At 31.1% G+C, this 57,671-nt stretch carries 55 protein-coding genes, 1 tRNA gene and 1 pseudogene (2 of these 57 running past the window's edge); 39 read left to right on the top strand and 18 right to left on the bottom strand.

The genetic code is table 11. From position 1 onward, the window contains the following. Window positions 1-387, top strand: partial view of a hypothetical protein gene (locus tag L3J07_02335; protein MCF6276666.1) — the end only. Its footprint begins 4,995 nt before the window's first position; only the last 387 of its 5,382 coding nucleotides appear in the window; its start codon lies beyond the left edge, outside the window; the stop codon is at window positions 385-387. A gap of 54 nt (window positions 388-441) precedes the next feature. On the opposite strand, the gene recR is transcribed toward L3J07_02335, so the two are convergent. From recR to dnaB, 3 genes are all read right to left on the bottom strand, one after another. Further along, window positions 442-1,068, bottom strand: a complete 627-nt coding sequence (recR, locus tag L3J07_02330) for a recombination mediator RecR (protein MCF6276665.1) — start codon at window positions 1,066-1,068, stop codon at window positions 442-444. A gap of 26 nt (window positions 1,069-1,094) precedes the next feature. After that, window positions 1,095-1,397, bottom strand: coding sequence for a YbaB/EbfC family nucleoid-associated protein (locus L3J07_02325; protein MCF6276664.1), 303 nt, complete (start codon window positions 1,395-1,397; stop codon window positions 1,095-1,097). A gap of 215 nt (window positions 1,398-1,612) precedes the next feature. Beyond that, on the bottom strand, window positions 1,613-3,049 hold the full coding sequence (dnaB, locus tag L3J07_02320; GenBank protein MCF6276663.1) for a replicative DNA helicase: 1,437 nt from the start codon (window positions 3,047-3,049) through the stop codon (window positions 1,613-1,615). A 93-nt stretch (window positions 3,050-3,142) separates the two neighbouring features. Here dnaB and L3J07_02315 point away from each other — a divergent pair, with 93 nt between their 5' ends. The 3 genes from L3J07_02315 (at window position 3,143) to L3J07_02305 (ending at window position 4,928) form a co-directional block, all read left to right on the top strand. Further along, window positions 3,143-4,207 carry a glycosyltransferase gene (locus L3J07_02315; protein MCF6276662.1) on the top strand — a complete coding sequence of 355 codons (1,065 nt, stop codon included), beginning with the start codon at window positions 3,143-3,145 and terminating at the stop codon, window positions 4,205-4,207. A 138-nt stretch (window positions 4,208-4,345) separates the two neighbouring features. Next, the gene (locus L3J07_02310) at window positions 4,346-4,669 is read left to right on the top strand and encodes a hypothetical protein (protein ID MCF6276661.1); all 324 of its coding nucleotides are present in this window, start codon (window positions 4,346-4,348) and stop codon (window positions 4,667-4,669) included. Then, entirely contained in the window at window positions 4,662-4,928 is a 267-nt protein-coding gene (locus tag L3J07_02305; GenBank protein ID MCF6276660.1) for a hypothetical protein, read from the top strand. Before L3J07_02310 ends, L3J07_02305 begins: the two co-directional genes overlap by 8 nt. A gap of 39 nt (window positions 4,929-4,967) precedes the next feature. Here L3J07_02305 and L3J07_02300 read toward each other — a convergent pair whose 3' ends face one another. Beyond that, entirely contained in the window at window positions 4,968-6,902 is a 1,935-nt protein-coding gene (locus tag L3J07_02300) for a hypothetical protein (GenBank protein ID MCF6276659.1), read from the bottom strand. Window positions 6,903-7,078: 176 nt separating this feature from the next. Here L3J07_02300 and L3J07_02295 point away from each other — a divergent pair, with 176 nt between their 5' ends. The 22 genes and pseudogenes from L3J07_02295 (at window position 7,079) to L3J07_02190 (ending at window position 25,907) form a co-directional block, all read left to right on the top strand. After that, entirely contained in the window at window positions 7,079-7,702 is a 624-nt protein-coding gene (locus L3J07_02295; GenBank protein ID MCF6276658.1) for a CDP-alcohol phosphatidyltransferase family protein, read from the top strand. Between the two features lie 3 nt (window positions 7,703-7,705). Further along, the gene (locus L3J07_02290) at window positions 7,706-10,012 is read left to right on the top strand and encodes a hypothetical protein (protein MCF6276657.1); all 2,307 of its coding nucleotides are present in this window, start codon (window positions 7,706-7,708) and stop codon (window positions 10,010-10,012) included. Window positions 10,013-10,030: 18 nt separating this feature from the next. Then, a complete protein-coding gene (locus tag L3J07_02285) occupies window positions 10,031-10,432 on the top strand; it encodes an HIT family protein (protein MCF6276656.1) in 402 nt (133 codons plus the stop codon). A 163-nt stretch (window positions 10,433-10,595) separates the two neighbouring features. Beyond that, a pseudogene (gene rfbB / locus L3J07_02280) lies at window positions 10,596-11,576 on the top strand (dTDP-glucose 4,6-dehydratase). A gap of 60 nt (window positions 11,577-11,636) precedes the next feature. Next, the gene (locus L3J07_02275; protein ID MCF6276655.1) at window positions 11,637-12,443 is read left to right on the top strand and encodes a sugar nucleotide-binding protein; all 807 of its coding nucleotides are present in this window, start codon (window positions 11,637-11,639) and stop codon (window positions 12,441-12,443) included. Then, entirely contained in the window at window positions 12,421-12,990 is a 570-nt protein-coding gene (locus L3J07_02270; GenBank protein MCF6276654.1) for a hypothetical protein, read from the top strand. The genes L3J07_02275 and L3J07_02270 overlap by 23 nt, the downstream gene beginning before the upstream one ends. A gap of 202 nt (window positions 12,991-13,192) precedes the next feature. Further along, complete coding sequence (locus tag L3J07_02265; GenBank protein ID MCF6276653.1) at window positions 13,193-14,149, top strand: DNA cytosine methyltransferase; 957 nt, start codon at window positions 13,193-13,195, stop codon at window positions 14,147-14,149. A gap of 2 nt (window positions 14,150-14,151) precedes the next feature. Next, window positions 14,152-15,279, top strand: a complete 1,128-nt coding sequence (locus L3J07_02260) for an NgoFVII family restriction endonuclease (GenBank protein MCF6276652.1) — start codon at window positions 14,152-14,154, stop codon at window positions 15,277-15,279. Between the two features lie 220 nt (window positions 15,280-15,499). Further along, entirely contained in the window at window positions 15,500-16,159 is a 660-nt protein-coding gene (locus tag L3J07_02255; protein ID MCF6276651.1) for a hypothetical protein, read from the top strand. Window positions 16,160-16,228: 69 nt separating this feature from the next. Beyond that, window positions 16,229-16,489: a GIY-YIG nuclease family protein gene (locus L3J07_02250; GenBank protein ID MCF6276650.1), complete on the top strand. Its 261-nt coding sequence runs from the start codon at window positions 16,229-16,231 to the stop codon at window positions 16,487-16,489. A 13-nt stretch (window positions 16,490-16,502) separates the two neighbouring features. Next, a complete protein-coding gene (locus L3J07_02245) occupies window positions 16,503-16,949 on the top strand; it encodes a hypothetical protein (protein ID MCF6276649.1) in 447 nt (148 codons plus the stop codon). 11 nt (window positions 16,950-16,960) lie between these two features. Continuing rightward, window positions 16,961-17,278, top strand: a complete 318-nt coding sequence (locus L3J07_02240; GenBank protein MCF6276648.1) for a hypothetical protein — start codon at window positions 16,961-16,963, stop codon at window positions 17,276-17,278. An 85-nt stretch (window positions 17,279-17,363) separates the two neighbouring features. Continuing rightward, window positions 17,364-17,924 (top strand): hypothetical protein, encoded by a 561-nt coding sequence (locus tag L3J07_02235; protein ID MCF6276647.1) that lies wholly within the window; start codon window positions 17,364-17,366, stop codon window positions 17,922-17,924. Window positions 17,925-17,951: 27 nt separating this feature from the next. Beyond that, window positions 17,952-18,263 carry a hypothetical protein gene (locus L3J07_02230; protein MCF6276646.1) on the top strand — a complete coding sequence of 104 codons (312 nt, stop codon included), beginning with the start codon at window positions 17,952-17,954 and terminating at the stop codon, window positions 18,261-18,263. A gap of 41 nt (window positions 18,264-18,304) precedes the next feature. Then, window positions 18,305-18,658 carry a phosphomannose isomerase type II C-terminal cupin domain gene (locus tag L3J07_02225; GenBank protein MCF6276645.1) on the top strand — a complete coding sequence of 118 codons (354 nt, stop codon included), beginning with the start codon at window positions 18,305-18,307 and terminating at the stop codon, window positions 18,656-18,658. Window positions 18,659-18,775: 117 nt separating this feature from the next. Next, window positions 18,776-20,362, top strand: a complete 1,587-nt coding sequence (locus L3J07_02220) for an arabinofuranosyltransferase (protein MCF6276644.1) — start codon at window positions 18,776-18,778, stop codon at window positions 20,360-20,362. 97 nt (window positions 20,363-20,459) lie between these two features. Then, window positions 20,460-21,302 carry a glycosyltransferase family 2 protein gene (locus L3J07_02215; GenBank protein MCF6276643.1) on the top strand — a complete coding sequence of 281 codons (843 nt, stop codon included), beginning with the start codon at window positions 20,460-20,462 and terminating at the stop codon, window positions 21,300-21,302. A 3-nt stretch (window positions 21,303-21,305) separates the two neighbouring features. Next, window positions 21,306-22,376 carry a glycosyltransferase gene (locus L3J07_02210; GenBank protein ID MCF6276642.1) on the top strand — a complete coding sequence of 357 codons (1,071 nt, stop codon included), beginning with the start codon at window positions 21,306-21,308 and terminating at the stop codon, window positions 22,374-22,376. 169 nt (window positions 22,377-22,545) lie between these two features. Beyond that, window positions 22,546-23,388 (top strand): glycosyltransferase family 2 protein, encoded by an 843-nt coding sequence (locus tag L3J07_02205; protein MCF6276641.1) that lies wholly within the window; start codon window positions 22,546-22,548, stop codon window positions 23,386-23,388. Then, on the top strand, window positions 23,372-24,466 hold the full coding sequence (locus L3J07_02200) for a glycosyltransferase family 2 protein (protein MCF6276640.1): 1,095 nt from the start codon (window positions 23,372-23,374) through the stop codon (window positions 24,464-24,466). The genes L3J07_02205 and L3J07_02200 overlap by 17 nt, the downstream gene beginning before the upstream one ends. Window positions 24,467-24,468: 2 nt before the next feature. Next, window positions 24,469-25,551: a glucose-1-phosphate thymidylyltransferase gene (locus tag L3J07_02195; protein MCF6276639.1), complete on the top strand. Its 1,083-nt coding sequence runs from the start codon at window positions 24,469-24,471 to the stop codon at window positions 25,549-25,551. 131 nt (window positions 25,552-25,682) lie between these two features. After that, window positions 25,683-25,907 (top strand): hypothetical protein, encoded by a 225-nt coding sequence (locus tag L3J07_02190; protein MCF6276638.1) that lies wholly within the window; start codon window positions 25,683-25,685, stop codon window positions 25,905-25,907. 452 nt (window positions 25,908-26,359) lie between these two features. Here L3J07_02190 and L3J07_02185 read toward each other — a convergent pair whose 3' ends face one another. Continuing rightward, window positions 26,360-26,839: a hypothetical protein gene (locus L3J07_02185; protein MCF6276637.1), complete on the bottom strand. Its 480-nt coding sequence runs from the start codon at window positions 26,837-26,839 to the stop codon at window positions 26,360-26,362. A 106-nt stretch (window positions 26,840-26,945) separates the two neighbouring features. Next, on the bottom strand, window positions 26,946-28,277 hold the full coding sequence (locus tag L3J07_02180; GenBank protein ID MCF6276636.1) for a PEGA domain-containing protein: 1,332 nt from the start codon (window positions 28,275-28,277) through the stop codon (window positions 26,946-26,948). Window positions 28,278-28,343: 66 nt separating this feature from the next. Between L3J07_02180 and L3J07_02175 the strand changes: the two genes are divergently transcribed. Beyond that, window positions 28,344-29,651, top strand: a complete 1,308-nt coding sequence (locus L3J07_02175; GenBank protein MCF6276635.1) for a UDP-N-acetylglucosamine 1-carboxyvinyltransferase — start codon at window positions 28,344-28,346, stop codon at window positions 29,649-29,651. 26 nt (window positions 29,652-29,677) lie between these two features. Next, window positions 29,678-30,934 carry a S41 family peptidase gene (locus tag L3J07_02170; GenBank protein ID MCF6276634.1) on the top strand — a complete coding sequence of 419 codons (1,257 nt, stop codon included), beginning with the start codon at window positions 29,678-29,680 and terminating at the stop codon, window positions 30,932-30,934. A 77-nt stretch (window positions 30,935-31,011) separates the two neighbouring features. Here the strand turns inward: L3J07_02170 and L3J07_02165 are convergent, their stop codons facing one another. Next, window positions 31,012-31,938 (bottom strand): serine protease, encoded by a 927-nt coding sequence (locus L3J07_02165; GenBank protein MCF6276633.1) that lies wholly within the window; start codon window positions 31,936-31,938, stop codon window positions 31,012-31,014. Between the two features lie 69 nt (window positions 31,939-32,007). Beyond that, window positions 32,008-32,877: a GTPase Era gene (era, locus tag L3J07_02160; GenBank protein MCF6276632.1), complete on the bottom strand. Its 870-nt coding sequence runs from the start codon at window positions 32,875-32,877 to the stop codon at window positions 32,008-32,010. A gap of 110 nt (window positions 32,878-32,987) precedes the next feature. Between era and rplI the strand changes: the two genes are divergently transcribed. The 5 genes from rplI to L3J07_02135 all read left to right on the top strand — a co-directional run bounded on the left by rplI (window position 32,988) and on the right by L3J07_02135 (window position 38,245). Next, window positions 32,988-33,419 carry a 50S ribosomal protein L9 gene (gene rplI / locus L3J07_02155; protein MCF6276631.1) on the top strand — a complete coding sequence of 144 codons (432 nt, stop codon included), beginning with the start codon at window positions 32,988-32,990 and terminating at the stop codon, window positions 33,417-33,419. Window positions 33,420-33,422: 3 nt separating this feature from the next. Further along, window positions 33,423-35,069, top strand: a complete 1,647-nt coding sequence (locus L3J07_02150; GenBank protein ID MCF6276630.1) for a CTP synthase — start codon at window positions 33,423-33,425, stop codon at window positions 35,067-35,069. Between the two features lie 59 nt (window positions 35,070-35,128). After that, on the top strand, window positions 35,129-36,025 hold the full coding sequence (locus L3J07_02145; protein MCF6276629.1) for an endonuclease/exonuclease/phosphatase family protein: 897 nt from the start codon (window positions 35,129-35,131) through the stop codon (window positions 36,023-36,025). Window positions 36,026-36,124: 99 nt separating this feature from the next. Further along, window positions 36,125-37,183: a DUF5667 domain-containing protein gene (locus tag L3J07_02140; GenBank protein MCF6276628.1), complete on the top strand. Its 1,059-nt coding sequence runs from the start codon at window positions 36,125-36,127 to the stop codon at window positions 37,181-37,183. A gap of 99 nt (window positions 37,184-37,282) precedes the next feature. Continuing rightward, complete coding sequence (locus L3J07_02135) at window positions 37,283-38,245, top strand: tRNA-dihydrouridine synthase (GenBank protein ID MCF6276627.1); 963 nt, start codon at window positions 37,283-37,285, stop codon at window positions 38,243-38,245. A 400-nt stretch (window positions 38,246-38,645) separates the two neighbouring features. On the opposite strand, the gene L3J07_02130 is transcribed toward L3J07_02135, so the two are convergent. Both L3J07_02130 and L3J07_02125 read right to left on the bottom strand, forming a co-directional pair. Beyond that, window positions 38,646-39,950 (bottom strand): adenylosuccinate synthase, encoded by a 1,305-nt coding sequence (locus L3J07_02130; protein MCF6276626.1) that lies wholly within the window; start codon window positions 39,948-39,950, stop codon window positions 38,646-38,648. Window positions 39,951-39,953: 3 nt separating this feature from the next. Then, window positions 39,954-40,790, bottom strand: a complete 837-nt coding sequence (locus L3J07_02125; GenBank protein MCF6276625.1) for a bifunctional 5,10-methylenetetrahydrofolate dehydrogenase/5,10-methenyltetrahydrofolate cyclohydrolase — start codon at window positions 40,788-40,790, stop codon at window positions 39,954-39,956. A gap of 125 nt (window positions 40,791-40,915) precedes the next feature. Between L3J07_02125 and L3J07_02120 the strand changes: the two genes are divergently transcribed. Continuing rightward, window positions 40,916-42,565 (top strand): hypothetical protein, encoded by a 1,650-nt coding sequence (locus L3J07_02120; GenBank protein MCF6276624.1) that lies wholly within the window; start codon window positions 40,916-40,918, stop codon window positions 42,563-42,565. A gap of 277 nt (window positions 42,566-42,842) precedes the next feature. On the opposite strand, the gene L3J07_02115 is transcribed toward L3J07_02120, so the two are convergent. Both L3J07_02115 and L3J07_02110 read right to left on the bottom strand, forming a co-directional pair. Continuing rightward, window positions 42,843-45,230: an ATP-binding protein gene (locus L3J07_02115; GenBank protein ID MCF6276623.1), complete on the bottom strand. Its 2,388-nt coding sequence runs from the start codon at window positions 45,228-45,230 to the stop codon at window positions 42,843-42,845. A 7-nt stretch (window positions 45,231-45,237) separates the two neighbouring features. Then, entirely contained in the window at window positions 45,238-46,608 is a 1,371-nt protein-coding gene (locus L3J07_02110; protein MCF6276622.1) for a cache and HAMP domain-containing protein, read from the bottom strand. 122 nt (window positions 46,609-46,730) lie between these two features. Between L3J07_02110 and L3J07_02105 the strand changes: the two genes are divergently transcribed. Beyond that, the gene (locus L3J07_02105) at window positions 46,731-47,630 is read left to right on the top strand and encodes a hypothetical protein (protein MCF6276621.1); all 900 of its coding nucleotides are present in this window, start codon (window positions 46,731-46,733) and stop codon (window positions 47,628-47,630) included. A 324-nt stretch (window positions 47,631-47,954) separates the two neighbouring features. Here the strand turns inward: L3J07_02105 and pyrF are convergent, their stop codons facing one another. Then, window positions 47,955-48,680, bottom strand: a complete 726-nt coding sequence (gene pyrF / locus L3J07_02100; protein MCF6276620.1) for an orotidine-5'-phosphate decarboxylase — start codon at window positions 48,678-48,680, stop codon at window positions 47,955-47,957. A gap of 46 nt (window positions 48,681-48,726) precedes the next feature. Between pyrF and L3J07_02095 the strand changes: the two genes are divergently transcribed. Further along, on the top strand, window positions 48,727-49,272 hold the full coding sequence (locus tag L3J07_02095; GenBank protein MCF6276619.1) for a leucine-rich repeat domain-containing protein: 546 nt from the start codon (window positions 48,727-48,729) through the stop codon (window positions 49,270-49,272). 234 nt (window positions 49,273-49,506) lie between these two features. Here L3J07_02095 and L3J07_02090 read toward each other — a convergent pair whose 3' ends face one another. Next, window positions 49,507-50,319: a ZIP family metal transporter gene (locus L3J07_02090; protein ID MCF6276618.1), complete on the bottom strand. Its 813-nt coding sequence runs from the start codon at window positions 50,317-50,319 to the stop codon at window positions 49,507-49,509. Window positions 50,320-50,604: 285 nt separating this feature from the next. Here L3J07_02090 and L3J07_02085 point away from each other — a divergent pair, with 285 nt between their 5' ends. Continuing rightward, entirely contained in the window at window positions 50,605-50,826 is a 222-nt protein-coding gene (locus tag L3J07_02085; GenBank protein ID MCF6276617.1) for a type II toxin-antitoxin system prevent-host-death family antitoxin, read from the top strand. A 2-nt stretch (window positions 50,827-50,828) separates the two neighbouring features. Then, entirely contained in the window at window positions 50,829-51,074 is a 246-nt protein-coding gene (locus tag L3J07_02080; GenBank protein MCF6276616.1) for a hypothetical protein, read from the top strand. A 33-nt stretch (window positions 51,075-51,107) separates the two neighbouring features. On the opposite strand, the gene L3J07_02075 is transcribed toward L3J07_02080, so the two are convergent. Both L3J07_02075 and dnaX read right to left on the bottom strand, forming a co-directional pair. Beyond that, window positions 51,108-51,178: transfer RNA gene (locus tag L3J07_02075), tRNA-Gln, on the bottom strand. Window positions 51,179-51,577: 399 nt separating this feature from the next. Then, window positions 51,578-53,197: a DNA polymerase III subunit gamma/tau gene (gene dnaX / locus L3J07_02070; protein ID MCF6276615.1), complete on the bottom strand. Its 1,620-nt coding sequence runs from the start codon at window positions 53,195-53,197 to the stop codon at window positions 51,578-51,580. A 291-nt stretch (window positions 53,198-53,488) separates the two neighbouring features. Between dnaX and L3J07_02065 the strand changes: the two genes are divergently transcribed. Then, a complete protein-coding gene (locus tag L3J07_02065) occupies window positions 53,489-53,719 on the top strand; it encodes an SWIB/MDM2 domain-containing protein (protein ID MCF6276614.1) in 231 nt (76 codons plus the stop codon). A 390-nt stretch (window positions 53,720-54,109) separates the two neighbouring features. Here the strand turns inward: L3J07_02065 and L3J07_02060 are convergent, their stop codons facing one another. Then, window positions 54,110-55,024: a hypothetical protein gene (locus L3J07_02060; GenBank protein ID MCF6276613.1), complete on the bottom strand. Its 915-nt coding sequence runs from the start codon at window positions 55,022-55,024 to the stop codon at window positions 54,110-54,112. A gap of 230 nt (window positions 55,025-55,254) precedes the next feature. Continuing rightward, a protein-coding gene (locus L3J07_02055; GenBank protein ID MCF6276612.1) for a type IV secretion system DNA-binding domain-containing protein crosses the window boundary here: on the bottom strand, window positions 55,255-57,671 show its 3' portion. 136 nt of this gene lie beyond the right edge of the window; the window shows 2,417 of its 2,553 coding nt (coding positions 137-2,553); the start codon falls outside the window, past its right edge — the gene reads right to left on this strand; it ends in the stop codon at window positions 55,255-55,257.

Raw genomic sequence — 57,671 nt, 5'->3', positions numbered from 1 at the left:
AAATATGGTGCTCTCGTAAAAATAACAACAGATCCAATGGTGTACCTACTTCTTGGTAATCAAAAATATTGGATAGACTCTGAAGAAGTATTTAATAAGCTAAACTATAGTTGGAATTGGATAGAAGATATTGACCCAAGACTTCTCAATAAATACACAATTGGTGAGATAATAGATTATACAAATCGCCATCCAAACTACACACTTGTTAAATATGAAAATAACCCAGAAGTATTTAGGCTAGAGCCAGACCTAACAGACCAGACAAAACAAGTAAAAAGACATATTAAAAACGAGGAAGCCTTTAGTAGATTGAATTTTAGGTGGGATAGAATAGTGACGATAAAAAATGATGAAGAATACGAAATAGGAAAAGAGTTAAAATAAAAACATAAAAAAACCCGCGAAATGCGGGTTTTTGTGTTGACAGGTTTGATTTTTTTAACTTACTGTTCTGTTGTCTAATGCATTTGATAGTGTAATGTCGTCCGCATAAAGCATATCACTTCCCATTGGAAGTCCACGAGCCAAACGAGTTATTTTAATTTCTCTTATTTCGTGTATTTTTTTGGATAAATACAAAATTGTAGTCTCACCTTCTAAATCTGGGTTTAATGCAAGAATTATTTCATTTACTTGCGGGTTCATTATTATTCTTTTTAGTAGACTTTCAATTTTTAACTGCTCTAAATTGTCCACTTCAGAACTAAGAGTTCCTCGTAATACATGAAAAAGCCCATTGTATTTAGTTGTGTTTAGTATTGTTTTTGTGTGTTGCGATTCTGCAACGACACAAATTTTTGTCCTATCTTTTTTGGGATTCATACAGATTGAGCAGGGGTCAGTATTTCCAAAATCCCAACAAATTTGACAACTTTTTACATTTTGTATGACATTGTTCAGTGCATTTATAAGCTCTGCAACCTCACCTTTTCCAGATTTTAACAAATAAAAAATATAGCGTTCAGCAGTTCTATGGCCTACGCCTGGTAATTTTTTTAGTGCATTTTTGAGTCTGTGAATTGGTTGAGGATACATTATTTTCGTTCGTAATCCTTGTTCATACAAAGATCCGTTTTTCTGTAATTAGAGCTCTAATTCAGACCTGGAATATTCGGTAATCCCCCCATATCTTTCATTTTCATTGCCATTATGCGCTGCATTTTTTTCATTGCATCTTTGTGTGCATCTTTTATAGCGTTTTGAAGTTTTTCTTTTTTGTCTGGTGAAAGCATTTCTGCATCTATTTGCAAATCTTTCATTGCCATAGTTCCGTCCATCACAAGTGTTACTTTTCCACTAGCAGAATTTACTGTAATTGTTTCTTTTTCCAATTCTTTTTGTAGTTCTTTTGCCTTGTCTCTCAAATCTTTGAATTGTTTCAGTTTGTTAAACATAATATTTATAATTAAAAATGTTATATAGTCTCTATCTTAGCTAAAAACCTGCTTTTTGTCTAGTTTTTTATGGAATTAAAAAAAAATAAGAGAAGTGCATCTCTTGTTTAATTCATAGTAATACACCGAGGCTTGCCTCGGTGTGGAAACAATTAAAACAAAAAATACCCTGGGGCTTTTGCCCAGGGGATAATTTATTTTTATAATTAGTTATTTTAAAACGGCGGAGCCTCTGGAACGGGTGCACTTCCTTGATGTTGTTGGGGTGGTTCTGTGGTTTGAAACCTTGTGTCTAAGTTTTTGAAACTGGCTTGAGTTTCATCAAAAAATGTTTTTATCATTCCAACTGGTCCATTTCTGTGTTTGGCGATGTGTACTTCTGCGATAGATCTTTCTTGCGGTGTTATGTCTTCTGGTCTATAGTTTCTGTCGGTTGCTTTTCTATATAAAAAAATAACAACATCAGCATCCTGCTCAATACTTCCTGAATCACGCAAATGAGAAAGTTTTGGTATTGCTGGTTTAGTTTGTTCTGCTGCACGGGAAAGCTGAGAAAGCACAAGAAGTGGAATATTTAATTCACGAGCGAGAAGTTTCAATCCACGACTCATATCAGCGACTTCTTGAACACGATTGTCAGATCTTCTGCCTGCACTACTCATCAACTGCAAATAGTCTATTACAATAAGTCCTATATCGTGTTCTGTTTTTAATCTTCTAGCTTTGGTTCTTATTTGAGTTATATTTGCGCCAGCACTGTCGTCTATAAAAATTGGAGCTTCGGACAAAACTCCCATCGCTGAGCCAATTTTTTTGAAGTCATCACTGTCTGGACTGTCGGACAAACTTCCATTTCTCATTTTCCACAAGTTTATATTTGCTTGTGCACATAGCATACGGTCTACAAGTTGTTCTTTGCTCATCTCCAATGAAAAAAGACCAACTCCAACTTTGGCTTGCACAGCTGCGTTTCTGGCAATATCTAAAGCAAAAGAAGTCTTTCCGACAGAAGGGCGGGCTGCCAAAATAATTAGGTCAGATTTTTGTAGTCCTGCCAATAGTTTGTCTAAATCTGTAAAACCAGTTGGGACTCCACGCATTTTACCTTTATCTCTGTGCAGCTCATCTATTCTTTCAAATGTGTCACTAAGAATGGATCTAATTGGCGAGAAATTTTGTTTTAAATGTTTTTCTGTGACGCCGTACATCAATTGCTGGGCATTGTCTAATACTGCTTCCACATCATCAGTCTCTTCTCCAAAAACTAGGTCGCTAATTTTTTCGCTAACCTCACTTAGTTTCCTAAGTGTTGCTTTTCTTTTTATTATTTCTGCATAATGTTTTGCGTGTGATGATGTGGGTACAGAATTGGACAGTTGAGCTAAATAAGATTTTCCGCCTATGTTTTCTAGTATTCCCTTCTCTTCGAGCTTATTGCTCAATACAAGTAGGTCTACGGGCTCATTTTTTGAGTATAGTTCGGAGATCGATTCAAATATTTTTGCATGAGCTCTTTTGTAAAAATCATCTGCCTCAATCATGTCTGCAATTTTTAGCATTGCATTTGGATCAACCAAAATAGAACCGATTAAAGATTTTTCGGCATCAAGGTTTTGCGGTGGAATTCTTCCTAATTCTGTTTGTTTTATCATAACAATTCGTATGGTATCCTACTTTTTGTTTTGCCACAAGTTGATAAACTGTGTAAAATGTGTTAATAAATAGGTGTTGACAGAATATAAGATATGAAAAAGATTTGTTTGGTAAACAATTTATATCCACCAAATTCGGTTGGAGGAGCTGAAACAGTTGTTTTTAAGATTGCAAAAAAGCATAAAAATAAAGGTAGAAAAGTTTTTATTATAACTTTGAATTGTGATGATAATAATAAAACAACAAAAATAGAGGAAGATGGAATTAGTGTTTATAGAATTCCAAAGTTTAATATTTTTGGTTATAAAGAATTATCATCAAAAAACTTTTTACATAAATTTGTTTGGCATTTTCTTGATAAGTTTAGTTTTTGGGGTAAAAAAGAAATTGAAAGAATTTTTATAGAAACCAATCCAGATACTGTGCATACTCACAATTTGACTGGGCTTGGATTTTTTATTCCAAAGTTAATTGATAGTTTGAAAATAGAGCATATTCATACATTGCACGATGTTCAATTAGTAGAACCAAGCGGGATTTTGAAATGGAATCATAAAAAAGATTTAATCCATCAAAAAATTTATAGTTTTTTTGTGAAGAAGAAAATTGGAAGTCCTAATTTTGTATTTTACCCGTCTGAATTTATAAAGAATTTTTATAAAAGTAGGGGTTTTTTTGAAGAGAGTTTGTGGAGAAAAACTAATAATGAGTTTAGAAAAACTAGTAATTTAAAAAAGAAAGTTAAAAATAATAAATTTTTATTTGTAGGTACTTTGAATAAAAATAAAGGAGTTCAAGTTTTATTGGATGCTTGGCGTATGATTTCAAAAGAAAAAAAAGTTGAACTTCATATTGTGGGAGATGGACCAATGGTAAAAGATAATTTTAAATTGAAAAAAGAGGATAAGAGAGTTTTTGTATATGGAAAGCTTGGAAAAGAAGATTTGAATAAAATGTATAAAAAATGCGATACACTTGTTTTTTGCTCTGTTTGTTTGGAAAATAAACCAAATGTAATATTGGAAGCTTTGGAAAATAATTTAAGTGTGATAGCATCAAATACTGGTGGAGTTGGCGAGCTTTTGAATAGAAAAACTGGAAAAATGTACAAGCCTGGGGACGCTAGATCTTTGGCTAATTTAATTTTAAATATTTGAAAAAATAGTATAATCTGGTAAGATTTAAGAGGTTCTTTACATTTGGAGGTAAAAAATGGCACACAATCATTCTGTTCGTAGAGCAAAAAGAAGTAAAAAAACATCAGTAAATCACAAAATAAAATAGGAGGTGGTGTAATGCAAAATTCTTTTAGGTATCCAGGCTCTGATTCTGTAAATAAGGAAAGAATAAATAAATTTAGAGATATTGTAAGAACATCAAGAAAAAATCATATAGAAGCTGTTGAAAAATTTGATAAAATGTTGGAGGGTATTTTTGTAGACTTTTTGGCAAACAGAATTCCAGAAAATGAGAGAGCAATAAGAAGGTCAAATTTTAAGGTAAAATTTTGGGGATTGGTGAGAAGGTATAAAACTGCAAAAATGTCTGAAAGAGAGGAAATAGAGAATAGATTTTTGGAAAATTGGAATTATATGATCCGCCCACTGCACGGTGATTGAGATGAAAAAAGAAGAACTTAGTGAATTGTTGCATGATGCGGCAATCACGCAAAACTTCGATAGACTTTTAGAAATTGAACTAGAGCTATTGAACGAAGCTTTGAGGTTGAGCGGTCTAGATGAGTATGGTTTCAATGATAGTCTAACTGATATAATGGAGCATTATTCTAACTTTAGCAGTAAGGTTAGAAAATCTGTATACCGTGGGGAAATAATAGATAAGTATGTTGATATTTTTGCTGAATATTGTTGTGAATAACAAAGTCTTGTATTTTATGCAAGACTTTTTTAATTGTTATTATCTTGTGTACTCATAAACCCAGAGTTGCATTGGTCCAAACTCCCACCAAGCGTCGGCTTCTAGTTTTGCTTTGTCACGAATTTCTCCAGCTGGAGCCCAGTAGCTGGTGTGTACAAAGTATGCCTTGTCTACTCCCATAAAATCCATAGCTTCTATCATCCATTCTTTTTTGGCATCCTCGTAAACCATTTTGCCAAAGAATTTGTACATTGGTCCGCCGGTAGGTATTGAGTAAAAAAACTGTTCTCCTTCTACAGTATTGTAATATTTTTTAAATCCAAACTCATGGATAGCTGCAGCAGAAATTATTTGATTTGTGATTACTATATAGTCTTGGTCTTTGTTTCTGTTTTCTATAAAATTTACAACTTCTATGTCTGCATCGCGAACGGTAAAACCTGTATAAAATGAAACTTTGTCGCGAGTTGGATATGTAAAATAAAATGAGCCAAGTAGAAAAATAGATCCTAAAATAGAAATAATTACTTTTTTGAAAATAGTTGTGGAAAATTTAATAAAAAATTCACGAAATGAAATTGCAATAAAAGGAATTAAAATTAGAGATACCATTGTTAAAATTCTTTTTGCATAATTTGCCTGTTCGTACGAGATTACATCTGTAAAAAATAAAACAGAACTTGTTATAAAAGCAGAAATAAATAAATATACAATTGTTTTTGCAAAAAAGTTTGCTTTTGTAAATTTGTATTTTTGAGTTGTTATAAAAAAACCATAAATAGCAATTAAAATAATAGTTGGAATTAGTAAAGATTTTGCAAAATATAAGAGTCGCCAAATAATAGGTGCGTTTTCAAAAATATACCAAAATGGTTGTTTGAATAATTCTAAAAAGTTGGTTGGATTAAAATGTATATTTGGTTTTCCTGAAGAAAGTAAACTGCTTGCAATAAGTGTGGTTGGAATAGCGAGCACAAGAAGTACTCCGTACATTTTTGAAAATATTTTATTATTTTTATCCAAAAGTGAGAATATATAAATAATTAGAGTTGGAATTCCAATAAGTGGGTGAATTAGGCAGATTGTAAGACTGGTTAAAATTCCAAATAAATTTGAACGCCAATTAGTTTCTTTGAATTCTTTCCAAATCCAGAGAATTACAACATAAAAAAGTAATAAGCTCAAGCTGTTTGGTGTGGTTTGTATAAAAAATGAAAGTGGAAAAAGTGGAATTAGAGCAATAGAGATGATAGTAAATTTTTTAAATTCTAATTTTTTGAAAGTAAAATAAGTAGAAAGTGGAATTAAAATTGCAGAAGAAATTGGAACTAAGGCTTTGTCTATAATTTCTATAGAGAAATTTGTGAGAAAATGAATAAGTAAAACTAAGGAGTATTGCCCAAGATAGTATGGTTGTTTTGGATAAATTGCACCATTTTCTTTGATAAATTTTTCTGCAGCTTGGTGAATAAACGGGTCAAAACCAAAACCGTATTTAAAAATAATTATAGCTACACTTAAAAATAGTGCAAAATAAATTGTAGTTGAAAATATTTTTATAATTTTATTTTTTGCAGTTTGCAAAAGTAAAAGTAGTAAAAAAGAGGTAAGTGTGAAAACTATAAAAAATTTTGGACCAATAATAGTCCACGGAGAGCTTAGTGTGTCACCATAATTTTTTGTAAGAAGTGTATAAAAAAGTACAAAAGATAAGATAACAAATGATGTGAATAGTGTTTTAGAAAATAAACTAATCTTTTCTTGAAATGAAACTTCGGATAATTTTTTTAGTAAATGACATTTACTTTTTTTAGAATTTAAAAAAAATGAAATTAAGGTAATAGATAAAATTGAAAATGAAACTGTGTTTATATTTATTTCGTAGAACCAATAAATAATGGTGAGAATAGAGATTAGTAATAATAAAACAGAAATTATACCGAAAAAAGTTTGCCACAGTTTGCATTTCAACACAAAAAATTTTCCAAATTTATAACCAAAAAATATTAAAAATATTAAAAAAATAACTGTGCTTAAATAGGGATTTGTTATTTTCCAAAGTGAAAACAACACAACTGTTGAAATTAGTAGTGAAAAAGTGATATACTTTAAATTATTGATATACTTCATTTTTATATTTTAGCAGAGTTATGAGAATTTTCAACCATTATGTAAAAACTCACAAAGATTTATTTAGGTTTCAAAAGGCACAAGAGGTGCATCCACACGATAAATTTTTGTATAGAGTTTTTATGAAGAAGTGGCCAAAAACTTGGACACCAAACAAAATAACAGCTTTTAGGGTTTTGATAACTCCTATAGTTTTTTATTTTATTATGATGCAAATGTATGAAATTGGAATGGTTGCTTTTTTGTTTGCAGCTTTTACAGACGCTCTAGATGGCTCACTTGCTAGATCTAGAAATCAGATTACAAAGTTTGGTATGATGTTCGATCCTTTGGCGGATAAGTTATTAATTGGGTCTATTGTTTTACTTTTGGTTTTCAAATATTTCAACCCTATTTTGGGTTTTTCACTTTTGGGTATAGAAATTATATTTATTTTGTCTGCGTTGTTTGCTAGAGTAAAGTTCAAAACTGTAAAAATGGCAAACATTTGGGGAAAGATAAAAATGGTCTTGCAAGTTGTGGCTGTGTTTGCGACACTTAGTGCTATTTTATTAGATGCACCAAATTTATTTACTATCGCAGCTTGGACTTTTGGAATTGCGATAGGTTTTGCTATTGTTAGTTTGTTTGCGCATGGAGTTTAGAATATGAAGAAATTAATTTTATTTTTATTGGGGGTAGATCTCCTTTTTTTATATCTTTTTTTTAAGAGCGGATATTTTTTGGGTGCCGGCTGGTTTTTTGGTGGAGTATTTTTAATTTTGCTGGCATATTTGTGGCAAGGAATTTTAAACAAAATAATTGTTTTTGGTAAAAATTTTTGGGTTAGATTTGGATTGGCTTTTTCGCCAGTTATTCTATTGCTTAGTTTTTTTAGCTCTGCCTTTATAGTTTTTTATAAATTAAGTAATACAATAATTTGGTGGACTTATTTTCTATCAGCTGTTTTTACTATTATTTTTTGGTGTTTGTCCGAGAAAAATAAGAGGTTACCAAAAACATTCTATAAATTAGAATTGGGATTATTTCCAAATACCATTTCTAATAAAACTCCTAAGTTTTGGCTGCGACTTCAAGAAAATTTTTTTTCTATGCTATGGCATAACAAAAAACTTTTCTTTTCGTCTCGCTCAAAATTTAGAAATTTTATTAACGAAAGCGTATTTGGAAATAATCCCAGAAAACAACTTTTCAAAAAGAGATGGTGGTTTATAACTTTGTATTTAGTAGGTTGGATTTTTGGAATGATTTTACTTTTCCAATCTAAAACAGGAGAGGTTCTACAAACTCCGTGGCAAGCTATCTCACCTTGGTTTTTGATTGTTTTTTTCTTATTAACTTTTTTAGCGGGAATTATTACATTTTCTAGGTTCAAAGTCGGCAAGGTTTTATTTATTTTGATTTTGCATTCATTTTTACTTCATTCTTATCTGCCGATGGCACACACAAATCCTTGGGGTGGAGATGTTTGGCGACATTTGGCAATAGAGCAAAAACTGGTAAATGAAGAGCAGATTTTGCCAGTTTTAGTTGGTGAAAATGTGGAGTGGAAAGAAGTTGCCGGTGTTGATATTCCAGTCGTGTTTACAGCTCCACAAAAATATAGTTATGGGCAGATGTGGGGATTGAACATAGTTTTTGCAAAGACTTTTGGTTTTAAATTGAATACTTTGCATATTTGGTTAACACCAGTTTTGTGGTCGTTTTTTGTGCCATTACTTTTATTTTTTATTGGAAGTTATCTCTTTAGATCTCGTTGTTTTGCTTTACTTTTGGTGTGGCTTAGTTTTTTACCATTTCCATTTCAAGCTTTGGGCGCTCTTACTTTGCCGGTTAGTTTAGGTTTTATATCATTTTTGTTTACTTTATTACTTTTGGTTTTGTATTTTGGCGAGGACAAAAGGATAAAATCAAAAAATAAAAACCTTCAGAAAATGCTCGCTATATTTTTTGGAGTGAGTATGATTTTTAGCTATTCACTTTATTTGTTTGTTTTATTTCTGCTAGTTTTTGCCATTTTAATTTTTAAGAAATTCAAAAATAATATAGCTAAAATAATTTTATTATTTTCTGGAATTTTATTTTTACCTATTATAGAAATAATCAGCAAAACAAGTGTTTGGCCAAAAAGTTTCAATTTTGTAGAAAGTCTTACGCAATTTGTGGGGCAATTTAGCGGTTGGTATTTTGCGCGCGCAATTCGCCCACACGATATTTTGAGTGGAAATATATTTTTCAATCACACGCCAGAGTTGGCTTTTGTTGGTTCTATTTTTACAAATTGGCGATGGTATATTCCTATCGTTTTGCTGGTTTTGTGGGGAACGGCGACTTTTGGATTTATCAAAAAGTTCAAGACAAAAATAGTCAATGAATTTACTATTTTATTTTTGAGCATTAGTATTTTTGGAAGTTATATAATTGGCTGGTTCTTTTTGGAAGGTGATAGGCAGCTTGTCCGTAGATTGGATTTACTTTTAGCTTTTTCTGTTTTACTCCTTTTTATTTTTGGCGCTAGCTATTTACTTCAAAACAAAAAAGTAAAGCCATATATAATCTTAATATTTTTAGCAGTATTTAGTTTTTTTGCCACCACAAATCTTGCGAGTGGGCCAGATATGAGAGTGGTAAGTGAAAATGAATACAAAATGGCAGAGAAAGTTTGGAGTCAAGTGGAAGGAGAAAATTATTGTGTAATCGCAGACACTTGGATTTTACTTCCTCTCGAAGCTATTTCAAGTAGAGAAATAATTGGTGGAGGTTTTCCAATAGATTATCAATTTGGTCAGAGCGAGCTTGCAGAAATCCATAATGGTCTAAAAAATGGAGAAAATGAGGAGTTATTAAAGCGAGCATTTGAACTTACAAACGCAGAAACTTGTTTTATGGTAAAAGAATATGAAAATGGAAGGTTGGGTTTAGAGGTCAAAATACTTGAAAAAAATGTTAAATAATGTAAAACTATTAATTATATGAATGAATGTCTACTCTGCAAAATTTCAAAAGGTGAAATTCCAAGTTACAAAATATATGAAGATGAAAATTCTTTAGCATTTTTGGATATTGAGCCCCACTCCAAAGGTCATATAATGGTGATTCCAAAAAAGCACGCTGTGACAATTTTGGAATTGGATGAGGAAAGTATGAAAAATCTATTTGCATCTGTAAAAAAAGTTACAGAAATTATAAAAGAGAAATTGAATCCAGATGGATTTAATATTGGTTGGAATCATGGTGAAGCTGGTGGGCAAGTTTTGCAACATCTGCATGTGCACATAATGCCTAGATACAATGGCGACGGTGGCAAAAGTATGCACGCAATTGTAAACAACCCAGGAGAATTAAGCGTGGAAGAGGTACATAAATTGTTTTAATAATTTATGTCATCTTGAGCGAAGTCGAAAGATCTCGAGACAATATCACTAAAGTATAAATAATTAAAAAGAAATTAGTCCAACCTGCCTGTTTGTCGACAGGAAATCTCGAATGTTCGGGAAGCTTAGGACGGAACAGAAAAATATTTAATAATAAGAATGTATGAAATTACTTGTAACCGGAGGGGCTGGTTTTATAGGATCAAATTTTATTCGCTACTGGCTAAAAAAATATCGGCACGACAAAGTGGTAAACTATGATTTGCTAACTTATGCGGGGAATTTGGAAAATTTAAAAGATGTGGAAAACAATCCAAATTATACTTTTGTGCAAGGCTGTATTGGTGATGCAGAAAAATTGAAAGAAGCAATGAAAGGTGTGGATTATGTGGTAAATTTTGCAGCAGAATCGCACAATGATAACGCAGTAAAAGATCCTGGGATTTTCCTAAGAACAAATGTGATTGGAACTCAAATTTTATTAGAATCTGCTAGAAATGAAGGTGTAAAAAGATTTCACCATGTTTCTACTTGCGAGGTTTTTGGAGACCTAGAATTGGACGAGGACAGATCTTTCAAAGAAGGTGATGCATATGCACCCAAGACTCCTTACAATGCTTCCAAGGCTTGTACAAACCATGTGGTGATGTCTTATGCAAATACCTTTGGGTTGCCGGTTTCTATTAGTCATTGTTCCAACAATTATGGACATTATCAATTTCCAGAAAAGTTGATTCCACTTTTTACAATGAATGCTTTGGAAGACAAAAGTTTGCCATTGTTCAAGAGTAGTCAAAACAGGCGTGAGTGGATTCATGTAGACGACCACAACCGAGGAATTGAATGTATTTTGCTAAAAGGAAAAGCAGGAGAGGCATATAACTTAGGAACTGGAGTGGAGAAGAGTGTGGAGGATATTACAGATTTGATTTTGGAAACTTTGGGAAAACCACAAAGTTTGAAAACTTATGTAGCAGACAGACTTGGGCATGATAAGAGATATCTAATGGACACAACAAAAATAAGAAAGTTGGGTTGGGAGCCGTTGATTTCTTTTGAAGAGGGAATTCGCGAGACTATAAACTGGTACAAAGAAAATAGAGGTTGGTTAGAAAATATAAAAAATGGAAACTATAGAAATTACAAAAAAATGGAAAGTTTTGGTAGTGAGAAAAAGAATATCCTAATAATTGGTGCGGGTGCAATGGGAACTGAGTGTGCACAAAGTTGGGACGATGCGGTTTTGAGCAACAAAAGAATAAATTCAAAAGAAGATGTTTTGGAGCTTTTGGACAAGTATCAACCAACAGCAGTTTTGAATACTGCCGGAGTTCGTGGAAAGCCAAATGTAGATTGGTGCGATGACAATCAGCTAACCACGATAGTTGGAAATGTAAAATTGCCGATTATGATTGCAGAGGCTTGTCAAGAACGCGGAGTTTACATGCTTCATGTTGGTTCTGGTTGCATATATTATGGTGAATCCCCAGATTTAGCTGGTTGGACTGAAGATGACTTTGGAAATCCAAAACCAACTTATTCTAGAGCAAAATGGGCTGCAGACTTGGTGCTTTCTACCTTGCCAAATGTTGGGATTGCTAGAATTAGAATGCCACTTGGCTCAAAACCGGCTCACTGGAATCTAATAGACAAATTGGCGAGTTTTGAAAAAGTGATAGATGTGGAAAATAGCGTGACAATAGTGGATGATATGATAGATGTGTTTTATCAACTTCTAACCAAAAAAGCAGAAGGAATATTCCACGTCACAAATCCCGGAACAATTCGCCACCGCGAAATTATCTCAATGTACGAGGAGCTGGTAGACCCAACACACACAAATGAATGGATAACAAATGACCAATTGGTAGAACAAGGCCTCGCCAAAAAAGGAAGATCCAACAATTTCTTACAATCCAAAAATTTGGAAAAATATGGAATTAGAATGCGCCCAGCGAAGGAAGCATTGAGGGATTCTTTGGTGAAATATGGGAGGGTTAAATATAAGTAAAAAATTGTTAAACATGAGAGTTCAAAAATCACTAAATAAATTATTAAAAGATCTTGACAATCATTTATTTTTATTGAAAACTTCAGTTGAAAATTATTCCACTCATTCTGCTTTTTTTATATCTATGGCTAATGAATTACGAACTTTAGTTTGTAAAGGAAAGGATCATGAAGATATTCTTCCTGTATTAATAAAACTTTTTAATTTTGACGAATCACCTTATTTTAAAAATAAAATATCTTTAACAAAATTTTTACATCAAAAAAATATTATATTAAATAAAAAACGTTATTCTAACTTAGAGTTTATTAAAATATTGACTACACATAGTGGAGAATTTATTCATATTAGAAAGGATACTGATTATAGATTTATTTTAGGTAGCCAGTTTGTTATTAATGGTATATCTATTTTAAATAGAGAATTACTTATTGTTGCAAAAGATATTCTTCATATTGGAGGTTCTTTTTTAGAATATATAAAAAACTTATCTACAGAAGATAAAGAAAAAATAAATAATAAATATCTCAAATCAATTAAAAAATAAAATGGAAATTATAGAATTCCTTCGACAATTTAGATTTTGCGAATATATTATATTTGGCTTTGTGGTGGCTTTTGGGGGATTCTTTAGTGAAATATGGTAAAATAAAGAATGAAAGAAAAGTTTGTTAATTTTTTAATGTTTAAATTTTTATAAAAATAATTAAATAATATATATTTTTTAGTTTTATTATAAAAATAAATTTATGAAGTTTATTGATTTATTTGCAGGAATTGGAGGAATTAAAATAGCATTTGAAAATGCTGGGTTTCAATGTGTTTTTTCTAATGATTTTGATAAAAATGCAAAAATAACTTTTGATTTAAACTTTTCTAAACCTATTGAAATAGATAAACAAATGGTGCTTGGTGATATTCAAAAAATTTCAACTAATAAAATTCCTGAATTTGATATTTTGTGTGGGGGATTTCCATGCCAACCTTTTTCTATAGCTGGATATAGACAAGGCTTTGAAGATGAAAGTGGAAGAGGTAATTTATTTTTTGATATTATTAGAATTTTAAAAGATAAAAAACCAAAGGCTTTTTTATTAGAAAATGTAAAAAATTTAAAAACACACGATAAAGGGAATACTATTAAAGTTATTTATAAAGAATTAGAAAAATTGGGATATAAAGTGACTAATAATGTTTTGAATGCAATGAAATATGGTAATGTGCCTCAAAATAGAGAAAGAATTTATATTGTAGGTTTTTTAGATCAAAAAGCTTTTGACAACTTTAAATTTCCAGAAAAAATACCGCTTACAAAAACAATTAATGATTGTTTAGAAAATAAAGAAGTTGAAGATAAATATTATTACAATGGTAAACCTCTTTATGAAAAATTAAAAGATGATATTACAAAAAAAGATACTATTTATCAATGGAGGAGAAAATATGTAAGAGAAAATAAAAATAATGTTTGTCCTACTCTAACAGCAAATATGGGAATGGGAGGACACAATGTTCCTATAATTTTAAATGGGAAAGGTATTAGAAAATTAACTCCAAGAGAGTGTGCAAATTTTCAAGGATTTTCTAAAAATTATAAACTTCCAAATATTGCAGATTCTCATCTTTATAAACAGTTTGGTAATTCTGTTTCTATTCCTGTAATTGAGAGAATCGCAAAAAATATGAATTTAGCATTAACAAAATAAAAATGTTTTTTAATAATCAAACAAAAGAACAAAAGCAAAAATATCAAGATTTTCTAAAAATAGCAGGTTGTTTATCAAATATGTTTTCTGATTCTGAAGTTCCATATTTATATTATCGTGTTGCTGAAAAAGTTTTTTGTCGTGCTTTTAATGCAGAAGATTTATCAAGAAGTGATGTATCATCTGATGCCAAAAAAGACTTATTAGGAATTGGATTAAAAACTTTTTTAAAAGGAAATGATAAAACTTTTCAAAAAATTGCAGAATTTAATAGAGATAGACCTTTGTATAAAGGTCTTGAAGCAAAAAAACTTATTGAAAAAGTGTCAAAATTAAGAAATGCGAGAATTGAATTTACAGAGAATGTTCATGGATTAAATAAATCTATTTATCATTGTGTTTTAAGAGATTCTGGAAAGTTTAAAATTTTTGAAGAACCAATGGAAAAGGTTGATATCCAAAATATCCATAATATAAAAATAAATAAAGGTTCAATTGTTTTTGATGATGCTAAAAGTGAATATTCATTTTTATTATCAAAAAGCACTTTAACAAAAAGATTTGTTACAAAATCAATTATTTATGAATTTGATGTTGATGTATTGAAAGATCCATTATTTGAGTTAAATAAACTTTTTTCTCATAAGGGCTTATTATTAGAAACAAAAAAAAGAATTAAACAAACTATTTATTTACCATTATATAGTCCTAAAGAAAAGAAGGTTCAAGAAAAAAGTGGAATAAATCAATGGAATGCAAAAGGAAGAATAAGGCATCCAAATGAAGTATATATATTAGTTCCAGCAGAAATTCATAATAATTTTCCTGGATTTTTTCCTAATAAAGATACTCCATTTAATTTAAAATTTCCAGATGGAGATATTAGTGAGTCTAAAATATGTCAGCAAGGAGGAAAAGCATTAATGACTAAATCTAATAGAAAACTTGGAAAACTAATTTTAAGAGATGGATTAAATCTAAAAGAAGGGGAATTAGCCACATATGAAAAACTTCAATTATTAGGTATTGATTCAGTAAGAATTGATAAAATTAGTAATTCTGAATTTGAAATAAACTTCTCTAAAATTGGAAGTTATGAACAGTTTAAAAATATATTTTATGCAAAATAGGAATTTCAAAAATTAAATAAAATGGAAATTTTAGAATTCCTTCGGCAATTTAGACTCGGCGGATACGCAATTTTTGACTTTGTGGTGGCTTTAAAAAAGTATATTTTTTTGGGTTCACCAAATTGTTTCAAATCATTAAAATGAGACTAACAAAAGAGGTGTTGAGAGATTCTTTGGTAAAATGTGATAGAATTAAAGAAACTTTTGAAAATATTTAAATATGACTAGCATAAATCAAACCATATCGTCTTTTTATAAAAATATAAATAATGATAATAATCACAGATATAAATCATGGGAACATTGTTATTTATATTTTATAAAAAATGAAAAAGATATAGATGTAGATATTGCGTGTTTACATTTGTCTTTTTATTTAGCTAGTTGGGGTATGTATAGAGGTTCAAGTCCACTTTTATGGAAAGATTATTTAATACATAAACCTGTAGTTGAAAAAATTTTAAAAAATTATAAATATTTACAGAAATTTAATTATGAAAAAAAAGAACATATTAATAGTTTTTTTGAGTTAAAAAAAGATATTAAAGAATGTTATGAAAAAGAAATTATAGTTGTTAAAAATAAAGATAATAAATATATAGCAAGTGATACTTTAATTACAAAAATATTGTTAGGTACTTTGGGGTGTGTTCCAGCATATGACAAATATTTTAAAGATGGTCTGAAAGAGGAAGAAATAAAACCTCTAAGTTTCACTAAAAAAAGTATAAATGAAATTATTAAATTTTATAAAGAAAATAAAGTTGAATTTGATAAAGCACAAAAAAGTATAAAAAATATAGGAAAAATTAATTATCCTATAATGAAATTAATTGATATGTATTTTTGGCAAATTGGTTTTGAAAAAGATAAAAAATAGAAAATATAAAAGGTGAACAGCCAATTGCAAAATGGGAATTATTAGAATTTAATAGAAGATAAAAATTTTATGAATAAATATAAACTTTCTCAATTAACAACTGAAAAATTAAAATATTATGTATATTTTTTAATTGATCCAAAAAACAATAAAGTATTTTATGTTGGAAAAGGGAAAGGAAATAGAATAAACCATCATTTTTTGGGTGCTTTGGATGATAAAAAAAATGAAAGTGAAAAAATAGAAAAGATAAAAGAAATTCAAAATAATAATAAAAAAAATAAAACAAATTGTTTTAAGGCAGGGTCTTACAGAAACAGAAGCTCTTGAAGTTGAGAGTGCTATGATTAATTTTTTGGGAATAAAAAATTTAACTAATATTGTTAAAGGTCATAATTCTGAAGATAGAGGATTAATGAAATTAGAAGATATTAAAATAAAATATGAGGCAGAAAATGCAATATTTGAGGAATCTGCAATTTTAATTAATATAAATAATCTTTATCAAAGAAATATGAGTGAAAAAGAGATTTATGATGCCACAAGAAAATCTTGGAGAATTGATATTAAAAGAGCTTCAAAAATTAAAATTGTTTGTTCTATATATAAAAGTATTATTAGAGAAGTTTTTTTGGTCGATAAATGGGTGCCATCTATAGAAGTTAAACATAAATATATGTTTAATGGTAAAGTAGTTCAAAAAAAGATAAGAAATAAATATATTAATAAATCTGTTGCTAAATATTGGGGACAGGGAATGCAATATCCTATAAAATATGTTTCTGTTTAATTTTTTATATTGTGCCAAATAAATATAATATTTTAGAAGATGAATTAGATAAAATTAGAGTAAGAGATAAAACTTGTGTATATTGTTATAAAAAAATGGAATTACCTGTTCATGGTATTTTTCGTGGTGATTGGGCAACAATAAAACATTTAAACCATCTTCCTCCTTGGAATGATTCAAAAACTGTTGCAATATGTTGTGGAAGTTGTAATTCTAGTAGAAGAGATAAACCTTTATTAAAATGGTTTTTATCTTTATATTGTAAAGAAAATAATATAAATATTAAAATTGTTCAAAAACCAGTTAAAAATTATATAATTTTTATGTGATTTGTTAAAATTAAGGAAATAGTAAAAAATTCTTTGGTGAAATATGGTAGAATTAAATAAAATATAAATAAGTTTAAAATTGTTTATGAGAGAGCAATCGCATAATTATAGAGAAATAACCCCCAACTTTCTTAGTAAAGTGTCAGAGCTTGCGGAAAAAAGAATGCGACAACTTCTTGAGATTGCCAAAGATTTAGGGGTGGAAATTCTCTCTTTAAAAGAGGGTAAACAGGAAATTTTGGATCAAGTTAATAAAAAACTACCTCAACGCTACGATCTTGTAATACAGAAATTGCAAGAAGAAGGGGTTAGTTTGGAGGATTTGTCTAAGGATGTTTTACTAGATCGTATGCTTGGAATAGATATACTTTTTAAATATAAAGGAAAAAGTTTTTCAGTTGATGTTACTACAGGTAAGCATACTGTTGTAAAAAATAAACAGAAAAAAATTGCAAAAATGGAAGAAATTTATCGTGAGCTTGGTATTGATCACGCATTAATTATTCGTTTAAAAGAAGACATAACTGAAGATATTGTCTTAGATCTGTTTTCAAGGATAGAAGATATAGACGAAACATCCAATACTTTTTCTACTGTTATTAGGTATCCTGAAACAAAATTTAAAAAAAAGAAAAAAAGGCGTTGATAAATTTTTTACAAATAATAAATAAATATGGAAATATTAGAATTCCTCAGACAATTTAGACTCGGTGGATATGCCATTTTTGATTTTGTAGTGGCTTTTGGGGGAATTTATTTGATTTCTCCACGGCTGACTAGGTTGTTTCAAAAAATTAAAATCCGCGTGCCAAAAAGAAATTGGCTATTTTTAACCTTGCCAATTAGTATCCTCATACACTTGATAGTTGGAAGTATAACTCCAATGACTAGAGATTTTATAAATATATATGGAAATTATACTTTAAAAATTGTAATTTTAATTTTGTTAATTCTAGGTTTAAGAGGTGTGAGAGTAAGGAAGTAAAAAAAATAATTTAATATATAAAAAGGGTAAAATCAAGGTATATGGAATTAAAATATTATATAGAACAAAGACCTTGGGGGCAGTTTAAAATTTTGTTGGAAAATAAAAAATGTAAAGTAAAAGAAATAATAGTAAAGTCTGGACACCGTCTAAGCTACCAAAGACACAAAAAACGAGATGAACATTGGATTGTTGTAAAAGGTGAGGCTATTGTAACTTTAGATGACGAAGAAAAATTTATTAAAAGTGGCGATAGTTTAAACATATTAAAAGGTCAAAAACATAGAGTTTTGAATACGGGAGAGCAAGATCTAATTTTTATAGAAACTCAAACTGGAAGTTATTTTGGCGAAGATGATATAGAGAGGTTTAGCGACGACTATAATCGTGTTTAGTTTATGAATTTTTTTGATATACAAATATATATTGGTATAAAATTATTACTTATATTCTTTGTTGTTTTTTCTTTTTACTTAATCTTTAAAAAGAAAAAACCAGTTTATTTTTTAATTTTGGTTGGAGTAATTTCGTCTGCATCATATTTTCTTTGGACAAACAATCTGCAATTGTTATTTTGGGGGCTTCAAGGTGACGAGATTACTATAGCAGCTATGTATAACACTTTTGCGAGTGTGGGTTTGTGGTCGGATTTTGCTTATCACAATTTACCACCATTTTATCCTCCAGCATTTTTCTGGTTTTTTGGGTTGATAGGTGGAATATTAAATTGGAATGGAATTAAAATTGCAAAATTTGCAGCTTTTTCTTTTTTCTTGGTTTTTCCAATTGGCTCGTATTATTATCAAAAGTACCTTTTAAAGGATCATTTATCAAATAATAAAACTTTGGGATTGGTTTTTATTTTTTTAACACCATTATTTATAATAACAATATTAGATAAAGATTTGCTTATAGGAAAACCATACGAAGTTATTACAGCGGTTGCAACTATTTTTTGGTATGTTAGTCTTCACTTGAAAATTTCTAGAAATAAATGGAATTTAAAACAAGGAATAATTTACGGCTTAATTGCTGGAATTATTTTTATGACTTATTATTTGTGGCTAATTTTTGCTGCAATTGCTTTTTTGTTGATGGGTATAGTAGAAGAAAAGCAGGATAGAATTAAATATTTTTTGTCTCTTTTCAAAACAATGTTAATTACTATATTTTTTAGTTTACCTTTTATTTTGCCGCTGATTATTAGTTATTTCAAAAATGGTATGGAAAGTTGGCAAACTTCATTTTTTGTGCCAAACGGGTTAGATCTGTGGATGCCAATATTTCAGTTGAATAGTATAAATAACATTATAATGTTTTTTGGTTTTTCTGTATTAATTTATTATAGAAAACATATTTTTATTAAGCAGTTGCTGTATCTTTTAATAACGGCTTTTGTTTGGTGGGGTTTGGCGATGACTTCTTTGTTAGTTTTAAAAATACCATTTCAAGAATTTCGTGGATTTTATATTTTATCGCCAAGTATTTTGGCAATTTCTGCAGTTTATGGTGCTATACGCTTATGGCGTCATTTCAATATAGATAAGAATAAAAACCTCTCTTTTCTTATTATTGTAATAGGAATTTTGTATTTTGCATCCCAATCTGTTTTTGGTTTTTTTGTAGATGATCCGGTTGTAAAAATGCGACGAGTAGAATCTAGAGAAGCTAACGGCGCTATCGTAAGTCTTGTTAATTATTTGGATAAAGTGCCAGAGTCAAATTCAAAACTTACTTTATTAACTGTTCCACAAGTTTTGGCATTTGTGCCTGTAAATCATCTAATTTATTTCAATCAAAATAATAATCATCCAGCATCTATTTTTTCTGAACGCTACGAATATTTACAGATGTTAGCTAATTCAAAATCATCAAAAGATCTTTATGAAAATATTAAAAAGTCATCTTATGGTGATTTGGAGCGATTTATTTTTTATGGAGATGAGGAAAATTATTATCTTTATTTTCATTTAGACAAGATGATAAGTGGAGTAGAAGAAGAAAAAATAAAAATAAATAAAAATTTATTTTCATATGAATATTTTGAAAAAGTTTATGAAAAAAATGGATATACTGTAATAAATATTTTGGAATTATAAATATATTTATAATATTCAAAATAGAATTGTAAAATTTGAGTCAAAAATTTGGTTTTTACCTTGCAATTTGAGGTTTAAAAGGGTAAAATCAGATTATATGGACTTGAGTATAATTACTATCACTTGGAACTCGGAAGAAGTAATAAAAAAACAGATAGCTTCTGTTTTTTATGGTTGCGAGAATTTAAATTATGAAGTGATTGTGGTGGATAATAATTCTGGTGATAAAACTGTGGAAGTAGTGAAAGAGTTTCAAAATGTTAAATTGATTAAAAATAAAGAAAACTTGGGTTTTGCTTGGGCAAACAATCAGGCATTAAAATTGGCGACTGGAAAATATATTTTATTTTTGAATCCAGATATGCAAGTGGAGAAGGGAAGTCTGGAAAAAATAGTAAAATGGATGGAAGGGAAAAAAGATGTTGGGTTGGCGAGTGTAAAACTTATAAATGAAAAAGGTGAAGTGAATTTGGAAGCTAGACCAAGAAGATTTCCAAAGGTTTGGGAGCAGGTTTTACTTATTTTAAAAATACATCATATTTTCCCAAATATTCTGAATGAGTATTTGATGGGAGAATTTGATTTTAATAAAGAGCAGGAAGTTGATTCTGTGCGTGGATCTTTTATGATTATTCGTAGAGAAATTTTGGATAAATTGGGTTGGGGTTTTGATCCACGATATTTTATTTGGTTTGAAGATGTAGATTTGTGTAGAGAGGTGAGGAAATTAGATTATAAGATTAAATATACACCAATTATTTCTTGCGTGGATTATGTTGGGCAAAGTTTCAAAAAGCGTGAAAATGTGTGGAAGCAGAAAAACTTTACAAAAAGTATGCTTACTTATTTTCAAAAATGGGAGCCGTGGTATAAATGGATTTGGATTTGGCTTGTGCGACCGGTTGGAATATTCATTGTTTGGATTAAAAACAAGTTTTAAAATATGAAATTAACTGTACAGCTTGTAGTTTGGAATGGTGAGAAATATATTCCGTATTTATTTGAATCACTGCGAGCGCAAACTTTCAAAGATTGGGATTTACTTATTTTTGATAATAATTCTACAGACAATATTATAAATAAAATTCAAAAAGAATTGAATAATTTTTCGGTTCAAAATAAGTTTATAAAATCAAAAGAAAACATAGGTTTTGCTGGTGGACACAATTTGCTTTATGCAAAAAATGATTCAGAATATATTTTGCTTTTGAATCAAGATATGTATTTAGAGAAGGACTGCTTTTCAAAATTGGTAGAATATTTGGATAAAAATGAAAAAACTGCTTCTTCGAGCCCACGGCTAATGAGGTGGAATTTTGGTGATGTGGAAAAAGGCTTGGAAAATTCTTTTGGAGAAAATATAGATACTTTAGGATTGAAAGTTTTTCGAAGTAGGCGAGTGGTGGACACTTTTGCTCAGCAAAAATGGGGAGAGGTAAAAACTAAATTTAATGGAAAAAATGATGTGGAAGTTTTTGGAGTTTCTGGTGCTTTGCCGATTTATAGGAGAAGTGCTTTGAAAGTTGTAGAGGAAAATGGTTTAATTTTTGATACTTTGTTTGGTTCTTATAAAGAGGATGTGGATTTGGCTTTTCGACTTTGTTCTGTTGGTTTTAATGCTGCTGTAATTCTAAATGTTGTAGCGTACCACGACAGGAGTGGGACGGGTTCAAAAGATTATTCGGACAAGTCTGCCATAAAAAATAAAAAGAAGCAGTCAACACAATTAAGCTACCAAAGTTACAAAAATCATATTATGATTTTGCTTAAAAACGAGTATTGGCAGAATTTTTTACTTGATTTTATATGGATTTTGTGTTATGAATTGAAGAAGTTTGTATATTATTTTTTGTTTAATAGAAAAAATTTAAAAGGATTAAAAGAAATTTGGGAAAACAGAAATATAATTTTAAATAGAAGAAAAGAGATTAAACAAAACAGAAAAGTTGACTGGCGAGAAATGAGGAGGAAACATGATATAAAAAACAAATTAAAAATAAATACATTATCTTGAGCGAAATGGAGCAAAGTGAAATGCCAGCCTGCCGGAAGGCAGGAAGTCGAATGGATCTCGTGAAAGTATAATAAATTATAAATAGTGATACTGCACGGGGATCTTTCGACTCCGTTTCACTCCGCTCAAGATGACATGTGTTTTCCCTACTTATTCTGCTGTCCCTATTATGAACGATATCACAATTACAATTGTAAATTATTTAATGAAAGATGAGATTTTGAAAAATCTGGAATCTTTGGCTTTGGATTTGCAAAATTGTCCTTACAAAGTGCATGTTGTGGTTGTGGATAACTCGGAAAATAAGGATGGAATAAAAGAAGTGGTAGAAAAATTTCCAAATGTTTCTTATTTGAATTCTGGTAATAATATTGGCTTTGGAAAAGCTCACAATTTAGGGTTTAAAAGTGTTCCAGCTCGCTATTATTTTGCATTAAATCCTGACACTACGATAATGCAAAATTCAAACACAGTGGAGCGGATTATAAAGTTTATGGATAGAAATTCAAAGATAGGGTGTATTGGTCCAAAACTTATAAACTTGGATGGAAGTTATCAAAATTCTTGTTATCGTTTTAATTTTTCCTCAATAATAGTAAAACCTTTGAAACAAATTGGCTTGGATAAAAAAATAAAGTTAGCAAAAAAATATGTAGACAATTTGTTAATGAAGGGCTTTTGCCACACTAAAACTATTCCAGTTGATTGGGTGATGGGTGCAGCACTTGTAATTCGTGCAGAAGTGGTAGAAAAAGTGGGGATGTTTGATGGTAGATATTTTATGTATTTGGAAGATGCGGATTTGTGTAAAAAAAGTTGGGAAGCAGGCTATCCTGTTTATTATGTACATGATATAGTAATTAAACATAGTCACAGAAGAGGGTCGGCAAAAACACCGGGAGTATTTCGGGCTTTAATTAAGAATAAATTGGCAAGAATTCATTTGGCAAGTTGGTCAAAATATATTTGGAAGTGGCGAAATCATTTTAAATATTATGCAAAAATATCCTAAAGTTGCAATAATTTATCTTTCATTCCACTCGGAGCCATATATAGATGATGTGGTTTCTGGTTTGAAAATGTTGACTTATCCAAAAGATAAAGTTGAGTTTGTGGTTGTAGATAATCCGCATTCAGAATATGGACCTTCTGTGAGGGTGTTGGAGGAAAATGTTATGCCGTTGTCTGGAAAAGAGATTCCGCATACAACAATTTTACCTCAATCTAAAAATCTTGGTTTTTCCGATGGAAATAATGTGGGAATAAAATGGGCGATTGAAAACGGTTTTGATTATGTTTTTTTTCACAATAACGATGGTTTTGTTTCTGGAGATTTTTTGGAACCTTTAGTAAGAGCTATGGAATCAGATAAAAAAATTGGTGCTGCACAATCTTTAATGTTGTTACATCCAGAAACAGGTTTGGTAAATAGTGCTGGAAATGAGTTTCATTATTTAGGATTTGGGTTTTGTGGAGATTATAAAAAAGATGTAAAAGAAATTAGTAATTCGATTAAAAAAATTTCTTATGCAAGTGGAGCTGCTCTTTTGATGAGAGTAGATTTGCTCAAAAAATATGGTTTGTGGGATGGTGATTTTTTTATGTATCATGAAGATTTGGAGTACTCACTTCGTTTACGATCTGTTGGTTTCGACATAGTTTTGGTTCCAAATTCAATTTTTTATCACAAGTATCAATTTAGCAGAAGTATTGAAAAATTTTATTGGATGGAGAGAAATAGATACGGCGTGATGTTAATGTTTTTTAAATGGGATACTTTAATGTTGCTTTTGCCAATAGCTTTGTTTTTGGAGTTTGGTTTGTGGTTTTCTGCTTTCAAGGGTGGTTGGATAAAAGAAAGGGTAAGAGTTTATAAATATTGGCTAAATACAAGAAATTGGCAACTTTGGCTTGGCAAAAGAAAAAATATTCAAAAAATTAGAAGAGTGAGCGATAAAAAATTATTGGAAAATGTAGCAACTGGAATTTATTTTCAAGAAAAATCAATGGAAAATCCATTGTTAAAATATATCGCAAATCCAATGATGACTTTGTATTATTGGATTATTGTGAGACGATTAGTTAAATAAATATGAGAATTAAAAAGGCAGTTTTAACTGGTGGAGGAAGAGGAACTAGACTTCATCCAGTTACAATTACTACAAATAAACATTTGGTACCTTTGGCAAACAAGCCAATGATTTTCCATGCTATAGAAAAAGCAGTAGAGGCTGGGATTGAGGAGATTTTTATAAACACAAATCCGGGCGAGACCGAACTACAGAAATATATAGGTGATGGTGGGCATTGGGATATAAAAATTAAATTTTATGAACAGACTGGTGGACCTCAAGGTGTGGCACATGTGGCTGCCGAAGCGCGCAAATTTATTGGAGATGATCCATTTATGTTTTATTTTTCTGATAATATTCTGCTTGGAAGCTTGAAGGAAATGGTAAATGATTTTGCAGAGAACAACAGAGATTGTATGCTTGCACTTTCCAAAGTTCCAGATCCAGAGAGGTTTGGTGTGCCAAAATTTGAAAATGGAAAAATTGTAGATGTTTTTGAAAAACCAAGCGTTCCACCGAGTAATTTTGCAGTTGTAGGGATTTATCTTTATGGTCCAAAAGTTTTTTATAAAGCATTTGATAATATAGAAAAAAGTGCACGCGGTGAATATGAAATTTCTAGTGTGAATTCTTATTTGCTCAAAAATGGATACAATGTGGGTCATAAAGAAATTACAGGTTGGTGGAAAGATACTGGAAAACCAAAAGATTTACTTTTGGCAAACAAGTTGATTTTAGAAAAAATGAGCCATCAAAATTTTAGAGTTTCTAGACAATATTCTTTTTATGATGATAAGAAAATTCATATTGGAGTTGGTACTACAATTGGTGAAAATGTAAATATTTTGGAGCCGGTCATAATTGGTGAAAATTGTAAATTAAATAATTGTACAATTGGACCAAATACTACAATTGGAACAGGAGTACACATAAACGGTGCAAAAATAAGTAATTCTATAATTTTACAAAATACAAAAATTGACACTAAATTACATATTTGTGACAGCTTAATTGGCAAGAATGTCTCAATTGAACGCAAACAACAAAATGACCTGGAAGGCAGAGTTATGATGATAGGGGATAAGACTAAAATTGAAATATAAAAATATATGGGAATTCAAATAGAATTTAATCCGGACTTAGCGTTAAGAAATATTTCTGAGTTTAAAGTAGGAAATAGAAAAGAGGAAGGGTGTATTTTAGAAAATTTGGAAATTGGCAAAGAATATTTTTTTTGAAAAAAGGCCAAAGAAATTATTGGTTATTTGGTGAAATTCCTTTGTTGGAAATTAAAGGAAATGAAGTTTTATCTCGTCCAAAAGCGAGTATTATAATTCTCGAGGCAACTCATTTTTTAATTGATAAAGAAGTTTATACAAAAGGAAAATATAAGATTATTGAAGTTTTTAAAGATGATAAAATATATTTTGAAGGATTTGAAAGGGTTGGTTCTAAATAAAATTTTAAAAATATAAAAACCACTTGGAAGTTTCAAGCGGTTATTTTTTTGGTTTTGTTTTAACTGTTGCAAAAGTACAAAGTAATATAAAACCTATTAAACGAAATCTACAAGTAATAACGTTAGCTCATACAATGCACAATTGATCGAGAGACTTTTCTATTGTGGCTACCATATCGTTTGAAAAGATTCTGCAACTCTTTTGGTATGACTGCTTGAAGAGATTTTATTAATTTATCTTCTTCTGCTTTTGTGGCTTGTGCTTGTCTTCCTTTTTTTCTCGCAATTTATGAATTGCGCCAAGTTTTATTTTACTTTTTGCCATTTTATCTCCTTTTTTGCTAAAGGACATTTTACCAGTAAAATTACTGACAATTAAAGATACTATATTATTTCACTTTTGTCAATTTTAAAAAATAAAAAAGGATGTAAATTACACCCTTTTAGCAATTCTATTTCCACACGAATTGTCTTTTCATTTTACCTACAGACTCTATCTCAACCTCTCTAATATTACTACTGGAACTATTGGATACATAAAATCTAATAAGTTCACCGTCTTCATTATAACTATTGTCTTCATTGAGACGTCGTGCATGCACACACCATTCGTCTGGGTGATATTCATTTAACCTAAAGCCTGTGCTACCACCACTCATTTCTGCTTTTTCTACTACAAACTTTGCAGTAGCACGACTTGTGTCATAAGCAGTATAATCAATAGTTTCTTCTTTGGGTGGCATTTTTCCAGTTTTTACTGCAATAGCTATGCGATCTTTTTCGCTAATGCGACTGCTTACTAAACATGTCTCTGTCTTCCCATCGATTCGGGCACATTTTTTATCGTGAACATCATCCATGTCATATTTACCATAGGCAAATTTTGGTGATTTGATCACGTCTCCTTCATTTGGCCAATTTACTCTACTCATAGAAAAAACTCCTTCCAATGTACATTGTCACGAATTTCCCTTCGTAACTTGGGTTAATTCTGAAATTAGCACTACTGCCTTATTAAAGCATATTTTTATTTTTTTGTCAATATTCTAACTCAAAGAAGTTTTCTGTTCCATCTACAATTCCCCAAAAGAAAATAGCCTGTTTTTTTTTGTTTACAGATATTTCTTTTACAGCTGTATTTTCAAGTAGTTCGTGACTAAGTAAATAGTTTCTGTCGAAAGTGCTAATAGAACTTTCAGAGGTTAGCAGTAAAACACCAAATTTATTGAAATGGTTTACTGTTTTAATTCTATCACTTGTTCTATTTATTAGGTTTGAATCCCCATTTTCAGATATTTCCCATATTTCTAGAGGAGACCAACTTATCCATTTGTTGTTTTGTTGATCGAATATGAAACTATTTGTTTTTATGGTTTCAGATTCTTGCGTGTCTAATTTTATAATTGTTGTTTTTTGAGAATTGTTTAAAATTGCTCTTTGTGAATTTATGTCGATAATTTTATTTCCAAACTGTCCTATTTTGTATGGAATATCATTTTGTCTACTACCGAGTCGTTTTAGTGATTTTTTTGTGTTATCAATTATCCAAATGTTATTTTTTTCATCTACAAACCAGTTATTTTCATTTAAGTTTGAAGTTATTGTTTTCTCTCCTGTTAATCCTAATTGCTTTATTTTATGATTTTCTTTTATAAAAATTGTAGGAAGTGTGGAATTTTTCCATTGAATATTTTTATCTAAGTATTTTGTTTCAAATATGAACGAGTTGGCATTATCTGGAATTGCTGTAGAAAAAATATCAATGGTTGTGTTTGTGTCGTTTATTGTTTTTATGAACGCAGAATTTCCAAAAGGAGACCACGATGTTTCTGGTATTTCTTCGTTTGTGGTTCTGGTTATTGTTGATATTTGTTTTGAGTTTGTTTCGAATAGCTTAACTTCATAAATATCTTCTTTTTTTGAGGTTAAGAGTGCATATTTTCCATCTTGTGAAAAATCTACATTTACAATATTTTCAAATGAATTTAAAATTGGAATTGGGTTTGATTTTTTGTAAAGTGAAATGTTATTTACAAAAGTACTTTTTTTACTTTTTACATTTATATCTTTTTCCCATATATGGTAACCTTCCAATTCTATACGGATAGAATATACATCTGGCGTAAGATTTGTAATTCTAATTGGTATATCTTGTTTAATTTCTATATTATTTAAAAAAACTTTTGCATTTTTTGGTTCTGCGTCTATTCCAATAACCCCAGTTTGGCTTACTTGCCCTGTTTGAAAGTCGTATCTATAACCAGTTGTATAAAGGATTACAATTGGTGAAATGATAAAAAATGACAAAATAAGAAAGATATTTATAGCCTTTCTTATTTTACTCGTAAGAATTGTTTTTGGATAAGTCATTCCTTGCTATTGTATCACATATTTTGTATAATTATAAAGAATTTAAATAAATTATTCAATATCTATATGTTCCAATTCATAATAGAAGGTGGTAAAAAATTAAGTGGAAAAATAAAAGTAAACACAGCCAAAAATTCGGCTGTTGCTATTTTGTGTGCTTCTTTAATGGTAAAAGGAAAAGTGAATTTGGAAGATGTGCCTAGAATTCAAGAAGTAGACAGAATTTTGGAAATTTTAACTAGTATTGGTGTAAGGTTTGAGTGGAAAGGTGGTAATAGTTTGTTTTTGGATACTTCTGCAAAATTGAACTTGGACAATATAAACAAGAAGGCCTGTAAAATAACTCGTTCTTCATTATTACTTTTTGGTGCTTTGGCAAAACGAGAAGAAAAAGGATATAAATTATATAAAAGTGGAGGTTGTAAACTTGGAGAAAGAACTGTTCGTCCACATCTTTTGGGACTAGAAAAATTGGGTTTGAGTGTTGTTTCCAAAGCTGGATATTATGAAGTGAAAACAGTTAAACTTCAAAGTAATGAGGTTATAATGTATGAGTCTGGCGACACAACAACAGAAAATGTAATAATGGCAGCAGTCTTAGCTCCTGGTATAACTACACTAAAATTCGCTTCTGCAAATTATATGGTGCAAGATCTGTGCTATTTCTTAATTAAAGCTGGAGCAGATATAAAAGGAATAGGCACAACCACAATGATTATAAAAGGTGTAAGATCTTTAAAATCTGTAAAAAAAGCTTATCCACTTATCCCAGATCCAATAGAAGCTATGACATTTATTTCTTTGGCGATTACAACAAAATCCAAACTAACGATAGAGAATTGTCCATTGGATTTTTTGGAATTAGAGTTGGAAAAACTTTCTGTAATGGGTCAAAAATGGAATGTATTGAAAAAATATAAATCAAAAAATACAAAGTTTAATATGGCAGATATAGAAATTTTGCCAAGCGATTTGAAAGCTTTGCCAGACAAAATTTATGGTAGACCTTTTCCGGGTTTAAATATAGATAATTTGCCATTTTTTGTACCTATTTTGACACAGGCAAAAGGTAGAACATTGGTACACGATTGGATTTATGAGAACCGGGCAATTTATTATTTAGAATTACAAAAGTTGGGTGCAAATATGGTTTTGCTAGATCCACATCGTGTGTTTGTAGAAGGTGTTGTAAACTTAAAATCAAATGAACTTATTTGTCCTCCGGCAATTAGACCTGCAACTGCAATTTTAATCTGTATGCTTGCTGCAAACGGTAAGTCTGTACTTAGAAATTCTTACCCAATCGAAAGAGGTTATGAAAATTTGGCTGGAAGATTGCAAGATATCGGAGCTGAGATAGAAAGAGTTGAGTAAAAAATAAATTTAAAAAAGAATTATTTATGATGGAAAAATTTAAAACAAACGAAAAGTTTAATTATCTTTTTTATGTGGTGGTTTCTGTTTTACTTTTGGCTATTTTTGGGTTTGGTTTTTTTGCAGGAAAATTTATAACTTTAAAAACAGTTTTATCCAGTGAGGGTGGAAACATAGAAATAGAAAAAGTTTTAAATTTATACTCCAAAACAAGATCTCCAAATGTAGATTTCAATCAGTTTTGGAAAATTTGGAATACTATAAAAGAAGAGTATGTAGATGAAGATATAAGTGATGTGGATTTGTTCTATGGAGCTTTGGAGGGTCTTGTGTCTGGTTTAGATGACCCATATTCTATTTATTTCCCTCCAGTAGAGGCGACAGCATTTGCTCAGGATTTGGCAGGAGAGTTTGAGGGAATTGGCGCAGAAATTGGAATTCGCGAAGATAGACTTACTGTGATCGCTCCACTTGCAGATTCTCCAGCAGAAAAAGCAGGTTTGCAAGCACAGGATAAGATTTTGGCCATTGATGGAGAGGATTCAATAGGATTGAATTTGGAAGAGGCTGTAAGAAAAATAAGAGGGGAGAAGGGAACTCCTGTGGTTTTGACAATTTCTAGAAATGGATTTGGAAATTTACAAGAAATCGAGATTATTAGAGGTACTATTACTGTACCAACTGTAATTTGGGATATGAAAGATGGTGGTATAGCTTATGTTAGAATCTCATATTTTAATGGCGACACTTACGAAGAGTTTGGTAAAGTGATTCAAGAGATTTTAGTAAAATTGCCAAAAGGAATAGTCTTGGACTTGAGAAGTAATCCGGGAGGATATTTAAAAACTTCTGTGGAAGTGGCAAGTGAGTGGATTGAGGAGGGTGTAATTGTAAAAGAAAAATTTAGAAATGGTAAAAGTGATGCATATACAACTGTAGGTAGACACAGATTGAGTGATATTAAAACAGTTATTTTGGTAGATGGTGGTTCTGCTTCTGGGTCTGAAATTGTTGCTGGAGCATTGCAAGATTATGAAAAAGCCATACTTGTAGGAAAACAAACTTTCGGCAAAGGTTCTGTGCAAGATTTTCAAGCCTTGCAAGATGGTTCAGCATTGAAAATGACTGTTGCAAAATGGTTCACACCACTCGACAGAGGAATAGATGGCGAAGGGATTACTCCTGATGTAATTTTGGAGGAAATGTTTGTGGAAAGTGAAGTAGAAGGTGAATATACAGATTTGGGGTTAGAAAAAGCAATTGAAATTTTGATGGCAGAATAAAAAAGGAATTTATAGTAAGTATAAATTCCAATCAAAGAATTAAAAAACCACCGGCGGTGCTGGTGGTTTTTGTAGTTTTACTGTTTATGAAAATCTTGTAATGCTTCTATTACCGGGTCTATTCTAGAAGCAATTCTGAATGTCATACCAATTGCACCGTATTCAATTATTACGGCAATTCCAACTAAATATAATTTTTTATCTTCTTTTCCAATTGCAAATACTGGTCCACCGCTGGATCCAGGACTCATTTCATTGCTCATATAAAATATATTTTTTGAATCTAATGGAAAAAAAGTGGAAAAATCTGAATTTATTTCTCCAGGATTTGTGACATAGCCTTTTGTAAAAAATTTTCCCTTACCTTTTGGCTCGGAAAATAAATATAGCACATCACCACTTTCTAAATTTTCAGTGGTGGCCCATTTCACGGGTGTGGCATGCAAATCTAAATCAGGTCTTTTTTTGAAAGATAAAATTCCAAAATCAATACCTAAGCTATCTTTATGCATAGATACAGTCACATCTTTTGATGGAAAGTCTATGACATCCTCTTCTTTTGAAGTATTCCAAATTCTATACTGGACATCTTTTAGTATAAAAATAGTAGGTTTTTCAAGACCTTCTTCTGTAGATAGTATTGTTATTGGAGGCATTCCCATAATACTATCAATTACATGTCCGGCTGTTAAGAAAAATAATTCATTTTCGGTTTCAAAAGAAAAGAAGCCACTACCACCGAGTGCAAAAATTTTTGGATTAATATTTTTATCTGTCGAGGTATAAATTCCCAAGACTTCCAGCTTGCACAATGCTTTTTCTATAATTCTTTTTTCTTCTTTGTCAACTCCATAATCATTGCTGGTAAATTGTACATTGTAATAAACAGTACCATTTGTAAAATCTTGAGTTTCATTCATTATAGAATTTTTTTGACTACCGCAGTTGCAGGCACCAAAAATAAAAATAAAAGATAGTGTGATTAACAATACAACCTTTTTCACTTTATACTCCTTTGTTTTTGTAGTAAAACTACATTAATTGTAAAAGAGCGTTCCTGTCTCTTATTTTTATTATAACCTCTCAACCCAATGTTTGTCCACCTCTACTGTTAAATCTAGGAAAATTTTCTTTCCAACAGCTTGCTCCAACTCTCTTCTTGCCATCTTGCCCATTTCTTTTATTTTATGTCCTTTTACTCCTATAATCATTTTTTTGTATCTCAATTGGTCTGTAAGAATCTTTGCTTCTATTACTGTGACATCTGGTTTTTCCTCTACATTTACAACTTCCACTGCAATAGAATATGGCACTTCTTTGTCAAAAATAGAAAACACCTTTTCTCGAATTATTTCTGCAATCCAAAATTCTTTATTTACATTCGTTAACTGCCAGTCTGGGTAAAGCTCTTCTCCTATTGGTAATAATTCTACAACTCTTTCTTTTAATGGTTGTATGTGGCTTCCACGAAGTGCAGACAGTTCATAAACTGCATTAAAATCCTCTGACCAAGATTTATAATCTTCTAAAAATGGTTTTTCTTTGTGAGGTAAATCACTTTTATTTAAAACTAAAATCTTTGGAATATTTAAATGACGAACCATTCCGTATGTTGCACGCTCCTCATCTCCAATCTCACGAGTTGGGTCAACAACATAAATTATTACATCAATTCCACTTAATGCGCCTTTTACTTTGTTTACTAGCTTTGCAGAAAGTAGGCTCTTTTTTGCTTTGAAAATTCCTGGAGTATCTACAAAGATCGCCTGACCTTCTGGCATATTTAAAACTCCGTGAATTATGTGTCTTGTCATTTGTGGACGAAAACTTGTTGCTGCAATTTTTGTACCAACTAAAGTATTCATTAATGTAGATTTTCCAACATTACTTCTTCCTATTAAAATCGCAAAACCACTTTTTTTTAATTCTTTTTTTTCTGTCATAATATATATAAAATTTCTTTACACTGTTTTTTCAATATGCTATCTTAAAAGAAGAATATGATAAACAGTAATATAGTAAGATTACACTAAAAAGTCAGTTTTTTCAAGTTATGAAGGTATTATTTATAAAAGAAGTGCGAGGATCTGGTAAAAAAGGTGAAATAAAGGAGGTCTCAGACGGGTATGCTCGTAATTTTTTAATTAAAAAAGGTCTTGCTGTAGTTGCAAATAGAGGTATTTTTGTGAAAGTAAATGCAAAGATAGAAAAAGGAAAACGCAATAAAAATAAAGAAATAGAAAAAGGTAAACAGCTTGCAAAAAAGTTAAGAGGGATATCATTAAAAATAAAAGTAAAAGCAAATGAAAACGGTAAACTTTATGCTGGTATAAATTCTAATGATATTGCAAAAGAAATAAGTAAAAAATTAGGATTTGATGTAAATCCAAAAGATATAGTTTTAGACGAAAGCTTGAAAAAAGTCGGAGAATATTTTGCAAGATTAAATAGCTTTAAAATTAAAATAAATATTATAGCTAAATAGCTTATGAAAAAAAGAAAAAAAAGACGCAAGTTTATTTTTATAGTTGGTGGTGTAATGAGTGGTGTTGGAAAGGGCGTGGCAGCTGCTTCTATTGGTGCAATTATGAAAGCAAAAGGGTTTAGGGTGACAGCATTAAAAGCAGATCCGTATATAAATTTGGATGCTGGAACTATGAATCCAACAGAACATGGAGAAGTTTTCGTTACAGACGATGGGGATGAGACAGACCAGGATATGGGAAATTATGAGCGTTTTTTGGATATAGACCTTACTTCTACAAATTATATGACGACTGGGCGTGTTTATATGAGCGTGATTGAGAAAGAAAGAACAATGAAGTATAAAGGAAAGTGTGTTCAGGTTGTGCCACATATTCCAGAAGAAATACTTCGTAGAATATATAAAGCTACAGAAGATCAGGATACAGATATTACAATTATAGAAATTGGCGGGACTGTGGGAGAGTATGAAAGTGCTTTATTTTTGGAAGCAGCACGAACTTTGAAATTGAAAAAACCAAAAGATGTGGCTATAGTTTTGGTAAGTTATATGCCGGTGCCTTATCATATTGGTGAGATGAAGACAAAGCCAACTCAGCAAGCATCCAGAACTTTGAACCAGGCTGGAATAAATGCAGATTTTATACTTGCTCGTGGTCCACAATCTTTGGACAAACCAAGGCGTGAGAAGTTGTCTTTGTTTTGTGGTGTAAAGAAGACTCATTGTATTTCTGCGCCGGATGTAAAATCTATTTATGAAGTTCCTATTAATTTTGAAAAAGAAAATTTGGGAAATAAATTATTGAAAGTTCTACATTTGAATTCTCGCGATACAAATTTGAAATCTTGGGAGCGTTTTATAGGTAGAATGAATAGTTCTACAAAAGAGGTCAGAATTGCTGTGGTTGGTAAATATTTTGGCACAGGCAAATACACTTTATCTGACTCGTATATATCTGTTATAGAGGCTATTAAGCATGCCTCGTGGCACAACAAAGTTCAGCCTGTATTGGAATGGGTAGATTCAGAAGAATTTGAAAAAGATCCAAAAAAATTGAAGGAGCTAAATAATTATGATGGTGTTGTTGTTCCAGGTGGTTTTGGTACAAGAGGGGTAGAAGGAATAATAATGGCTATAAAGTATATAAGAGAAAATAAAATACCATATTTGGGAATTTGTTATGGAATGCAACTTGCTACAATAGAATTTGTAAGAAATGTATTGGGTAAAAAAGATGCAAATACAGTGGAGGTAGAACCATCTACTGCAAATCCTGTGATAGCTGTGAACGAACTCCAAGTAAAAAATATGGGAGAAAATAAATACGGTGGAACTATGCGACTTGGTGCTTATGATTGCGTATTGAGACAAGGTACAAAAACAAGAAATGCTTATAAAAAGGCAAATATTTCAGAGCGTCACAGACATAGATATGAATTTAACAATGAATATCGCACACTGATGGACGACGCGGGGCTTAAAATTGTTGGAGTAAATCCAGAGTCAGATTTGGTAGAAATAGTAGAGTTGGAAAACCATCCTTTCTTTATTGGTGTACAATTTCATCCAGAATTTAAATCTCGTCCAATGAGCCCACATCCTTTGTTTAGAGAGTTTATAAAAGTAAGTTTATTGACAAAAAAGATGTAATTAGCTAATTTAAAACAAAAGCTCTTTTATAAAATAAGCTAAAACCACAGGAGGGAATTGTGACTAATAGGAAGGTTATTAGGCTTGCTACATTGAACGCCCATCTTTTTAGAGGCCCTATTTTAAAAGAAAGAAGGTCTAAATTTATTCAATTTGGAAGAATTGTAAAAGACAATAGGCGTTTAGTTTCTGAATATAGAAGAAGAGTAAAAGAATGGTTGAGTGAAGATACTTTTGACATTGTTGGTATGCAGGAAGTTTTTCAGAGTTTTAGGTTCTTTACCAAAGGTGTGCGTAAAAAAGTTTTTGAGGGAACTGGTTTTGAAACTGTAATTCCTCATGGAATTGGGGCACAGGTACATTTTTTTAATTATATTTTTGAAAATGTACTGTTGAGTAAACTCCCTTTGGCTGAGAGCGCAACAGTAAATAATTGTAATTTTCCACTACCTTTTAGAATTTATTTGGTTGTAAAATCTGGGTTTACACTTGCTCCAGTTCGTTTCAATGGTAAAACTATTTTGGTAGGAAACACGCATTTGCATGCTTCGAGTGTTTCAAAAAGAGAAGAGCAGGTGACTTATATTGTAAGAGCAATACAAGATATGCAGGTTGTATATGGGAAAGAAGTTCCAATTTTGTTTATGGGGGATTTTAATACCGTTCCAAAAGGTGCACAAACCTTTGGTTTTTTGACAGGAGATGATGATAATTATGAAGGAGATGGAACTTTAAAATTCCTTAAGGAGCTGGTAGGTTTAGGTTCTTATCCTGCAAACGATGATCCGGATTTGTACACTTATCCTGCTGGTATTGATGAATTTCAACCAGATCCTAGGTGTAGGACTTTGGATTATATTTTATATAGTAAGCATTGGGAAGTCATAAATTATAAAGTGTTGAAAGTTTTTTTATCAGATCACTATCCGGTAGCCGGTACTTTTAGATTGAAATAATTTTTTAAGCCTTCAGTTTTTCTGAGGGCTTTATTTTTTTTAAGTTTTGTTCTATACTTAACTAAAGTATATAATTTATTTAATTAATTAATTCGAAATATGCCGTTAATACCGTTAATCGCTGCTATTTTGGCAGTTCTCACAGGTGCAGTAGGAGGAACCGCTTTAATTGCAGATGGTGCTGTTCCGGGAGATACACTTTATCCTATAAAAACAGAGATAAATGAAACTGTTCGAGATTTTGTTACTGTTGGAGATGAGGCACAAGCTAAATGGGAAGTTCGTAAAGCTGAGCGTCGTTTGGAAGAAGCGGAGGAGCTGTCTTTGCGAGGAGAGATGAAGTCTTTGGATAAGGTGGGAGAACAGTTTGAAAAACATTTGGAGAAAGCAAAAGAGCTTAGGTTAAAATTTGAAGAAAAAGAAAAGTTTAAAGAAGCTCTAGAGATACAAACAATGCTAGAAGCATCATTCTCTGCTCACGAAAGAATTATGGATAAAATTCGTTTTGAAGCAGAAGGGGAGTTGAAAAAAATAGAAATAACTGATGCTATAAAAATGTTGCAGAAGAAAATAAAAGAAACAAGAAAAGAAAGTGTTGAATTGGAAGAAAAAGAGTTTAAGTCAGGTAGTGTTTTGGAGGCAGTAGAAGGAAAGAGTAAGGCCTTAGAAAATAAATTAGAAGAAACAGAAAATTTTTTAGAAAGAAGGGGTGAGGAGTTGAGTTCAGATATTTTACATTCTGTAAATGAAAAGATAACAAAAGCAAAATATCTAATTAACGAGGCAGGTATAAAAGTAGAGAATAAAGAGTATAGAGATGCTTTTCAGAAGTATCAACAAGCCTCAAGACAGCTTCAAGAGGTAAAAAAGATTATGGTAACAGCTCACAAGTTAGAAATTAAAGAAAAAGTACAAAAACGGGTTGAGGAGCGTTTGGAGATGGAGAAAGAAAAAGATGATATAAAAGATGAAAATGAAGAGGAAGATAGTGAAGAAGATAAAAATGAAGAAGATAAAAATGATGAAGATGAAGATGAGCAGGGTGAGTTTGAAAGAGTAAGAGAGGGGGAGAAACAGAGGCTTGAAATTCACAGAGAAGAGGAGAAAAACAGAGTTGAATTTGAAGGTGGTGCTGTAAGATATGAAACTTCAAGATAATTAATATTATTTTAAAAAATCACTTGGATTTAATCTAAGTGATTTTTTATTGATAAAATTATATTTTTGTATTATAATTAGTTAAATAAATATATTTTTATGAAGTGGACTGAGATAAAAAAACCTATTTTAGGATTGGCACCGATGGCGGATATGACAGATTCGCCATTTTGTAGAATTATGCGTGAAATTGGCGGCGCTGATGTTTTATTTCGCGAAATGGTAAGTAGTGAGGCGTTGGTAAGAAATAGTGAAAAAACATTGAAAATGACATCTTTTGTGGAAAAAGAAAGACCGACTGTTCAGCAAATTTTTGGTTCAAATCCAGAGGTAATGGCGCGAGCTGCTAGAATAATTTTGGATAAATATAATCCAGAAGGAATAGATATAAATATGGGTTGCCCAGTTTATAAAATGACTAGCAATTTTAATGGCGCAGCTTTGATGAAAGATCCAGAACTTATAGGAAAAATTGTGAAAGCTGTAAAAACAGAAATAGGCGATGTACCACTTTCTGCAAAAATAAGATTGGGTTGGAGTGATCCAGATCAGTTCAAAAAAATTATTCCTGTTTTGGAGGAAAATGGTGTAGGTTTAATTTCTATACACGGTAGAACAAAAGATCAAGGATATTCTGGAAAAAGTGATTGGAACAGAATTGCAGAAGCAAAGAAAATGACAAATGTGCCTTTATTGGCAAACGGAGATATAAATACACCAGAATTGGTGGATGAAGTTTTGAAAATTACAAAAGCAGATGGTGTTTTGATAGGGCGTGGTGCTTTGGGAAATCCTTGGTTTTTTTATCAATATAAAAATCCAGAAAAAAATATAACTCTGGAAGATAGAATAAAAATGATAAAAAAGCATGCAAAATTGCATATTGATTTTTATGGAGAGCGGGGGATAGTGACTTTTCGCAAACACCTTGCCTGGTATTTTAAGGTGGACAAAATAGGGGAAAATATTCCAAAAATAAAAGAATTTAGATCTAAACTTGTGAGAGTGGAATCTCTGGTTGAAATGGAAGAATATTTGAGCATACTGCTTCATAAAAAATAGATAAAATAAAAAACTCCAATTATGTTTAATTGGAGTTTTTTTATATTTTTTGTTTTGCCATCCACAGCTTGACTGGATATCCATTCGCGACTAAAGACTTCCGAATTCCTAGTCAAACCGTGAATGACAAGTGAATTTCACGTTATATTGAGCGGAGTGAAACGGAGTCGAAATATCTCGTGTCTATTTTACTATTTTTTGTTTTGGTGATACTTTTACGAGATCCTTCGACTTCACTCAGGATGACATATGTATATTTTGTATCATATTATCTGTATCAATACCCTCTTTGTCATCCTCAGCTTGGGGATCCGCGGTTTGTGTCACTATTTGGTGGTTAAAATTTATGGATTTCTGGTCAAGCCATAAATGACAATATAGTTTATTTTACTTTGTAGATCTAAATCTTTCTAATTAAGGTTTCTGATCTGGCTGGTCCAAGGGATACAATACTTATAGGACAATCTAAACTTTCTTCTATAAATTCAATGTAAGCTTTCATTTTCACCGGCAAGGCATCGTAGCCTTTGTCTAAGAAGTTTTTTATGTGTTCTGGTGTTGTTTTATCCCAACAGTCAAAAGTGGCGTAAATTGGCTTTGCATTTCTAAATTTTATTAAGCTCGCTGGAGTAGTTTTGACTAATTTGTTATCTATATCATAAACGGTACAAACACTAATGGTATCAAATCCGCCCAAAATATCTAGTTTTGTAAGTGCAATTTCTGTAATTCCATTTATACGAATTGCTTTTCTAAGTTGTACCAAGTCTAACCATCCAATTCTTCTAGAGCGTCCTGTAGTTGTGCCAAATTCTTGTCCAATTTCTCTTAATTTATCTCCAACTTCACAGGTTAACTCTGTTGGAAAAGGACTTATTCCAACTCTACTTACATAGGCTTTGACTACACCAATAACTTTTTTGCTTTCATTCCAATGTCTTCCTCCGCCAATATGAATATTTCCAGCTACTGTATTTGTACTTGTGGTGTGTGGATAAATCCCATGGTCAACATCTAGTGAAAATCCTTGAGCTCCTTCAAAAAGAATTTTTTTACCTTCTTTTTGAATATTATACAAAGTTAAATCCGTATCATCTACAAATTTTTTGATTTTTTCTGCGTAGTTTGTGTAGAGTTCAAAAACCTCTTCTTCTGAAATATCTAATTCTATATCAAAAACTTTTTCCAAAATATCGGCATTAAATTTGTATGCTTTAGCTAGTTTTTCTTTGAAAATCTCTGGCTCAATGAGGTCTATAATTCTGATTCCATGTCTGTACATTTTGTCTGCACAAACTGGAGCTATTCCTTTTTTTGTGCTTCCTGCTGCTAGTTTTCCTTGGTGTCCTGTGAGAGCTTCATCCATTGCAATGTGGTATGGCATTATTACATGAGCTTTTTCACTTATGAGTAGGTTATTATTTATAAAACCTTTTTTTTCTAAAGCTTCTATTTCTTCACACAAAGTCTTTGGGTCTATTACCATCCCAGTTCCAAGTACACAAGTAGTGTGAGAATGTAAAATTCCAGACGGAATAAGGTGTAATTTATGAATTTGACCATCGACTTTTAGAGTATGACCAGCATTGTTTCCTCCCTGAAATCTTACTACAAAATCAACATCTCTTGCCAAAAGGTCTGTTATTTTTCCTTTTCCTTCATCGCCCCACTGTGTCCCCACGATCACAGAGATTTTATTCTCCATATTCTATTTGGTTAAAATTAATAAATTTTCTAATAGTTTAGCTATTGTGATTGGTCCAATTCCATTTGGTGTGGGGGAAATAAATTTTGCTTTTTTTATAACATTTTCTATGTCCACATCGCCGTACATTTTATTTTTGTGAAAACTTACTCCAGCGTCTATTACTATTGCATCTTTTTTTACCATATCTTTTGTGATGATATGTTTTTTGCCTACGCCACTTATTATAATATCTGCAGAAAGACATTTTTTCTTTAAGTTTTTTGTACTGCTATTGCAAAGCGTGACTGTTGCTTTCATGTTGCTTAAAATAACAGAGAGCGGGCGACCAACTAATAATCCAGAGCCTATAATTACTATATTTTTTCCTTTTAAATCTATTTTTGTATATTTTATTGCAGAAAGAATTGCGTCTGGGGTAGGGGGTAGTATTTTATGATTTCGCGATATTATTTTCCCCAAGTTTTCGTTTGTAAGACAGTCTATATCTATTTTTGGATCTATACTATTTAAAATTTTAACCTCATTTATATGTTTTGGAAGTGGGAGTTGTGCTATCATTCCGTTTGGTTTATCTTCTTTTTGAATTTTTTTTATTTTTTTAATTAAACTTTTTTCTGAAATTTTCTCTTTGAAATGATAAAGTGTAAAATTAACCCCAATTTTTTTGGCAGCAATTTCTTTGTGTTTTACATAAGACGCAGACGCTTTGTTGTCGCTAACTAAAATAACCGCCATTTTAGGGGTTATATTTTTTGATTTCAGTTTTCTAACTCTTTTTTCTAGAGTTTTTAGGATTTTTTTTGAGATAGATTTTCCGGGAATTATTTTTTTATCCATAATATTTTTTTATGAAACGCTAGCCTTTTAATGGTATCATATTTTTTAAAAAAGAAACAACTGTAAATTTGATGTTTGTCTAAAAAACTTATATTATATAACTATAAAATATAAAAAATAAAAATATGGGAGAAAATCGTGAAGGTAATTTTGTACCACAAGAAGATAGGGAAAAATTTACACAAAAAGAAGAGGAAAAGAAAAGATTTGAGCAGGAAGAATTGGAAGATAATTTGGATAAAGAATACGCAGAACAATTCAGAAAACATAAAGCTAAAAAAATTCTAGCTGGAATTTTAGGTCTTGTTGCCGTTGGTGGGGCTATGTGGGCTGGAATAGATAGAGGCTCTGGCGAAGATCAGGATTCTGGACAGTCTGAAGCAAAAGAAAACGGTAATCTAGATAGATACAACGAGTATGTAGGAAAATTAGAAGGCAAATTAAATGATATAAAACAGCTGGTTAATATGGAAGAAGGTTTAAGTTCTTTTGAAAAAAAGATTGCACTAAACACAGCAATGACAGAGTTTTTATTGGACGATACGAATTTAAAGGAGTTAGACGAAATGATAGATTTAGGAGTCGATGGCGGAGATCACAGAATTTTAGCTAGTAAGCTATATCGAGTTTTGAGTAAATCTAGAGCTCAAGATTTTTTTTATGATCGTTTGATAGAAAAAGGAAAATATAAGGATTTTATAAATCCAGAAAATTCTATGGAAAAGTCTTCTATTTATGGTGGTTTACAAGAACATCATTTTGAGACACTCGCCAAAAATTTTCTACCAAAGTCTGGTGAAATTTCAAAAGAAGAGATAGACCCAAGATTGTTTGCAAAAGATGTGAAAAGTATAGCTTTTGGTATTAAACATAATCCTGAGTGGTCTGCACAAGAAAAAACAGCTAAATTTAAGCAGGTTTTAGATGGCGATGAGGTTAGAGCTGTTTTGCAATCTGAAGAGTTTGATTTGGACTTGGCTCAGTCTTATTCTTTGATTAAAATTTCTATTGACACAAAAAAATCTGGAGATGAGAGAAGTAATGCAGAAATAATAAAAGAATTAGCAGAAAAGCAAGAAATTTTTTCTAATATAAAAATTCTTAGTGAAGATACTAAAAATTTAATTTTTGTAGCAGGACATGATAAAAGGTTTGGCGATGATATTTCAAGAGAAGCACCAAGATATCAAAAGATGGGCGAAGATTTTGGTGTAAAAAATATTATAGGATTTAGTAAAGCTGAAGGAATGGAGGAGGTTTTTAAAAAGTCTATAGCAGAAAGTAAGGGGAGTACAACTATTTTTATCGATGCTCATTCAAGTAAGGATTTTTTTCAATTGAATAATAAAGAGATTATTACAGCAAAAGAATTTGCAAAGGTTTTATTGGAAAGAGTGAAAGCTAAAGAAAGTTTGGAAGATATGACGATAATTTTGGGAGGTTGCGATACTTATGGTTTGGCGGAAAATATATTGGCAGAATTAAAAAAACAATCTGAAAAGAGAAGATTTAAAAAGTTTGAGTTTCCTAATATAATTACTTCTGTTGAAGGCTTTGCAAGTGTTGATCAAGGGGTTTTTAGGGATTCTTTTTCGGAGGCTGTTAGTAGTAAAAGTCTTCAAAAAGAAAAAAGTCTAACGATAGGGGATATTATAAATATTACAGCTCCAAAAGCTTATGGAAAAGGCTCTGATATATCCATATTTATTGGTAAAAAAAGTGGGTCAGAAGTGGTAGCAGAAGCTGAATTTGGGTCAGAATATTCTGTTGTATAAAAAAAAGATGATATAAACCATATATCCCAAATCAAGCTGTAGAGATGACAGGAAGAAATATTTAGGGAGTAGAGAGTGGAGATAACAGTTGGAAGAACTTAACACTTATATTTATTATTATTTATATTTTGTGACACTCTGCGAGGATATTTCGATTCCACTCAGTTCAGCTCAATATAATAAAAATAAAAAATGTTATTCAAGATATTTGTTGGGTTTGCACAAGGCTTAATATAAAAATTAAAAAAACTGTGAATATTCACAGTTTTTTTAATTTTTATATTATTTTTTTCTTTCTTTTTTTATTCCACCCCCCCCCCTTACGCATTCCTTTTAGGGGGATTGTTGCGTAGAATGTACTTCCTTTTTTAAGTTGAGATTTAAACCAAATTTTCCCATCTATGTTATCTATAATTGATTTTATGATGTAAAGCCCTAAACCAACTCCTTTTGTGTGTTTTATTTTTGCATTTCTGGCTCTAAATAGTTTTGTAAATATTTTATCTTGGTCTCTTTTTGGAATACCAATTCCAGAGTCTGAAACTATTATTTCTATATCTTTCTCTCTCTTTTTTATATTTAGACTAATTTTTCCTTTTCTTTCTGTGTATTTTATAGCATTTGAGAGTAAGTTTTGGAATATCATATGTGTCAGTTGAGGATCCAGCTTCATTCGTTTTGGAAGAGAGGTGTCATATTTTTTTGTAAATTTGATACCTTGTTTTTCCATCTTAAGTCGTAGTTCTTTTATCGCATGGTCTGCAATTGTTGTAATGTTTGCAGTCTTTGGCTCAACAACAAAAGTTCCAAGGTCAATTTTAGATACATTTAACAATGATTCAACTAGTTTAGTCATTTGTTTATTATCCTTTCTTATTTCTTGTATATAGTCTTCCTGCTCTTCGTTTAGTTTTCCAGTATCTTTGGATAATAATAATTCTGTGTACCAATTTATTGTAGATAGAGGTGTCCTTAATTGGTGAGATGCTACAGAAACAAACTCGCTTTTGGATCTGTCAATTTCTTTTTCTTTTGTGATATCTCTTCCTATTCCAACAAGAAATATTAGTTTTTTGTGTTTATCTAAAATTGGTGAAAATTTTAGACCTAAAACTATTTTTTCATCTTCTTTTGTTTTTATTATTATTTCTTTGTAAGTTGGTTTTTTATTTTTTTGTAGTTCCTTTACTATTTTTTTGATATTTTGTTTTTGACTTATTTCTGAAAACCATCTTGTGTTATGTTTTTTATCTAAAATATATTCTTTTTTGTATCCAGTCATATATTCGGTAGCACTGTTTACATATAAAAGTTTCCCTTGTTCATCTGAAATTGTCACCATATCCGATGCATGGTCAGTGGCAAGTTTGAATTTTTCTAATTCATTTGCAAATTTTTCACTTCTATCTTTTTCGTCTTCGACATCTTCCAAAACATTTATAAGGGCTGTTTGTTTAATTTCTAAAGCTCTGCTATTTTTGGATATTTTTTTTGTTTGTTCTGCTATTTTTCTTTCAATGTCTTTTCTTGAAGTTTTAATTTTTATGGTCATTTTATTCAAATTTTTTGCAATTTCAAAAAGTTCGTTTCCGGCTGTCTTTTTTATAGAAATTTTTACATTATAATCTCCTTCTGCTATACGCTTTGCAAATTCATTTATATCTCTAAGTGGTCGTATACTAGCCGACAGAATTAGCGATATTAGTAGTGCTATTATAATAAGAGTAAGAAGTCCAATTATTGAAATATCCTTGGCTAAACTTGCAAAAGAAGAGGAAAATTCTCCTTGTTCAAGCTCGAAAACAAGAAATAATGGTGAATTATTTATTTTTGTAATTGTCAAATATTCATGTTCTTCGTCTTTTTCGTCGTATAGGTCGAATATTTTTTGTATTTTTGTATTTTTTATTTCTTTTTGTACAACATCATAATCTAGTTCCTTTTTTTCTAAGTTTGGAAAGCGTTTTGTTTTCTCAGATTCAAACTGTTCTTCTGTAAGCTTTCCAAGGCTTGCAAGAGTTCTATTTTTGTGTGTAGAGTATAAAATTATACCATTATTATCTACTATCATTTTGTCTTCCATTGTTGCTTTTACTTCGTATAGTGTGGATTCTATTGTGCTTGGTCTGGCTTTTATTAATACAACTCCAAGTATGGTTCCATCGGGTTTTTTGATTGGGTTTGAAAAATAATAACCAAATTGTTTACTAGTTGCTCCAAGTGCAATATCAGTATAGCGTTCTCCTTTTATGGCTTTTTGAAAATAATCTCTAAAACTATAATTTTTTCCTAAAAAAATCTCATCTGTGGACACTATAACTTCTCCGTCTAAATCGAGTATTGCTGTTGCATAATAAAATGATTTTATGTTGTAGTGATTTAGTATTTTTCTAATATCTTCTCTTTGTACCTCTCTTTCTTCGGAATTCATATATTGCACTATTTCTTTATTTTCGGAGATAGAGGTCGACACTTTGTGTATATTGGATATTGTATTTTCTATCTCGGACGCTTCTGTGAGAGAGAGTACTTTAAGTTGTTCTATGTTTTCTTTTTGTAATGATATGTTTATTTTTGTAAACACAAAATAAATTGAAATAGAGCCAACTATTAAAATGGATAGTGTTATTAATGAAACCACTTTTGTTTTTATAGAAAATTTCATAAAAATTTTATTTATCTTCCTTTTTTATTTTTTTAAGTTTTTCTTTCATTTTAATCATTTTTAGTTCTCGCCCCATCAAGAAGTTGTTTAGTTTGTCTAACTCTTCTGTGCGTTTTGATATTTTTCTTTCTGTGTGTCTTTTTGTTTTGTTTAAACGGCTTCGTAAATCATTTATAGCTTTTCCAAGCTGTCCAAGCTCGTCTTTTCCTGTGATGTGTACTTTGTGTTTTAGGTTTCCTTCTTTTATTATTTGAATATCTGTTATTAATCTGTGTATTGGTTTTGTGATAGATCTTCCAAGAAAAAACGCAAGAATAATGGTAAAAAGTACAATTAGAATTATAATAATTGTGGTGTAAAGTATTGTGTCTAGAATAGGTTTAAATAAATCTTTTTTTTGAACTTGTGAATATAAAACCCAATAACCTTCATCTGGATTAAACACAGAATCCGTTAAATTTTGTTGATTTTTTATTGAGATATTTTCAAAAGTTATATAACTTTTTGAATTTTTATCGTAAAACTGCCCTTTATTTTTTCTGTATAATGACTCGGCAATAGAAGGAGATATGTTGAAAATAGTATTATTATTATCAAACATAAAACCCCAATTTAAGGTTTTGTTTTCATTGTGCAAAAAGTAGCCATCTTTATTTACAAGAAAAAGTTTCTTTTTGGCTTTATTTTTTGCGTGATTGAATTGTTTTTCTTCAAGTATCTTTAAAAATATATCGGCATATATATTTGTAATTATAATTCCTTTTCTGTTTCCATTATCATTGAAAACTGGAATTGCAAGACGAAGTGTGGGTACATATTTTGGATTTTCTTTTGTGCCTCTATTTTCTATCTCTCCGCGCTCAATATTTAAGTCTAACTTTGATACGAAAAGTTTATTTTCTGCTAGTTTCATTGTATCTTTAAAATAATATCTAGCCGATTTGTTTTGTAGATTTTCTTCTGAAACTAAAAAAGGTTGTTTGTATAAATCTGTTTGCTCTATTCTTATTATTTCTTGACCGGTTTCGTCTAAATATCTTACTTGATAATAAAAGTCGTGTTTTTTGGTAAAATTTAAGAAATCTGTAGATATTTTTTGTTTTATTGTGCTTGTTGGAGATAGGAAATCTGTATTTAAAAGATCTTGGAATGTCGTGAGATCTTTTAATATTAAAACATCCATTTCAAAGTGCTTTAAAAGAGTGTTTATACCTATCATAGACTTTTCCACATCCAGACCTTCATTTAATAAATGTTCGTTTAGTAGTGCTTTTGAAGAAGTGTTAAAAGAAAATAATGCAATTAAAATAGTAGGAATTATAGTGACAAAAAGGAAGAATAAAATAAGTTTTGTACTTATCTTTATATTTTTAAACATAGACAGGCTTAAAGAAGATAATTTTATTTAATTATAGCATATTTTAAAATTTTTTGCATTTTGTTTGACAGCAAACTGTGAATAAGTTATTTTTAAACTGTTCTTTTACAAAAGGAGGTGTGATGAAAAGGAATAAAAGTGCAGAAGAGCGAGCTTGTGATGCGGTTAAATTTATAGAAGAATATTTTGGTATTTCTGCAGATAGAATGAATAGAAAAACCGATGAAATTATTCTTGGAGATATTAATACCTCTATAATTTTGGGAACTGGTTGGGGTGAAACTTTTGATACGGATAATTTTCAAGAATTGAAACTTGGTAGAATTCCTGGCTTTGAAACTCTTTATAATCTTGAAAAAATAGAAGGTCATTCAAGAAAACTTCTATACGGTCAGTTTGGTGCTAAAAATATTTTGGCATTGAGTGGAAGAATTCACTTAAATGAAGATCCTGGAGATTTGAGTACTTTCAAAGCAATGGTTCGTCTTCAAGTCGATATGTTGCTTAGATTTGGTGTAAAGAATTTAATTGTCACCTGTGCTGTGGGAAGTTTGACTGGTGCGACTACACCTTCTAGAAGACAAATTGGTGTTGGAGATGTTGTGACTATTAAATCTATTGTAACGCTTTATGTCCAAAGTATTTTACCTGGATATGGTGGAGAATTTGGCTCCCCAGAAGACTCTTTAGATGATAAATGGCGAGAGCAGATTGTTATTAAATGTTTTGGTATTTTACCAATTGTTCCAGCTGTCACACATGTTATGGTTCGTGGACCATTTTTTGAAGGTAGAAAAAAAGATAAAGAGATATTAGCGAGAGACGCTGATGTTGTTGGAATGAGTTTAACGCCTGAATTATCTATAGCAAGTTTGTGGAATGGTGTAAAAGTTTTAGGACTTGGTTTTGTGACAAATACTGCTAGCGAAAAACATTCTCACGAAGAAAACCAAAAAAGAGCTAAAGAAAAACAGAAAAAGCTTAGTAAATTTTTGGAAACAGTTGTTGAAAAAACAACATAAATAAAAAAGATATCCGTTTTGGATGTCTTTATTTTTTTAGAAAATGATGGATCGCTAGCGCTTGATAAATCAGTAAACTTTGTTTACTTTGATGAATCGAAAAGCTTCGCTTTTCTTGATCGATCGCTTCGCTTGGATTAGAACAAAAAACATGAGATAAAAAATAAAAGGAAAACCACACACGTCATCCTGAGCGGAGTGAAACGGAGTCGAATGGATCTCGATACAGAATAATTAGAACCTCAAATATTCACAGTTCTGATTACATGTTTTCAAGATATTTTGACTTCGTTTTATTTTGTTCAATATGGCATGGATAATCTGCTATTTTTTTGCTTCTCGTATTTCTTCTAAAATTTTTAGAACTGCTTCTTTTGGGTTTTTGGATTGAGTAATTGGCCTACCAATTACAAGTCTATCCGCACCGCTTTGAAGTGCTTTTGTGGGTGTGTTAATTCTAGCTTGATCATCATTTTTTACAATTGTAAACAAAGGTCTAACCCCGGGAGTGTTTAGGCTTAATCCTAAATTAAGCTGTTTTACAAGTTGAGCTTCTTTTGGTGATAATATAATTCCACCAAGACCAGCGCGCTTTGCCATTTTTGCAAAGTTTACAACACCTTGCTCTGATGTGCAAGCGAAAACAGATTGGCAATTTTCTTCATCTAAACTTGTAAGAACTGTGACACCTAAAATTTCTGTGATGTCTCCCAAAACTTGCTGAACAGCATTCATACCGTCTACCCCAGAAGAACACATTACAGTCAAAATTTCTGGTTTAAATTCTGCCAAAAGTTCTGCGTCGGTTTGCATTGTTTTTGGAATATCGTTTAATTTTAAATCTGCAAAAACTTTCAATCCCAAATTGTGCAATTGTGTAATTAAATCATAACCAATCGCTCGCAAAGCAGAATTTACTTTTATATAAACTCCCAAACCTTCTAAATCTTTTGCAAGTGATAAAATTTCTTTTTCGACACCTTTCAAGCCTCCAAAATCTTTTGGGCTAAAATCTGCAGAAACTATGAGCCGCTCTTCTATTTTTAGCATATTTTATGTTAGTATAAAGGTATATTAACATAAAATTTAAAAAAATATGCAAGGTAAAATAATAATAGTGGCGGTTATAGTTATAATTGTGTTTATCGCAGGAATGTTGTTTATGGCTTACGGAGGAAGGTTTCAGACAGATGAAAATGGACCTTATTCAAATTCTGTAGATCTGTCTAATCAAAATTTAACAGAAATTCCACAAGAAATTTTGAATGACACAAAATTAAAAGTTTTGGATTTAACTAATAATAAGTTAACAAGTTTACCTTCTGAAATTGGTAAATTGATAAATTTGGAAGAGCTTTATCTTGGAAACAATGAGCTTACAGCACTTCCTGCAGAGATTAGGCAAATGCCAAAATTGAGAATACTAGTTGCTTCTAATAATAATTTAACTGGAATTCCAGCAGAGATTGGACAATTACAAAATTTGAAAACTTTGCAACTCGGTTTAAATTTTATTGATACTTACCCAAATGAATTGGGAAATTTAAAGAATTTAAATATACTTTATATAAAAAGTACAGACCTAACAGATGAGCAAATAGCTGAAATTCAAAAAATGCTTCCAAATACTGATATAAGATAGGTAGATTAACGATTAAGTAAATTAGGCAGACTAAGTAGGAAAAGAGGAGGGTGTGGCACGTCATCCTGAGCGAAATGAAGCAGGGCGGAATGAAGTCGAATGGATCTCGGGAAAGTATAATAAATTATAAATAGTGATACTGCACGGGGATCTTTCGACTCCACTGCGTTCCACTCAAGATGACATCTGTGATTTTTTTATTTCTTCTTCTAATTTAAGTGATCCATCTTCCTATTATCCTAATCCAACATCCAAAATCATCATAAGTATAAATCCTGTGATTGTTCCGAGGGTTGCCAAATCTCCATTTCCTCCGTGCTGTGATTCTGGAATAACTTCTTCTACAACCACAAATATCATAGCTCCAGCAGCGAACGCAAGGGCATAGGGGAGTAGTGGTTTAAAAAGAATTATTACGCTTGCTCCAAGAACTGCGGAGATTGGCTCTACCATTCCAGAGAGTTGTCCGTACATAAAACTTTTTTTTCTGGAAAATCCTTCTCTGCGAAGTGGCATTGCGACTGCTGTTCCTTCTGGAAAATTTTGCAAACCAATTCCAATTGTAAGTGCTATTGCTCCAGCAAGTGTGGCAGAGCCAAATCCAATCGCTGCTGCACCAAAAGCAACTCCAACAGCCAAACCTTCTGGGATGTTGTGGATAACTATTGCTAAAACCAAAAGTGTGGTTTTGTGCCAAGATGTTTTAATACCTTCCGCGTCTTTCATACTAAAACCCATGTGAACATGTGGAAGTAGTTTGTCCACAAGTCTTAAAAGTAATGCTCCCAAGAAAAAGCCTATTGCTGCTGGTGCCCACTCTGGCAGAGAATTATCTGCTGACATTTCTATAGCTGGTGCGAGTAGTGACCAAAAACTAGCTGCTATCATAACTCCAGCTGCAAAGCCAAGCATAAAGTCTAATAATTTTTTGTTTGGTTTTCTAACTATAAAAACCAATGATGCGCCAAGTGCTGTAATTCCCCAAGTAAACAGCCCACCAATGAGTGCCTGCAAAACAGGGGAGAGTGTTTCGAATGTTTCGAACATAAATCTATTATTATAGAACCTCTAGTAAATATATTACTTACTGCAATTTCCAAAATTTGGCTGCGACTTCAAGAAAAAATATTTCCGAAGCTAAAGATGGGCAAAGATTTTTTCTTTTCGTCTCACTCAAATTTCGAAGATTTCGTAATAGTAATATATTTACCAAAGGTTCTTTAGTATTTAATATCATACTAAAAAAGTATGATATTTTCAAGGCTAGACTCAAAATTGACGTATAATAAATATTAAGATAAACTAAAGATAAGCTAAAGATAAACTTTAAATATGCAAAAAACTAAAATAATAGGAGTAAAAGAGCTTCGTGAAAACTTGGAAATTTATATAAATAAAATTAATAAAGGTGAAAGTTTTACTGTGGTAAAAAGGTCTAAACCTGTTTTTAATATTGTGCCAATTGAGTCTAGTGAAAATTGGGAGGAAGTTGTTGATTTTACCAAAATAAAAAAAGGTGGAGTAAAAATAGAGGATGTTTTGTCTAGATTATAAATATGGTAGATAAAATTCAAAAAGCTCTAAATAAATTTTCTAATTCAGAAAAACAAAAAATAAAAATAATATTACTAAAAATTAAGACAAGAAAATTTACTGGTTTAGACGCAAAAAAATTAAAAGGAAGGGATGATATTTATAGAATTAGAAAAGGCAAAATAAGAATAATTTATATAATTAAAAATGGAGAAGTTTGTTTGTTAACCATAGAAAGAAGAAGTGATAAAACTTATAAAAATATTTAATTTATAAATAAGTTTAAAAAGGTTTGTTTTTTGTTCGGAGGCAGGGATTTGAACCCCGATATCCAGGACCAGAACCTAGCGTCCTACCATTAGACGACCTCCGAATGAAATAGGTTTAATTTAAACCTATTTATAATCCATTTTAATCTAAAAAAGCATAAAAGTCAAGTTGAAAATGTTGTAATTGTTCAAAATGTTCTATTCGCTTTTCTTGTTCTAATTATAATAAATTAATAAAGAATAATTAGTAATTAACAAAAATAAATTCATGTCATCCTAAACGAAACCGAAATATATTAAAATGGAATTATTTTCTCAACACGTCATCCTGAGCGGAATGAAGCAAAGCGGAATGAAGTCGAACGGATCTCGAAACAGAGTCATCATAACATAAAATATTTATAGTTTCAATGATATTCTTTCGAGATATTTCGACTTCACTTCATTTCGCTCAATATGATATGTATTTCCCTTCTTTACTTAATCTGCATAGTTTGCTGTTTTTAAACTACTTCACCACCCATCAAATTTGCCAAATCTTCCATTTCTTTTTTTTCTTTTGGTTTTTCTTGTGGCGAGTCATTTACAACGACATCTAAATATATTTTTGAGTCCAAAACTTCAGTCAATATCGCTAAAAGTTTTGGACCATTTACTTTATCCGTAAGTTTGTCTTTGTGAAAACTAAACGGCACAGAAATATTTATTGTATTACCATCTATATCCAAAAGCGTTGTAGACTTTAGTATAAAAACAAGAGATGGGTGATTTTCTTCTACTTTTGCTACAAAAACAGGCCATTTTTGCTTTACTGTTTCCAAGTTTAATTCTGAAGTTTGTGTTTCTTTTTTTTCTTCTGGTTCTGGTGATAATTCTTCTACAACTTCCGGAGGAGTTTCTTCAATTTTAACTTCTACTGGTTTTTCTATTTTTATTTCTTCTACAATTATATTTGGAGTTGTTTCTGGTTTTGGAGCTATCGGAGTTTCGACTTTTGGCTCTGTTTTTTTCTGAATTACTTCTATTTTTTCATTTTTATCACAAGTAAATTCGATCACAAAAAGTTCAAGTGGAAGTTGTGGAATAGGGGAGTTTGGAATTTCTATTTTTCTTTTTAATAATAAATCTATCAAATTTACCAATTCAATATTTGCGATTTGATTTTGTAGATTATTTATTTTTTCTTGTGATTTTTTATCTAAATTAATTTCTATAATTCCAAGTTCTGGATTTGATTTTAAAATCAATATATTGCGGAGTAGATCTAATAAATTTAAAGTAATTTGTTTTGGATTTGATCCTGTTTCCACAATTTCATTTAGTTTTTGTAAACAAATACTTGTATTTTTTTGAAACAAATTTTCTGTAAATTCTAGAATGCTTTCAATGTTTGAAGATGGCAAAAACATATCTGCCATTTCTTTTGTAATTTTCTTTTCTCCAGAAGAAGTGAGCTGATCTAAAAGTGAAATTGCATCTCGCAAATGACCTTCACTTTTCTGAATTATTCTATTTAATACATCGTCTTCTACTGTAAGTTTTTCTTTTTTTGCAATTTTCAGTAAGTGAGTTTTTATTGCTTCTGCGTCTATTTTTTTAAATTGAAATCTTTGACAGCGTGAAACTATGGTATCTGGAAGTTTGTGCAATTCTGTAGTTGCCAATATAAATACAATGTACTCTGGAGGCTCTTCAAGCGTCTTTAATAGAGCGTTGAAGGCACTAGTTGAAAGCATGTGTACCTCATCGATAATAAACACCTTAAACAAAGAGTTTGTAGGTTTGAACTGTGCGTTTTCTATAATATTTTCTCGTACAGTATCCACTCCGGTATTGCTGGCAGCATCAATTTCTATTACATCTATAGAGCGACCATCTACAATAGAAGTGCAAGAAGAGCAAGAATTGCAAGGTTCAAATTCTTTTTCTTTTCTTTCTGTACAATTTAGAGATTTTGCGATTAGTCTGGCTGTCGTTGTTTTTCCTATTCCGCGTGGACCTGAAAAAAGATAAGCGTGTGCAGTTTTATTTTTTGAAAGTTGATTTTTTATTGTTTGTATAATATGAATCTGTCCTGCAACTTGTTCAAAGCTTTGTGGTCTATGTTTTCTATATAATGACATATTTTATAAATGATGAATCGTTTCGTTTGTTTTATGGTTTCATTTGATCTATTGCTTCGCTTGATGAAAATGGTGGAACAAAAAGAAAGAAATTGTTTTTTAAAGTAAGAGTATTATATATGGTTAGCTTGTTTTGGTAAAGGGTTATTTTTTTAATATTAAAATCTATCCACAGGCCAAGGAGTGTCCTCTCTTGACAATATCCTTTGCATTCTATACTGGGTGTGATATGCTATCTGTGTTATTAATTAACTGGTAATACATATGCCAAGAAAAGCAAATTCGGCTCTAATGAAGCCTATGAACCTTTCAAGCGACCTTGAAGCGGTTGTTGGAAAAGGACCTATGCCACGTTCTCAAGTGGTAAAGAAAATCTGGGAATACATCAAGAAAGATGATCTACAGAACCCAGAGAATAGAAGAAATATTCTTGCAGATGATAAGTTAAAAGTACTTTTTGATGGAAAAGCAGAGGTGACTATGTTCGAAATGACAAAGTTGATCTCAAAGCATATTTCATAAGAGATTTAGAAAAAATAAAAAACTCGCTAAGTTGCATAGCGAGTTTTTTAATTCACGTCATCCTGAGCGAAGTCGAAGGATCTTGTCTTTATTTCATCTAAACATTCTCTTTTAACAATAACATAAAATTATTCTAACTTTATTTTTTGTCACCAAAAGGTAACCAAAAGTATTAAACGGTTGATAATTTTAGGCTTAATTTATTTTTAAAACTTATTTAATTGACCGCATTCGCTACTTCAATTATTCTCTGTATACTCAGAAAACCATAAGTTTGCATACATGCCTTTAGTCCAAAAATTTCAAACGTTCGGTGGGTTTAGGACAGGAGAAGAGCAGAAAATTTCATTAAAAAACCACGACTTTGTAGCCGTGATTTTTTATTTATAGTTAGAGAGATTTTTTTATAATATTTTCTACTGCACCCCATTCACTTTCTTTTTCTTTTGGAACAAGAAGTACAACATCATCTCCAGATTTACCTTTATAAAATGAAATGGACGCATTTAGAACTTTTATAGATTTTCCATCGTGCATTGCAATCCATTGATCATTTTCTTCGTCGTGAACAAGTGTTCCTGTTATTCGTTTTCTCTCTGTTGGTTTAATTTGTTTGTAAACAAACGAACCATTTTCTTTTATACTTAATTTAAGTGAGTCTCCATCCACTAAGCGAGATTTGCTAGCGTAATTTGCTGGAATAGAATATTCGTGGCCGTCTGGACCAACCATAGCTGTTCCATTGAACAGTCCTTCTACTACTCGGTGCCCATTTTCGGTATATGAATTTCCTGTTGATATTGTTTCATCTTTTGTTGGAGTGCCGTCCAATAAATTTAAAATCTCATTTAATTTACTTTGCATCAAAAGAATTGTAGATTTTATTTTTTCTTTGTCCAAAGGTTTTTCTTCTGTTGGAGTAGGGGGTTCTTCTGGTTCTGGTGTTTCTGATTTGTCTGCTATTTGTTCAACTTCTTTATCATCTTTTTCTTTTTCTAAAATTTCATCAACAAGTTTTGGTTCGTAATTTAATGTATCTGCTTTTGTTTCTGAAGTTTGTTTAATATTAGATTTTGCAATATACAAACCATCAAGAGAGTTCCAATTTTCTTCTTTAGGTTCTCTTGTTGTTTTTTCTTCTGTGCTGTGGTCTGGCTCTACTGCACTAAAATTATTTGGGTTTGTAGTTTCTTCTAATATTAGTTTGTCCCCTATTTTTTCTATTACTTCGTCATTACTTTCTTCTTCCTGAATCGGAGAAAAAGGCATTAAAAAAGAACTTGAATTATTATTTTGGTCGTCCATACTTTTTGTATTTATTTTTATTTTAGGGATGAGCCTATTTTTTTACGTCATATTGAGCGAGGTGAAACGAAGTTGAAATATCTCGGGAAAGTATCATTAGAACTTCGAATATTTTGTGTTTTAATGATATTAAATCGAGATCCATTCGACTCCACTTCGTTCCGCTCAGGATGACATATATAGTTTTTGTTTCTTGTATTATTATTATGTATTATTATTATGTATTATTATTATGTATCCTGTTTCTTTGCCTGCACAGGAACTTCTCCAATTTTTGTTCTATCCATAAGTTCATATTCTACAAACTCTCTATTTCTACCATATTTCAATCTTGCTAATTCTTTTATTGCTACTGCCAATTTTTTGTTTCCAGAAACTGGTGGATATGTCTTCATATTAAACGGCTTTGTAGCAGCATTGTCAATTAAAAGTTTAATGTAAGTTGTGAATTGCTCTACATTTATAAGGTCATAAGCTCCAAAAACAGGTGCAAATTCTTTTGCCAGAGTTTCGGCATCGTCTGGTCCAATTCTAAACGAGCAAATAGAACCTGCATTTCCCAGTACCGCATCGCGAATTGCTGTACTACCTTTATCATCTATAAGTTGACCCATATATTGGTGGGCAATTATAAGATTTAATCTATACTTTCTAGCTTCAGATAAAATTGTAGCAATAGAATCTGTAATAAAGTTTTGGAACTCATCGATATAAAGATAGAAATCGTGTCGTTCTTCTTCTGGTAGATCTGCTCTTCCAAAAGCTGCCATTTGAAGTTTTGCAACTATTATCAATCCAAGTAGTTTTGCATTTATTTCTCCTGTTTTCCCTTTTGCTAAGTTTACAAGTAAAATTTTCTTTTTATCCATTATTTCTCTAAAGTCTAATCCAGATTTTTGCTGTCCCATTATATTTCTCATCATTGTATTTTCTACAAAACGACCAACTTTGGAGATGAGGTATCCAAGCATTTCAGATTTGTGAAAATCACTAGTTTTTGCCATTTCTTTTTCCCAGAAAGCACGCACAACAGGATCTGTAAGCTTGTCTAAATATTGCTTTACATAGTCGTCATCTGTAAACATCCTAGGTATGTCTATGATAGTTCCTGGATTTTCTATGTCTGCCATTAGAGTAAGCATTACATTTCTCATGTTGTGCTCAAACATTGGACCAATCATTTCTGGTGGAAAAAGTTTGTAGAAAATAGAAATCATTTCTTGTACTGCAAAGTCTTTTTGGTCTTCTGTTTTAGCGTCAAGCATGTTCAACCCAATAGGATATTCTAAATCAGAGGGATTGAAGATAATTACATCTTCAGCACGTTCTTTTGGAATGTGTTCCAAAATATGCTCTACCAAATCTCCGTGCGGATCTACTACGCAAACTCCTTTTCCGGCTTGAATATCTTGAATAGCAAGTCCACTTATAAATACAGATTTACCTCCTCCAGACTTACCAATTACATAAAGATGTCTGCGCCTATCGGAATCTGCCATACGAATTTTTACATCTTGTCCACGATATAGTGTATGGCCAAGTAATAATCCTTCTTTTGGAATATTTGGTGGTGGTGGAGCTTTGCGAGCAGAAAGCCATTTTATGTTTGGTGCGTCTGTAGAGTGGAGCGGTGGATGCCAGACAGAAGATAGCTCTTCAGTATTAAATATAAAATGATACTTGTCGTGGAAAGATCTGTAAATAAAATCGCGAATAATTTTGGATTGATTTCTTGGTTTTATTGCGGAAAAATTCGCTCCAAATTGGTACATATTGTATTGTCCAAAAGAGTTTATTAAATTGTCTAAGTTTTGTTTTGCAGATTCTTCATCGTCTGAAATACTTAAAATTCGTGTGGTTATTTCTAGCCCACCTTTGGATATTTTTTCTTCTATCCCTCTTATCATCTCTTCTTCTTTTTGTGAGAGTTGATAATTTTCTGATTTTGTAGCATCTTTATCTCCGGCAGTGTGTTTAAAAAATTCTTTAAATAGATTTATTATTTTTGAAGAAAAACTTGTCCCAATTACTTTTTCTATTTTTTTACCTTTTTTAACATCACGCACGAGGTCGCGCCCAGCTTTTCGCCAAGCATTATGAGATGGGTGAATGATAAATTGGATAGCAGCGGAACTATTGGAATCTTGTATTTTTGCAAGTGTATTTAATGGAGCTGACAGCGGATCAGAATCCATATTTTTGTAAGTTTTTATTGGAAATGAGTTTGGCTCTTTTGTTTTCATATAAGCTCCAACAATTGTGCTTTTTTCAGAAAAAATATTGTAATCTGCCATTTCGTCTATTTGTGCGTCTGGGTATTGAGCGTGTATTTGTTGTTCTATAAAATCTTTCTTTTTCTTTGGTGCAACAACATAAAAAGATATTAAACTTTCGTGTACAACTATTTCAAAAGATAAAGTTTGTTTTAAGCCTGTAAACCAGGTAAAAGCACTTCGTTTATTTTTTGTGCCAGCAATTGCAGAAAATAATGTTTCTGTCACACCTATTTCTTCTTTTATTTGTTCCAATCTATCTTCTGTGCCTGTGCCAGTTTCAGATGATTTTTCTTTTGGAACTAGAATTTGCAAAACTACCATATTGGCACCTTGCTCAGAGCGGGTTGTAGAATGGAGTATTGCTTTCAAAA

Source organism: Candidatus Magasanikbacteria bacterium (genome assembly GCA_021648085.1).
GTDB lineage: Bacteria > Patescibacteriota > Patescibacteriia > Magasanikbacterales > UBA922 > JAKITS01.
This window is presented reverse-complemented; position numbering and strand designations above follow the sequence as displayed.

Bases quoted from the DNA above. Each gene is read 5' to 3' on its own strand.
- L3J07_02325 (MCF6276664.1), bottom strand. From the start codon at position 1,397: ATGTTTAACAAACTGAAACAATTCAAAGATTTGAGAGACAAGGCAAAA.
- dnaB (MCF6276663.1), bottom strand. From the start codon at position 3,049: ATGATAAAACAAACAGAATTAGGAAGAATTCCACCGCAAAACCTTGAT.
- L3J07_02315 (MCF6276662.1), top strand. From the start codon at position 3,143: ATGAAAAAGATTTGTTTGGTAAACAATTTATATCCACCAAATTCGGTT.
- L3J07_02310 (MCF6276661.1), top strand. From the start codon at position 4,346: ATGCAAAATTCTTTTAGGTATCCAGGCTCTGATTCTGTAAATAAGGAA.
- L3J07_02295 (MCF6276658.1), top strand. From the start codon at position 7,079: ATGAGAATTTTCAACCATTATGTAAAAACTCACAAAGATTTATTTAGG.
- L3J07_02290 (MCF6276657.1), top strand. From the start codon at position 7,706: ATGAAGAAATTAATTTTATTTTTATTGGGGGTAGATCTCCTTTTTTTA.
- L3J07_02285 (MCF6276656.1), top strand. From the start codon at position 10,031: ATGAATGAATGTCTACTCTGCAAAATTTCAAAAGGTGAAATTCCAAGT.
- L3J07_02275 (MCF6276655.1), top strand. From the start codon at position 11,637: ATGGGAACTGAGTGTGCACAAAGTTGGGACGATGCGGTTTTGAGCAAC.
- L3J07_02270 (MCF6276654.1), top strand. From the start codon at position 12,421: ATGGGAGGGTTAAATATAAGTAAAAAATTGTTAAACATGAGAGTTCAA.
- L3J07_02265 (MCF6276653.1), top strand. From the start codon at position 13,193: ATGAAGTTTATTGATTTATTTGCAGGAATTGGAGGAATTAAAATAGCA.
- L3J07_02260 (MCF6276652.1), top strand. From the start codon at position 14,152: ATGTTTTTTAATAATCAAACAAAAGAACAAAAGCAAAAATATCAAGAT.
- L3J07_02255 (MCF6276651.1), top strand. From the start codon at position 15,500: ATGACTAGCATAAATCAAACCATATCGTCTTTTTATAAAAATATAAAT.
- L3J07_02250 (MCF6276650.1), top strand. From the start codon at position 16,229: ATGAATAAATATAAACTTTCTCAATTAACAACTGAAAAATTAAAATAT.
- L3J07_02245 (MCF6276649.1), top strand. From the start codon at position 16,503: ATGATTAATTTTTTGGGAATAAAAAATTTAACTAATATTGTTAAAGGT.
- L3J07_02235 (MCF6276647.1), top strand. From the start codon at position 17,364: ATGAGAGAGCAATCGCATAATTATAGAGAAATAACCCCCAACTTTCTT.
- L3J07_02230 (MCF6276646.1), top strand. From the start codon at position 17,952: ATGGAAATATTAGAATTCCTCAGACAATTTAGACTCGGTGGATATGCC.
- L3J07_02225 (MCF6276645.1), top strand. From the start codon at position 18,305: ATGGAATTAAAATATTATATAGAACAAAGACCTTGGGGGCAGTTTAAA.
- L3J07_02215 (MCF6276643.1), top strand. From the start codon at position 20,460: ATGGACTTGAGTATAATTACTATCACTTGGAACTCGGAAGAAGTAATA.
- L3J07_02210 (MCF6276642.1), top strand. From the start codon at position 21,306: ATGAAATTAACTGTACAGCTTGTAGTTTGGAATGGTGAGAAATATATT.
- L3J07_02205 (MCF6276641.1), top strand. From the start codon at position 22,546: ATGAACGATATCACAATTACAATTGTAAATTATTTAATGAAAGATGAG.
- L3J07_02200 (MCF6276640.1), top strand. From the start codon at position 23,372: ATGCAAAAATATCCTAAAGTTGCAATAATTTATCTTTCATTCCACTCG.
- L3J07_02195 (MCF6276639.1), top strand. From the start codon at position 24,469: ATGAGAATTAAAAAGGCAGTTTTAACTGGTGGAGGAAGAGGAACTAGA.
- L3J07_02185 (MCF6276637.1), bottom strand. From the start codon at position 26,839: ATGAGTAGAGTAAATTGGCCAAATGAAGGAGACGTGATCAAATCACCA.
- L3J07_02180 (MCF6276636.1), bottom strand. From the start codon at position 28,277: ATGACTTATCCAAAAACAATTCTTACGAGTAAAATAAGAAAGGCTATA.
- L3J07_02175 (MCF6276635.1), top strand. From the start codon at position 28,344: ATGTTCCAATTCATAATAGAAGGTGGTAAAAAATTAAGTGGAAAAATA.
- L3J07_02170 (MCF6276634.1), top strand. From the start codon at position 29,678: ATGATGGAAAAATTTAAAACAAACGAAAAGTTTAATTATCTTTTTTAT.
- era (MCF6276632.1), bottom strand. From the start codon at position 32,877: ATGACAGAAAAAAAAGAATTAAAAAAAAGTGGTTTTGCGATTTTAATA.
- rplI (MCF6276631.1), top strand. From the start codon at position 32,988: ATGAAGGTATTATTTATAAAAGAAGTGCGAGGATCTGGTAAAAAAGGT.
- L3J07_02150 (MCF6276630.1), top strand. From the start codon at position 33,423: ATGAAAAAAAGAAAAAAAAGACGCAAGTTTATTTTTATAGTTGGTGGT.
- L3J07_02140 (MCF6276628.1), top strand. From the start codon at position 36,125: ATGCCGTTAATACCGTTAATCGCTGCTATTTTGGCAGTTCTCACAGGT.
- L3J07_02135 (MCF6276627.1), top strand. From the start codon at position 37,283: ATGAAGTGGACTGAGATAAAAAAACCTATTTTAGGATTGGCACCGATG.
- L3J07_02130 (MCF6276626.1), bottom strand. From the start codon at position 39,950: ATGGAGAATAAAATCTCTGTGATCGTGGGGACACAGTGGGGCGATGAA.
- L3J07_02125 (MCF6276625.1), bottom strand. From the start codon at position 40,790: ATGGATAAAAAAATAATTCCCGGAAAATCTATCTCAAAAAAAATCCTA.
- L3J07_02120 (MCF6276624.1), top strand. From the start codon at position 40,916: ATGGGAGAAAATCGTGAAGGTAATTTTGTACCACAAGAAGATAGGGAA.
- L3J07_02115 (MCF6276623.1), bottom strand. From the start codon at position 45,230: ATGAAATTTTCTATAAAAACAAAAGTGGTTTCATTAATAACACTATCC.
- L3J07_02110 (MCF6276622.1), bottom strand. From the start codon at position 46,608: ATGTTTAAAAATATAAAGATAAGTACAAAACTTATTTTATTCTTCCTT.
- L3J07_02105 (MCF6276621.1), top strand. From the start codon at position 46,731: ATGAAAAGGAATAAAAGTGCAGAAGAGCGAGCTTGTGATGCGGTTAAA.
- pyrF (MCF6276620.1), bottom strand. From the start codon at position 48,680: ATGCTAAAAATAGAAGAGCGGCTCATAGTTTCTGCAGATTTTAGCCCA.
- L3J07_02095 (MCF6276619.1), top strand. From the start codon at position 48,727: ATGCAAGGTAAAATAATAATAGTGGCGGTTATAGTTATAATTGTGTTT.
- L3J07_02090 (MCF6276618.1), bottom strand. From the start codon at position 50,319: ATGTTCGAAACATTCGAAACACTCTCCCCTGTTTTGCAGGCACTCATT.
- L3J07_02085 (MCF6276617.1), top strand. From the start codon at position 50,605: ATGCAAAAAACTAAAATAATAGGAGTAAAAGAGCTTCGTGAAAACTTG.
- L3J07_02080 (MCF6276616.1), top strand. From the start codon at position 50,829: ATGGTAGATAAAATTCAAAAAGCTCTAAATAAATTTTCTAATTCAGAA.
- dnaX (MCF6276615.1), bottom strand. From the start codon at position 53,197: ATGTCATTATATAGAAAACATAGACCACAAAGCTTTGAACAAGTTGCA.
- L3J07_02065 (MCF6276614.1), top strand. From the start codon at position 53,489: ATGAAGCCTATGAACCTTTCAAGCGACCTTGAAGCGGTTGTTGGAAAA.
- L3J07_02060 (MCF6276613.1), bottom strand. From the start codon at position 55,024: ATGGACGACCAAAATAATAATTCAAGTTCTTTTTTAATGCCTTTTTCT.